Source organism: Frankia sp. Cppng1_Ct_nod (assembly GCF_920656135.1).
In the GTDB taxonomy this organism is placed as follows: Bacteria; Actinomycetota; Actinomycetes; order Frankiales; family Frankiaceae; genus Protofrankia; species Protofrankia meridionalis.
The window spans coordinates 1-57,671 of the sequence record NZ_CAKKTK010000006.1; the positions used below are offsets into that span (position 1 = coordinate 1).

At 69.0% G+C, this 57,671-nt stretch carries 47 protein-coding genes (1 of these 47 running past the window's edge); 25 read left to right on the forward strand and 22 right to left on the reverse strand.

Features of this window, described 5'->3' with window-relative positions; translation table 11 throughout:
- Both treS and NBW77_RS03265 read right to left on the reverse strand, forming a co-directional pair.
- On the reverse strand, nt 1-1,532 hold a 1,532-nt coding region (gene treS / locus NBW77_RS03260), incomplete at its 3' end, for a maltose alpha-D-glucosyltransferase (RefSeq protein WP_250279249.1).
- The gene (locus tag NBW77_RS03265) at nt 1,529-3,514 is read right to left on the reverse strand and encodes an alpha-1,4-glucan--maltose-1-phosphate maltosyltransferase (RefSeq protein WP_131748257.1); all 1,986 of its coding nucleotides are present in this window, start codon (nt 3,512-3,514) and stop codon (nt 1,529-1,531) included. The genes NBW77_RS03265 and treS, both read right to left, overlap by 4 nt.
- Nucleotides 3,515-3,949: 435 nt before the next feature.
- Between NBW77_RS03265 and NBW77_RS03270 the strand changes: the two genes are divergently transcribed.
- From NBW77_RS03270 to NBW77_RS03320, 12 genes are all read left to right on the forward strand, one after another.
- The gene (locus NBW77_RS03270) at nt 3,950-4,525 is read left to right on the forward strand and encodes a TerD family protein (protein WP_131748255.1); all 576 of its coding nucleotides are present in this window, start codon (nt 3,950-3,952) and stop codon (nt 4,523-4,525) included.
- A 106-nt stretch (nt 4,526-4,631) separates the two neighbouring features.
- Nucleotides 4,632-4,766, forward strand: a complete 135-nt coding sequence (locus NBW77_RS22015; RefSeq protein ID WP_284346880.1) for a hypothetical protein — start codon at nt 4,632-4,634, stop codon at nt 4,764-4,766.
- Between the two features lie 91 nt (nt 4,767-4,857).
- The gene (locus NBW77_RS03275; protein WP_131748253.1) at nt 4,858-6,030 is read left to right on the forward strand and encodes a DUF475 domain-containing protein; all 1,173 of its coding nucleotides are present in this window, start codon (nt 4,858-4,860) and stop codon (nt 6,028-6,030) included.
- A 116-nt stretch (nt 6,031-6,146) separates the two neighbouring features.
- Nucleotides 6,147-6,836: a TerD family protein gene (locus NBW77_RS03280; RefSeq protein ID WP_131748251.1), complete on the forward strand. Its 690-nt coding sequence runs from the start codon at nt 6,147-6,149 to the stop codon at nt 6,834-6,836.
- A gap of 37 nt (nt 6,837-6,873) precedes the next feature.
- Complete coding sequence (locus NBW77_RS03285; RefSeq protein WP_250279250.1) at nt 6,874-7,968, forward strand: nucleotide exchange factor GrpE; 1,095 nt, start codon at nt 6,874-6,876, stop codon at nt 7,966-7,968.
- A 51-nt stretch (nt 7,969-8,019) separates the two neighbouring features.
- Nucleotides 8,020-9,687, forward strand: coding sequence for an Hsp70 family protein (locus NBW77_RS03290; RefSeq protein WP_131748249.1), 1,668 nt, complete (start codon nt 8,020-8,022; stop codon nt 9,685-9,687).
- 107 nt (nt 9,688-9,794) lie between these two features.
- Nucleotides 9,795-12,920, forward strand: a complete 3,126-nt coding sequence (locus NBW77_RS03295) for a zinc ribbon domain-containing protein (protein WP_250279251.1) — start codon at nt 9,795-9,797, stop codon at nt 12,918-12,920.
- A gap of 207 nt (nt 12,921-13,127) precedes the next feature.
- The gene (locus NBW77_RS03300; RefSeq protein WP_131748246.1) at nt 13,128-14,315 is read left to right on the forward strand and encodes an HpcH/HpaI aldolase/citrate lyase family protein; all 1,188 of its coding nucleotides are present in this window, start codon (nt 13,128-13,130) and stop codon (nt 14,313-14,315) included.
- A 31-nt stretch (nt 14,316-14,346) separates the two neighbouring features.
- Nucleotides 14,347-15,693, forward strand: coding sequence for a phosphoribosyltransferase family protein (locus NBW77_RS03305; protein ID WP_250279252.1), 1,347 nt, complete (start codon nt 14,347-14,349; stop codon nt 15,691-15,693).
- 65 nt (nt 15,694-15,758) lie between these two features.
- Entirely contained in the window at nt 15,759-16,877 is a 1,119-nt protein-coding gene (locus NBW77_RS03310) for a cysteine protease StiP family protein (RefSeq protein ID WP_131748244.1), read from the forward strand.
- Nucleotides 16,878-17,653: 776 nt separating this feature from the next.
- Nucleotides 17,654-19,282, forward strand: a complete 1,629-nt coding sequence (locus tag NBW77_RS03315) for a N,N-dimethylformamidase beta subunit family domain-containing protein (protein WP_250279253.1) — start codon at nt 17,654-17,656, stop codon at nt 19,280-19,282.
- A 157-nt stretch (nt 19,283-19,439) separates the two neighbouring features.
- The gene (locus tag NBW77_RS03320; RefSeq protein WP_502799428.1) at nt 19,440-20,288 is read left to right on the forward strand and encodes an HAD family hydrolase; all 849 of its coding nucleotides are present in this window, start codon (nt 19,440-19,442) and stop codon (nt 20,286-20,288) included.
- 132 nt (nt 20,289-20,420) lie between these two features.
- Here the strand turns inward: NBW77_RS03320 and NBW77_RS03325 are convergent, their stop codons facing one another.
- Entirely contained in the window at nt 20,421-20,741 is a 321-nt protein-coding gene (locus tag NBW77_RS03325) for a hypothetical protein (RefSeq protein WP_131748238.1), read from the reverse strand.
- Between the two features lie 223 nt (nt 20,742-20,964).
- Between NBW77_RS03325 and NBW77_RS03330 the strand changes: the two genes are divergently transcribed.
- The gene (locus tag NBW77_RS03330) at nt 20,965-21,594 is read left to right on the forward strand and encodes a TetR/AcrR family transcriptional regulator (protein WP_131748236.1); all 630 of its coding nucleotides are present in this window, start codon (nt 20,965-20,967) and stop codon (nt 21,592-21,594) included.
- Here NBW77_RS03330 and NBW77_RS22250 read toward each other — a convergent pair.
- Nucleotides 21,573-21,893, reverse strand: coding sequence for a pentapeptide repeat-containing protein (locus tag NBW77_RS22250; protein WP_349816951.1), 321 nt, complete (start codon nt 21,891-21,893; stop codon nt 21,573-21,575). The genes NBW77_RS03330 and NBW77_RS22250 overlap by 22 nt on opposite strands.
- Here NBW77_RS22250 and NBW77_RS03340 point away from each other — a divergent pair.
- From NBW77_RS03340 to NBW77_RS03360, 5 genes are all read left to right on the forward strand, one after another.
- Nucleotides 21,825-23,318, forward strand: a complete 1,494-nt coding sequence (locus NBW77_RS03340) for an MFS transporter (protein ID WP_165486269.1) — start codon at nt 21,825-21,827, stop codon at nt 23,316-23,318. The two genes, NBW77_RS22250 and NBW77_RS03340, sit on opposite strands and share 69 nt — an antisense overlap.
- Before the next feature lie 112 nt (nt 23,319-23,430).
- Complete coding sequence (acs, locus tag NBW77_RS03345) at nt 23,431-25,485, forward strand: acetate--CoA ligase (RefSeq protein WP_131748233.1); 2,055 nt, start codon at nt 23,431-23,433, stop codon at nt 25,483-25,485.
- Nucleotides 25,486-25,599: 114 nt separating this feature from the next.
- Nucleotides 25,600-28,158, forward strand: a complete 2,559-nt coding sequence (glgP, locus tag NBW77_RS03350; RefSeq protein WP_131748231.1) for an alpha-glucan family phosphorylase — start codon at nt 25,600-25,602, stop codon at nt 28,156-28,158.
- A 162-nt stretch (nt 28,159-28,320) separates the two neighbouring features.
- Entirely contained in the window at nt 28,321-29,469 is a 1,149-nt protein-coding gene (locus NBW77_RS03355; RefSeq protein WP_250279255.1) for an acyl-CoA dehydrogenase family protein, read from the forward strand.
- A gap of 163 nt (nt 29,470-29,632) precedes the next feature.
- Nucleotides 29,633-30,214 (forward strand): GNAT family N-acetyltransferase, encoded by a 582-nt coding sequence (locus NBW77_RS03360; RefSeq protein WP_250279256.1) that lies wholly within the window; start codon nt 29,633-29,635, stop codon nt 30,212-30,214.
- Here NBW77_RS03360 and glgX read toward each other — a convergent pair.
- Nucleotides 30,204-32,483, reverse strand: coding sequence for a glycogen debranching protein GlgX (gene glgX / locus NBW77_RS03365; RefSeq protein WP_502799429.1), 2,280 nt, complete (start codon nt 32,481-32,483; stop codon nt 30,204-30,206). The two genes, NBW77_RS03360 and glgX, sit on opposite strands and share 11 nt — an antisense overlap.
- A gap of 220 nt (nt 32,484-32,703) precedes the next feature.
- On the opposite strand from glgX, the gene NBW77_RS03370 reads away from it, so the two are divergent.
- The 4 genes from NBW77_RS03370 (at nt 32,704) to NBW77_RS03385 (ending at nt 36,421) form a co-directional block, all read left to right on the forward strand.
- Nucleotides 32,704-33,480: an enoyl-CoA hydratase/isomerase family protein gene (locus NBW77_RS03370; RefSeq protein WP_131748228.1), complete on the forward strand. Its 777-nt coding sequence runs from the start codon at nt 32,704-32,706 to the stop codon at nt 33,478-33,480.
- A 17-nt stretch (nt 33,481-33,497) separates the two neighbouring features.
- Nucleotides 33,498-34,496, forward strand: coding sequence for a class I SAM-dependent methyltransferase (locus NBW77_RS03375; protein ID WP_250279258.1), 999 nt, complete (start codon nt 33,498-33,500; stop codon nt 34,494-34,496).
- Complete coding sequence (locus tag NBW77_RS03380; RefSeq protein WP_131748283.1) at nt 34,493-35,236, forward strand: acyltransferase; 744 nt, start codon at nt 34,493-34,495, stop codon at nt 35,234-35,236. Before NBW77_RS03375 ends, NBW77_RS03380 begins: the two co-directional genes overlap by 4 nt.
- 180 nt (nt 35,237-35,416) lie before the next feature.
- Entirely contained in the window at nt 35,417-36,421 is a 1,005-nt protein-coding gene (locus NBW77_RS03385) for a M48 family metallopeptidase (RefSeq protein WP_131748226.1), read from the forward strand.
- Between the two features lie 29 nt (nt 36,422-36,450).
- On the opposite strand, the gene NBW77_RS03390 is transcribed toward NBW77_RS03385, so the two are convergent.
- The 5 genes from NBW77_RS03390 to NBW77_RS03410 form a co-directional block, all read right to left on the reverse strand.
- Entirely contained in the window at nt 36,451-37,485 is a 1,035-nt protein-coding gene (locus NBW77_RS03390) for an endonuclease/exonuclease/phosphatase family protein (RefSeq protein WP_242606045.1), read from the reverse strand.
- A gap of 26 nt (nt 37,486-37,511) precedes the next feature.
- Complete coding sequence (locus tag NBW77_RS03395; RefSeq protein ID WP_250279259.1) at nt 37,512-38,861, reverse strand: glycosyltransferase family 4 protein; 1,350 nt, start codon at nt 38,859-38,861, stop codon at nt 37,512-37,514.
- The gene (locus NBW77_RS03400; RefSeq protein WP_250279260.1) at nt 38,858-40,384 is read right to left on the reverse strand and encodes a 1,4-alpha-glucan branching protein domain-containing protein; all 1,527 of its coding nucleotides are present in this window, start codon (nt 40,382-40,384) and stop codon (nt 38,858-38,860) included. Before NBW77_RS03400 ends, NBW77_RS03395 begins: the two co-directional genes overlap by 4 nt.
- Nucleotides 40,381-41,199, reverse strand: coding sequence for a class I SAM-dependent methyltransferase (locus NBW77_RS03405; RefSeq protein WP_250279261.1), 819 nt, complete (start codon nt 41,197-41,199; stop codon nt 40,381-40,383). The genes NBW77_RS03400 and NBW77_RS03405 overlap by 4 nt, the downstream gene beginning before the upstream one ends.
- A 147-nt stretch (nt 41,200-41,346) precedes the next feature.
- The gene (locus tag NBW77_RS03410; protein WP_250279262.1) at nt 41,347-42,753 is read right to left on the reverse strand and encodes an NsdA family TPR-like regulatory protein; all 1,407 of its coding nucleotides are present in this window, start codon (nt 42,751-42,753) and stop codon (nt 41,347-41,349) included.
- Between the two features lie 263 nt (nt 42,754-43,016).
- On the opposite strand from NBW77_RS03410, the gene NBW77_RS03415 reads away from it, so the two are divergent.
- Both NBW77_RS03415 and NBW77_RS03420 read left to right on the forward strand, forming a co-directional pair.
- Nucleotides 43,017-43,802: an electron transfer flavoprotein subunit beta/FixA family protein gene (locus tag NBW77_RS03415; protein ID WP_131748220.1), complete on the forward strand. Its 786-nt coding sequence runs from the start codon at nt 43,017-43,019 to the stop codon at nt 43,800-43,802.
- Between the two features lie 13 nt (nt 43,803-43,815).
- Nucleotides 43,816-44,775, forward strand: a complete 960-nt coding sequence (locus tag NBW77_RS03420; RefSeq protein WP_131748218.1) for an electron transfer flavoprotein subunit alpha/FixB family protein — start codon at nt 43,816-43,818, stop codon at nt 44,773-44,775.
- A 185-nt stretch (nt 44,776-44,960) separates the two neighbouring features.
- Here NBW77_RS03420 and NBW77_RS03425 read toward each other — a convergent pair whose 3' ends face one another.
- From NBW77_RS03425 to NBW77_RS03480, 12 genes are all read right to left on the reverse strand, one after another.
- On the reverse strand, nt 44,961-46,073 hold the full coding sequence (locus NBW77_RS03425; RefSeq protein ID WP_131748216.1) for an NDMA-dependent alcohol dehydrogenase: 1,113 nt from the start codon (nt 46,071-46,073) through the stop codon (nt 44,961-44,963).
- 71 nt (nt 46,074-46,144) lie between these two features.
- The gene (locus NBW77_RS03430; protein WP_131748214.1) at nt 46,145-46,939 is read right to left on the reverse strand and encodes a mycofactocin-coupled SDR family oxidoreductase; all 795 of its coding nucleotides are present in this window, start codon (nt 46,937-46,939) and stop codon (nt 46,145-46,147) included.
- Nucleotides 46,936-47,613: a mycofactocin biosynthesis peptidyl-dipeptidase MftE gene (gene mftE / locus NBW77_RS03435; protein ID WP_242606043.1), complete on the reverse strand. Its 678-nt coding sequence runs from the start codon at nt 47,611-47,613 to the stop codon at nt 46,936-46,938. Before mftE ends, NBW77_RS03430 begins: the two co-directional genes overlap by 4 nt.
- A 34-nt stretch (nt 47,614-47,647) precedes the next feature.
- The gene (locus NBW77_RS03440) at nt 47,648-48,661 is read right to left on the reverse strand and encodes an adenine nucleotide alpha hydrolase family protein (protein WP_250279263.1); all 1,014 of its coding nucleotides are present in this window, start codon (nt 48,659-48,661) and stop codon (nt 47,648-47,650) included.
- The gene (locus NBW77_RS03445) at nt 48,639-48,968 is read right to left on the reverse strand and encodes a ferredoxin family protein (protein ID WP_131748212.1); all 330 of its coding nucleotides are present in this window, start codon (nt 48,966-48,968) and stop codon (nt 48,639-48,641) included. The genes NBW77_RS03440 and NBW77_RS03445 overlap by 23 nt, the downstream gene beginning before the upstream one ends.
- A gap of 35 nt (nt 48,969-49,003) precedes the next feature.
- Nucleotides 49,004-50,434 carry an FAD-dependent oxidoreductase gene (locus tag NBW77_RS03450; protein ID WP_250279264.1) on the reverse strand — a complete coding sequence of 477 codons (1,431 nt, stop codon included), beginning with the start codon at nt 50,432-50,434 and terminating at the stop codon, nt 49,004-49,006.
- Entirely contained in the window at nt 50,431-51,492 is a 1,062-nt protein-coding gene (locus NBW77_RS03455; protein ID WP_131748208.1) for a mycofactocin-associated electron transfer flavoprotein alpha subunit, read from the reverse strand. Before NBW77_RS03455 ends, NBW77_RS03450 begins: the two co-directional genes overlap by 4 nt.
- The gene (locus NBW77_RS03460) at nt 51,493-53,496 is read right to left on the reverse strand and encodes a mycofactocin system FadH/OYE family oxidoreductase 2 (protein WP_250279265.1); all 2,004 of its coding nucleotides are present in this window, start codon (nt 53,494-53,496) and stop codon (nt 51,493-51,495) included.
- Nucleotides 53,493-55,619: a mycofactocin system FadH/OYE family oxidoreductase 1 gene (locus tag NBW77_RS03465; RefSeq protein ID WP_131748205.1), complete on the reverse strand. Its 2,127-nt coding sequence runs from the start codon at nt 55,617-55,619 to the stop codon at nt 53,493-53,495. The genes NBW77_RS03460 and NBW77_RS03465 overlap by 4 nt, the downstream gene beginning before the upstream one ends.
- A 196-nt stretch (nt 55,620-55,815) precedes the next feature.
- Entirely contained in the window at nt 55,816-56,625 is an 810-nt protein-coding gene (locus NBW77_RS03470) for an enoyl-CoA hydratase-related protein (RefSeq protein ID WP_131748275.1), read from the reverse strand.
- A gap of 196 nt (nt 56,626-56,821) precedes the next feature.
- Nucleotides 56,822-57,064 carry a DUF397 domain-containing protein gene (locus tag NBW77_RS03475; RefSeq protein ID WP_250279266.1) on the reverse strand — a complete coding sequence of 81 codons (243 nt, stop codon included), beginning with the start codon at nt 57,062-57,064 and terminating at the stop codon, nt 56,822-56,824.
- Nucleotides 57,065-57,215: 151 nt separating this feature from the next.
- Nucleotides 57,216-57,482: a hypothetical protein gene (locus NBW77_RS03480; protein WP_131748203.1), complete on the reverse strand. Its 267-nt coding sequence runs from the start codon at nt 57,480-57,482 to the stop codon at nt 57,216-57,218.
- Nucleotides 57,483-57,623: 141 nt separating this feature from the next.
- Here NBW77_RS03480 and NBW77_RS03485 point away from each other — a divergent pair, with 141 nt between their 5' ends.
- Nucleotides 57,624-57,671, forward strand: partial view of a helix-turn-helix domain-containing protein gene (locus NBW77_RS03485; protein ID WP_165486266.1) — the 5' portion only. Its footprint extends 1,254 nt past the window's final position; 48 of the gene's 1,302 nt are visible here — the first part of the coding sequence; its start codon is at nt 57,624-57,626; its stop codon lies beyond the right edge, outside the window.

The following is a 57,671-nucleotide window of genomic DNA, read 5'->3' on the forward strand; positions in this document are numbered from 1 at the left end:
TCGCCGAACTCCCGCACGAAGGCGAAGACGGACGGATTGGAAGCGGGCAGTTCCTCGTAGGTGCCGAGACCGAAGACCGGATGCCTCTTCCGTACCTCGATCATTCGTCGGGTCCAGGACAGGAAGGACGTCGGCATCCTCTGTTCGGCCTCGACATTGAGCGCCTGGTAACCATAGACGGGGTCCATGATGGGCGGTAGGTAGAGCCGGGCCGGATCGCTCGTCGAGAAACCGGCGTTGCGATCCGGTGACCACTGCATCGGAGTCCGGACGCCATCCCGGTCACCCAGATAGATGTTGTCACCCATGCCGATCTCGTCGCCGTAGTAGATGACCGGCGAGCCGGGCAGTGAAAGCAGCAGCGCGGTGAACAGCTCCATCTGGTCGCGGCTGTTGTCGAGCAGCGGGGCGAGTCGCCGGCGTATCCCGATGTTCGCCTTCATCCGCGGGTCCTTCGCGTACTCGGCGTACATGTAGTCGCGTTCCTCGTCGGTGACCATTTCCAGGGTCAGCTCGTCGTGGTTACGCAGGAAAATTCCCCACTGGCAGTTCGGCGGGATCTCCGGCATCTGCGCGAGAATTTCCGAGATGGGATAGCGGGACTCCCGCCGAACCGCCATGAAGATGCGCGGCATCAACGGGAAATGGAACGCCATGTGGCATTCGTCGTCGTTGCCGAAGTACTCGACCACGTCCGACGGCCACTGATTCGCTTCGGCCAGCAGGACCCGGTCGGCGTACTTCGCATCCACTTCCTTGCGAATCCGACGCAGGTACTCGTGGGTTTCCGGCAGGTTCTCGCCGTTCGTCCCCTCCCGCACGTACAGGTAGGGGACGGCGTCCAGCCGGAACCCATCGATGCCGAGGTCCAGCCAGAACCGGAGTGCCTCGAGCATGGCTTCCTGAACTTCTGGATTGTCATAGTTCAGGTCGGGTTGGTGTGAGAAGAAGCGGTGCCAGTAGTACTGCCCGCGCACCGGGTCCCAGGTCCAGTTCGACTTCTCCGTGTCGACGAAGATGATCCGCGCTTCGGGGAACTTCTCGTCCGTGTCCGACCACACGTAGAAGTCGCCGTACGGGCCGTCCGGGTCGGTCCGGGACGCCTGGAACCATGGATGTTGGTCGGACGTGTGGTTCATGACCAGGTCCGCGATGATCCGGATGCCCCGCCGGTGGGCCTCGTCCACCAAGGTGACGAAGTCACCGAGGTCCCCGAACTCCGGCAGGACACGGAAATAGTCGGAGATATCGTATCCACCGTCCCGCAGCGGGGATTCGTAGATGGGTAGCAGCCACAGGCAGTCGACGCCGAGCCAGCTCAGGTAGTCGAGCTTGTCGGTGAGCCCGCGAAGGTCGCCGGTGCCGTCTCCATTAGAATCGGCGAAGCCCCGGATGAGGACCTCGTAGAAAACCGCCCGCTTGAACCACATCGGGTCACGCGACGGCTCCTCGGCCGTGGTCTCCGATACCGTGGTTTCCGGAGTCGTGGTTTCCGGAGTCGTGTCGCCGGAACGGGTGTCGCCGGCGCTCACGTCCGGTGCCGGAAGGTGAATATGTGGGCCGGCTCCGTGGCCGGGTCCAGCCGGACGTAGTTCTCTTGCCCCCACGTGTAGTTCGCCCCGCTGATCTCGTCGTGAATGTCGAATGTGTCCCACCACTCAAGGCCGAGAGTGGGCATGTCGAGGCGTACGGTCGTCTCCCGCGCCTGGTGCGGGTCCAGATTGACGACGACCAGGACACGGTCGTCGTCCCGATCCTCCCCGACTCGCTTGGAGAAGATGATGATCTCTTCGCTGTCCGCATGGTGGAAGCGGAGATTGCGTAGCCAACGCATTGCCGGATGTTCGCGCCGTATCCGGTTGAGTGTGGCGAAATATGGTGCCAGCGAACGTCCTGCCGCTTCGGCGCCAGCCCAGTCCCGCGGCCGGTACTGGTACTTCTCGGAGTCCAGGTACTCTTCGCTACCGGTCCGGACCGGTGCGTTCTCGAACAGTTCGTAACCCGCGTAGACCCCCCACGTCGGGGACATCATCGATGCCAGCACCGCCCGAATCTTGAATGCCGCGGCACCACCGTCCTGAAGATATCCCGGAAGTATGTCGGGGGTGTTGACAAAGAAGTTCGGGCGCATGTAATGGGCGGTGGTGAGCAGTTCTCGCCCGTAGGTCTCAAGCTCCGGCCTCGTGTTACGCCAGGTGAAGTAGGTGTAGGACTGGGTGAATCCGACCTTGGCGAGTGCCTGCATCATGGACGGACGGGTGAACGCCTCGGACAGGAACAGCACGTCCGGTTCGGTCGACTTCACCTCGGCGATGAGCCACTCCCAGAACTGGACCGGCTTGGTATGGGGATTGTCCACCCTGAAGATCCGTACACCGTGCGAGGTCCAGTACCGGACGACGCGCAGTACCTCGTGGTAGAGCCCGACCGGGTCGTTGTCGAAGTTGAGCGGGTAGATGTCCTGGTACTTCTTCGGCGGGTTCTCCGCGTAGGCGATGGAGCCGTCGCTCTTCACGGTGAACCACTCGGGGTGTGCCTTGGCCCACGGGTGGTCGGGGGCGCACTGCAGGGCGAGGTCGAGGGCAACCTCCATGCCGAGCCCCCGAGTCCGGGAGACGAAGTCGTCGAAGTCCTCGATCGTGCCGAGGTCCGGGTGGACGGCGTCGTGGCCGCCGGCTTCGCTTCCGATCGCCCACGGTGAGCCCGGGTCGTCCGGCCCGGGGACCAGGGTGTTGTTCGGACCTTTGCGGTTGACCTCGCCGATGGGATGGATCGGCGGCAGGTAGACCACGTCGAAGCCCATTGCGGCGATGGCGGGTAGCCGCTGCGCCGCGGTCGCGAAGGTTCCCGAGCGCGGCGGGTCCAGGCTCGCACCCTCGGATCGGGGGAAGAGCTCGTACCAGCTTCCGAAGAGCGCGCGGGGCCGGTCCACCCAGACCCGGTAAAAGGGCGAACGGGTGATCAACTCGCGCAGCGGGCACCGGTCAAGGAGCGCAACGAGTGCCGGATCGCGTGCCGCGGCTATTCGCTCATGCGGCTCTGTCAGAGTGTCGTCACGTAAGGTGTTGATGGCTCGCTGGACGTCCGCTCGGCGGCTTTCGGGGACCCCGGGCAGAGCCCGCAGCAGGATCCGTGCGCCGTCCTCGAAGTCGACCGAGAGTTCGTCCGCGGTCTGGCCCGCCGCGACCTTGATCTCGATGCTGTGGCGCCAGGTTGCCACAGGATCGGCCCATGCCTCGATACGGAAGCCCCACAGGCCTTCGGTATCGACGCGGACGTCGGCCTCGTAGCGGTCGGTGCCCGCTCCCACCATCCGCATCCGCGTGAACGGTACCCCGCGGCCATCAGGACCCGACAGCGCCACATTGGCACCGATCAGATCGTGCCCGTCGCGAAATACCGTCGCGGCGACGGTAAGGATCTCACCCTCCACCGCCCGCGACGGCCAGTGTCCACATGACACGGCGGGGCTGATGTCAGAGATGACAACCCGGCCTATCGAACGTCCGATCATCGCCGCGACCTTATCCAGGTGAACCACCTCTTGATAGTCGGCCTCTCCTGTACCAGTTGGGGGCACCTCAACGTGAACAGCGTGGGACCACCGGGTGGGGGTGTGTTGGTGGTGTGGAGGCGGTCCGCCGGGTGAAGGGGATGTCGGCATCGGATCGAAGTCTCCATGTTGATGCGTGTGCCGGGTGGGCCCACTGCCCTGCGTGAACCGAACCCACTGTCGGGTTCCGTTCGGGGATACCCGTGCCGGGCGGACTCACTCGGGGGGAACCCTCGTGGGGTCCCGTTCGTCCCGCAGAACACAGGTCCCTGTGACCCCACGTCGCCGTGGGTGTGCGTGATCGAGTCCAGTAGGCTGCGTCGCGCTCGGTGCGGAGGGCGGCCAGTGCCCCGGCGTATAAGGACAGCCCCGATTGCAACGACAGCAGGAGGAACAGTGGGAGTCAGCCTCAGTAAGGGTGGCAACGTTTCGCTGACCAAGGAGGCCCCCGGCCTCACGAACATCGTCGTCGGCCTCGGGTGGGACGCGCGCAGCACGACCGGTGCCGATTTCGATCTTGATGCGAGCGCGATTGCCTGCCGGTCCGACGGCAAGGTCCTGTCGGACGGCCACTTCATCTTCTTCAACAACCTCAAGAGTCCGGACGGCGCCATCGAGCACCAGGGCGACAACCTGACCGGCGAAGGGGAGGGGGACGATGAGGCGATCAACGTGAGTCTCGCCGGTCTTCCAACAGAGATCGACAAGGTCGTGTTCCCGGTTTCGATCTACGATGCGGATTCACGCCAACAGAACTTCGGTCAGGTACGCAACGCGTTCATCAGGATCGTGAACGGTGCGGGGGGCGCCGAGATCGCGCGTTACGATCTCACCGAGGACGCCTCCACCGAGACTGCGATGGTGTTCGGTGAAGTCTACCGGCATGGTTCCGAGTGGAAGTTCCGGGCAGTGGGCCAGGGCTACGCCACCGGGCTTGCGGGCATCGCCCGGGACTACGGGGTCAACGTCTGATCCGGCTCGGACAGCTTCGGACCGTCTCCGTGCCCCGCGCCTGTTGCCGGTGTCCCAACGCCGACAACAGGCGCGGGGGGCCGTGACGCGGGTTTGGGCGGTTACGATGCCCGGGACCAGGCCGTGGGGCGGCGTCGGCAAGGCGATCGCCGCGCTAGTCCTGCGCCAGGCTGCGGCGCAGTTCACCACCAGGATGCGGCTGACGTACCACGGTGCATTCGACATACTGACGCGCAGTTGACGTGATGCCTCGACACTCCGGACCGGGGTCGAGGCGCGGTGGTGCTCCCGGTGCCGCGCCAGACCCGGTCCGGAGGAGGTTCTGAGTCCTCGTGCATGCCTTGCGCATCTTCAGGTGGTCGCTCGCGGTAACCGTGATCGGTATCGCCCTGGCTGGCGTGATCGGCGGTCCGCAGGCCGCCGCCATCGTTACCATCCTGGCGGTCCTTGAGATAAGTCTGTCGTTCGACAACGCCGTGATCAACGCGACGATCCTGCGTCGCATGAACGAGTTCTGGCAGAAGATCTTCCTGACGGTGGGCGTTGTGATCGCGGTGTTCGGGATGCGCCTGCTGTTCCCGATCGTCATCGTCGCGCTCACCGCGCACCTGGGGCCGTTCGATGTCCTCGACCTCGCGCTGAACAGCCCGGACGAATACGCGACGCGGTTGAACGCCGCGCATCCATCGATCGCCGCCTTCGGCGGGATCTTCCTTTTCATGATCTTTCTGGACTTCATGTTCGATCCCGAACGGGACATCCAGTGGCTCCGCTGGATCGAGGAGCCGCTGCGCAAGGCCGGGCACCTCGACGTCCTGTCGGTCGTGGTCGGGCTTGTCGCGCTGCTGATCGTGGGCGAGGGGTTCTCCGGTCACGCCACCCAACAGGTGCTGACCGCCGGCGTCGCGGGCCTTGCCACCTACCTGGGCGTACGTGGTCTCGGGGAGTTCTTCGAGGCGCGTGGCGTCGGGGCGGAGGAGGACGCGCAGGAGGACGGGGCCGCCACCGATACCGCCGAGGTGGCGGTGGTACCCGCGGCCGGGTCCACGGGCGGGCCGAATCCGCTGGTCCTCGCATCCGGGAAAGCCGCCTTCTTCCTCTTCCTGTATCTCGAGGTCCTGGACGCGTCGTTCTCCTTCGATGGCGTAGTGGGTGCATTCGCCATTACCCAGAAGATTTTTGTGATAGCCGCCGGGCTCGGCATCGGTGCGATGTACATCCGGTCGCTCACGGTTTATCTCGTCCGAAAGGGAACCCTGCAGGAATACGTTTACCTGGAGCACGGTGCCCACTACGCCATAGGCGCGCTTGCGGTGATCCTCGCCATCAGCATCGAGACCGAAGTCCCGGAAATCATCACGGGTCTTGTCGGTGTCGCATTCATCGGGGTTGCGCTGCTGTCGTCCATCCTGCGTCGCGACAGGGATCGGGCGGCCCGCGCCGTCGAGGGGGAGAACGGAGATCCCGACGAGCAGGCTCGTGAGGTCGCGACGGTGCGCTCGTAGTACCGAAGCGGGCCGGGGTAGTACCGAAGATGCCCGGGCGGTATCGGCGTGGGCCGGGTGCCGTCACACCATGAGGCCTAAACTCGCGGAGGGAGAACCACCGCAAGGGAGCGGACATGCCTATTGACTACAGCAAGCGGTCCACGGGCCAGGAATCCAGCTCGACCCCGCCGGTATCACTGAGTAAGGTTACCCTGACCAAAAGTGCACCGTCAGTCTCTCTGAGTAAGCAAGGTGGCGGCGGGCGTCTACACGTGAACCTCAACTGGAATGCCCAGGGTGCCACGCCGTCTGCCGGTGGTGCGGGCGGCTTCCTGAAGCGGATACTGGCCGGTGCGCAGGGCGGTATCGACCTCGATCTCGCCTGCATGTACGAGCTTGCCGACGGCCGCAAAGGTGTGGTGCAGGCGCTGGGGAACACGTTCGGGTCCTTTGACGGGCCTCCGTACGTCCAGCTCGACGCCGATGACAGGACGGGGGCCGCCGTCGGTGGCGAGAACCTGTTCGTCAACCTCGCCCATGCCGGAGAGATCCGCCGGCTGTTGGTCTTCTCTTTCATCTACTCGGGTGTCGCCAACTTCGACCAGGCGGGTGCGGTGGTGACGCTCACCCCCGCCCGGGGCGCGCCGATCGAGGTGCGGCTGGACGAGCGGGCCGGCGGAGCCCGCATGTGCGCGATCGCCCTGCTGACCAACCAGGGCGGCCACGACTTCGTGGTGAGCAGGGAGGTGCGCTATGTCGGCGGTCACCAGGAGCTTGACCGAACCTATGGATGGGGTCTGAACTGGACACCGGGACGCAAGTAGACAGCGCGGCGGATGCGGGCACCGGGACGGTCGAATCGTGATTCGACCTGTACCCCCACCGTCCGGAGACTCCGGCCGCTACTCGATGTTTCGACCGCGCCAGGAGCCGCAGGCCGAAGCCCCACGTTGGTTCCCGCCGCCTCTGGTTCCGCTTGACCACACCGCCTACCTCGTGGACGACAGCGCGGATGACGGCGAGGACGGCGTGGACGGCGTGGACGGCGACGAGAACGGCCACCCGCAGGACCTGTCCGGGGCCGGGGCCGGTCTGCGGCATGCAGAGGTCTCCTGGCCGGATGAGGCGGGTGCGGCTGACGAGCCGGGTGCGGCGGTCGCGGAGCGGTTCGCGGACGACCTCGCACCGGCCGACGTGCTGGGAGAGGCGCCTGGCGGAACGGACGATGACCGAGACTCGTCCGAGTACCCCTCTGCGGAAGCTCGCCATACCGACCCCGACCCCGACCCCGAGCCGGAGCCGGAGCCGGAACTCGAGCTGGAGCTGGAGTCGGAGCCGGAGCCGGAGCCGGAGCCGGAACTCGAGCTGGAGCCCGAGCCGGAGCCCGAGCCGGAGCCGACCGCGGACTTTCAGGGGGAGCACGAGCCGGTTGGTGACGTCGACCAGCCACTGTCCGCCGCCGTGGCTGTCGCCGCTGTCGCTGCCGACATCGCCGCTGCGGGCGCCGCAGCGACCATCCGGTTGGATGACCTGAGCCAGCGGGTCGAGGAGCTCGCCAGACTGCGTCGTCACGACGCCGACCTGGTGGACCGGTTGCACGCGGAGAACGCCCGGCTGCGGGCGGGTGAACTGACCGAGGCGATGGCGCCGTTGCTGCGTGGGTTGATGCGGCTGCATGACCAGATGACAAGCCTCGGCGCGGACGACGGCCAGAGCGTTGCCGGGATCCTGCGCAAGCAGTTGCTGCAGGCCATGGACGTCGCCGCGGATGTTCGCCCGTACACGGCTGTTCCGGGGATGCCCTTCGACCCGGCCCGGCACGTCGGTGTGCGCCGCGTCGGCACGGACGATCCCGGCCGGGACCGGACGATCGCCCGCACCGTCAAGCCAGGGTTCGTCCGTGGTGAGTCGACCGTGGTGCGCCCGGCTGAGGTGGAGGTCTTTCGGGCACACTGATCCAGGTGGCCCGGACTGTTGGGTGGCGAGCGGTTCGTTGGAGGGACATTCATGGCGCGAACAAAGGTGTTCGGAATCGACCTGGGGACGACGTATTCGTGCATCGCCCAGGTCGACGAGTACGGACGCCCCGACGTCATCCGCAATATCGAGTCGCAGCCGACGACGCCGTCGGTGGTGCTGTTCGACGAGGCGGCCGGTGGTGGCGTCACCTTCGTCGTCGGCACGCAGGCCAAGCGGCAGTCGCGGATACGCCCGGACGATGTGGCGAGCCTGGTCAAACGGCATATGGGCGAAGCGGACTGGCGGTTCGTCGTGCACGGTGAGGAGTACAGTGCGCCCGCCGTCTCGAGTCTCGTCCTCAAGGCACTGGCCGCGGATGCGCAGCGGGCGACCGGCAGCCCGGTAACCGACGTGGTCATCACCGTCCCGGCCTATTTCGGTGACGAGGAACGCAAGGCGACGAAGCTCGCCGGAGTGCTTGCCGGCCTGAACGTCGTCGACATCATCAACGAGCCGACGGCCGCCGCCTTTGCCTACGGGTTCGCCCAGGACGGCGCGGTGGACGCCACCGTGCTGGTCTATGACCTCGGCGGTGGCACCTTCGACACCACGGTCATCCGGCTGTCGGAGAACGCGATCACTGTTGTCGCCACCGATGGTGACCATGAGCTGGGTGGCGCCGACTGGGACGCCGAGCTCGTGCGCTTCCTCGCGCAGCGGTTCACCGATGCGCAGCCGGACGCCGGTGACCCCCTCGACGACGTCTACGACGAGCAGGAGCTGCTGACGTCGGCGGAGGACGCGAAGCTCGCGCTGTCAGGGCGGGACAGCGTCGATGTGCTGGTGGTCCACGGCGGTCGGCGTACCAGCGTGACCGTGACCCGGGCGGACTTCGAGGAGATCACCGCGTCCCTGTTGCAGCGCACGCTCGACCTGACCGGCTCGGTGCTCGCTCGGGCCAGGGAGCGTGGGGCCGACCACGTGGATGTCTGCCTGCTGGTCGGCGGGATGAGCAAGAGCCCGGCGGTTGCCAGGAAGCTGGCTGAGAACTTCGGTCTGAGTCCGCGCCTCACCGATCCTGATCTTGCCGTGGCCAAGGGGGCCGCGGTGTTCGGACAGAAGAAGGAACTGGAGCGTTACGTCCTCGACGACCTGGTCGCGCAGGGCAAGCTCGCGGTCGGTGAGAGTCTGGACGCGGCGGCACCGGCCGACGTCGCGCGGTCGGTGTCCGGCGCGGCAGGCAACTTCGGGCTGGCCACCACCGCGGTCGTGGACCTGGTGAAGACGAAGATCACCAATGTGACGTCGCGTGGGTTCGGTATCTTCGCCGAGGACAAGGGCAAGGCGGTCGCGGCATTCCTGGCACACCGCAACGATCCGGTGCCGATCGAGGCGACCCAGACCTTCTACACGATCTCCGACGACCAGACGGAGGTCGACATCCGGGTGTTCGAACAGGGAACGAGCGCGGAGTCGTCCGTCCCGGAGGACAACAAGGTGATCGTCGAAGGGGCGATCACCGGCATCCCTGGTGGCCATCCCCGCGGTACGCCCGTCGAGGTGACGTTCCTCATGCGCCCGGACCAGACGATTCAGGTCACCGCCACCCATCCCGGCGCGACGCGGCCGCTCGTCCTCCAGGTCACCGCGGGTGTGGGCAGCGAGGCGATGCGGGACGAGGAGACGAAGAAGGTCACCCTGCTCAAGCAGCGGTAGTTCCCGGCAGATCTGGAACCTGTCCGGTACATATGGTGAACGTCGAGGTTGGTGTCATGTCAGGGCACCGGCTTCATACGCTCTGCGGTGGGAACGAAGGTGGGGCGGTGAGCGCGGCGTTCGACGGCAGCGGCTACCGCCAGCGTGTGCTGGCGGAGCTGCAACGTCGTTCCCCGCTCGACCTTGACGATCCGTTCTTCGTCGCGGCGCTGGATCCGGACGCCGCGTACACCGACGCGGAGGTGCGCGGGCACCTGGCCCGCGTTACCGCGTTCCTGCAGCGGCAGCGGAACTCGGCCAGGTACGCGACGTTGGCCGCGACCCTGGTGCGTCGGCGGGCCGAGTGGGAGGCGCCGTTGCTGGACGCGGCGACCCGCGAGGAGGCCCGGACCCGGGTGCTGGCGGCGCGCCGCAGCGGGAACGACGAGCGGTTGGCGAAGGTGGCCCGGAATCTGGCCACTGTCCGTGAGCGTTTCGGTGGGGTGCCCAGGTCCCGGGTGGCGGGGCTGCGCCGGCTGGCCTCGGCCGACGGGGTCACCGCCGAGCAGTTCGACGCGGTCCTCGTCCGCGAGCAGGTGATCGAGGATGGCTCAGGCGAACAGGCCGAGCCGCTCGCACCCGGGGTTCGGCGCCAGATCCGGGACCGTCTGATCGAGCTGCGGCAGCTCCGGGACGGGGACAGGGCCGGTACGGCGTCCCTGTGGGCGTTGCTGGGGGTGCCGGCCGACTCCCTGCCCGGACGGATCCAGGCGGCATGCGAGGTACTGCTGGAACGCAACCAGCGGCGCCCACTCGACCGGGAGAAGACCGTGACCGCCGACCTGCTCGCGCAGGTGCGTACCAGGTTGCTGGACGGAGACCCGGCCGCCTACACCGCCGGGCTGGTCGCTGACGCCCGTGAGGAGATCCGGCCTCGGGTCGAGGAGCATGCCGTCCTCGACGGAGAGCTGGGCCCGGCCGCGTTCGAGGGGCTGGTGCGGGAGGTCCTCGCCGCCGGGCGAGGACTGTCCGCGGCGCAGGCCAAGGCCATGCTGCTCGACGTCGCCCGGGACCTGGGCGCGGCCGTGACGACCGGAGCCGTCGTCGACTACGTGGTATGCCCGGATTGTGGCCGTCCGGAACCGGTGGACGGTTCACGTGTCTGCCGCTACTGCGACACCGAGCTGTACACGCCCTGCCCGTCGTGCGGGCGGGCCACCGAGGCGGCCGCGGTGGCGTGCCGGTTCTGCGGGCACAGCATGCGTCAGGCACGGCAGGCGGCTGATGCCCTGTCCGCGATCCGCCGGGCGCTGGACAACGGCCATCCCCGGCAGGCGTCCGAGCTGCTGGCGGGTGCGCGTCCGGTGTTGGCCGCGGTCGGCGGGTCAGCGGCCGCGCAGGCCGACGAGCTCGGCGCCCGGGTGCAGGCGGCGTTGGCCGCCGCGGACGCCGGGTGGCGGGCGCTGGTCGAGGACCGTGAAGCCCGGCGGGAGGACGCGGCCACCGACGGGGCCCGTTGGCTCGCGGCCCAGGCGTCCGACGTGCCCGGTCCTGACGGGCGAACCCCCGATGAGGTGCTCGCCGAGCTCACCGCCTACCAGGACGTCATCCGCCGTCGGGTCGCGGCGGCCCGGGCGCTGCCACCCGAGGAGCAGGAAAGCGCCCTGGCGGCGGTGCTCGCCACCGTGGCCGACAGCCAGGAGGCGTTGGCGGCGTTGGCGGCGCTGCCCCTCGCGCCGCCGCAGGAACTGACCGCGATCGAGCAGGACGGTGCCGTGGTGCTGCGGTGGAGGGCTTCTCCCTCGGCCGTCGGGCCGCTGTCCTACCGGGTGGTCCGGCTGGTCGGGGACCGGGAACGCAGCCTCGGTACGACCTGGTCCACCGAGCTTTCCGACGCGGGGGTGCCGGCCGGGGTGATGGTCCGTCACGAGGTGACAGCGGTCGTGGGCAGCAGGCGTTCGGTTCCGGTGCGCACACCCGGGCTCGTGGTGGTGCGGGATGTCGCGGGCCTACGCGCGGAGCAGATCGGTGACGGGGTGAAGCTGTCATGGCGGCTCGACGGCCCGGTGGACGCGGTCACGATCGAACGGACCGTGGACGATTCGTCACCGGTGCAGGTTCCGATGCGTCGGATCAGGGCGAACGCGGGCCAGTACGTCGACACGGCCGTCCAACCGGGCGTCACCTACCGCTACCGGGCTTATGTCGAGTTCCAGGACGTGGACGGCCATCCCGCGCGCACCGGGGGCTCCCGGATCGCGGTGACGGTCACCCCACGCCCGCGGGCGGTCCGGGACCTGGAGGTCAGCACCGACAAGGGGACCACGACGCTGCGCTGGGGCGCGGCGCCCGGAACGCAGGTGCGGATCTACGCCGCGTCCGTGGCGGATCCCGGGTCGGGGAACCCGGTCGGAGCGCAGGACACCGAGATCGATCCGGCGAAGATCGCCGATTCGGTGCGGCTGGTCGGGTCGAGCGTGAGCGGCAACCTGGTCGACCCACGGGCGGCCGGGGAGCTGGACTACATCCCGGTGACCGTACTGGACGGCCGGGCCGTGGTCGGTCGTCCAGTACGGCACCTGGTCGCCGAAGGCATCCGGAACCTGCGGGCGGACGACCGCGGCGAGGAGATAGTGCTGTTCTTCCAGATGCCGCCGGGGATCACCGAGGCTCGGGTGCTGTGGCGTCGTGACCAGCTCCCGACCGGGCCTGACGACCCGAACGCCTTCCAGGCAAAGGTCACCAACACCAGTCTGGAGATCAAGGGCGGTTGGCGCCTGGCCGCGCCCTCCGACGGCTTGGCCTACTTCGTCTCCTGCTACCCGCTGGTCCGGACCGGCGGAACCCTGACGGCACTACCACTGGGAACGGGCATCCTGGCCCGTCCGGTGACCCAGCCGCATCCGGTGACCCAGCCGCATCCGGGAAGGACGGTCACCTACACGGTGACCCGGTCCGGTTGGCGCCGTCGCACCTTGCGCGTGCAGGTGGTTGCGGACGGACCGCTGCCCGCGCTGGTGCTGATCGCGCGACCGGGGGTGCTCCCGCCCCGTACGGCAGGGGAGGGGCACGTGCTGGCTCGGGTGCCCGCTGCACCGCTCACCCAGGTGCCGCCGACCCGTGAGCGGACGCTGGAGGTCTCGCTCGAGGGCGCGCAGCTTCCCTGGGGTGTCCGGTTGTTCCTGGCCGCGCAAGAGGCCTCCGGCGGGGTGGCGATCCGGCATCCGGCGGATGACTCCCTGGTCGTTCGCTGAATCCACCGCGGAAGTCCTGGTGGCGGAAAGTGAAAACCTGTTGTCGCCTGCATGACAGCCGTGTACAAGTTTTCGGGCTGGGCTCCAAAGCCGCGGGTCGTCGATGTAGGTTCTGGCCAGCCTGACGTCTCGCAAATGACGGAGTGGACGGCCGATGGAAGCCTCTACCCTGATCACCGAACGGTCCGACGATAGGGAGTTCGACGGGTGCGTCACTTCGGTTTCCTGGATGCGGACCGGACCGACGCGCTGTTTCACCTCCTGCCGGAGGAGATCGGGCAGGACGGTGACCGTCGGCTGGTGGCGACAGCGCTCGGCGCCACCCTGTACGCCCCGGGGACCCGGCCGGCGCTCGCCGCGGACGTCCGTCGGCAGGTGGCCGCCGGGGTGACGTCGATGGTGCTCTGCCTTGAGGACGCCATCGCAGACCATGAGGTCTCCGCGGCCGAGGCGAACGTGATCACCGCTCTGCGTGACCTCGGTGAGAATCCGCCGGCAACGGGTGGCGGACCCCCGTTGCTGTTCGTCCGTGTTCGCAATACCGAGCAGATACCACGCCTGGCCGCTCATCTCGATTGCGAATCGGCGGCGACATTCGCCGGTTTCGTGCTGCCGAAGTTCGGACCCGAGAGCGGGGAGGCGGCGCTGGTCGCGGTCCGGCGTGCCTCTGAACGGGTGGGCCGGATGCTCTGGGCGATGCCCGTTTTGGAAAGTCCTCAGGTCATCTTCCGGGAAGCCCGGACCGAGGCATTACTCGGAGTACGTGAACTCGTCGACAAACATGCCGACATCGTGTTGGCGGTGCGTCTCGGCGCAACCGACCTCTGCGGTCTGTTCGGGTTGCGTCGGGACCGCGACCTGACCATCTATGACATCGCCGTGGTACGCGACTGCATAGCCGACATCGTCAACGTGTGTGCTCGCGGCGGCGACCACGTGGTGAGTGGACCGGTGTGGGAGTACTTCGCCCAGCCGGAACGCCTGTTCGTCAGTTCGCTGCGGGTCACCCCGTTCGAGGAGGCTGACCTTGTCGACGACAGTGCCGACGGTGCCCGGATGCGGTTGCGGCTGGTCTCCGCCGACCTCGACCGGCTCATCCGCGAAGTGGTCCTGGACAAGGCGAACGGGTTGCTCGGCAAGACCGTGATCCATCCCAGCCACGTCCCCGCCGTGCACGCTCTGCATGTTGCCACCCACGAGGAGTACATGGATGCGATGGCAATCCTCGCGGACGATGCCGGAGGGGTCCGCCGGAGCCAGTACGCGAACAAGATGAACGAGCTGCGGCCCCATCGGACCTGGGCGGAAGGGGTGCTGCGGCGGGCTCGGGCCTTCGGCGTCCTGCGTGAGGGACACACGTTCGTCGACGTCCTCGCCGCGACTGGAGCCTCGTGACGGACGCGGCAACAAAACGATCGGAGGTCGTGTGAGTCCGGCAGGTCACTGGCTGTGGGACGAACTGGGGCTTGACATCCGTATCCGGTCCGATCTGGTCGGTGATGGTCTGCACGGCCTGGTGGGACTGGCGTTGCGGCGCAACCCGCTGCGGGCACATCTGCTGGTCAGCCGCATCCTTGGCAAGCATCTTCCGGTGCGGCCGGCCGAGTCGTTGGCGGCCGGCCGGCTGCTCGCCGCGCAGGTTTCGTCAGGCCCGCGGGTTTCGTCAGACCCGCGGACATCCGAGGGCGGGCCCGCGATGACGGCGCCGCTGGTGCTCGGCTACTGCGAGACCGCCACGTCGCTCGGGCATGCTGTAGCGGATGGCATTGCGGGCTGCGACTATCTGCACACGACCCGTCGGGTGGTCCCTGGTGCCGCCACGCTGCTGGACTTCGACGAAGCGCATTCGCATGCCACCTTCCACTGGCTGATGCCGACCGATCCAGATCTGGTGCGGGCATCCCGACCGCTGGTCCTGGTGGACGACGAACTGTCGACCGGTCGGACCGCGCTGGGTACGATCCGTGCGCTGCATGCTTTCGCGGCACGGCCCTCGTACACGGTGGCCACCCTGTTCGACGCCCGGCCGCCGCAGGCCCGGCGTGCTTTCGATGAGCTGGCGGACCATCTCGGCGTGCCCGTCCGGGTGGTGTCGCTGCTGTCCGGGGAGCTGGTGATCCCGGACGATGTGGCCCTGCGCGCCGAAGCGGTTCGGGCCCGCCACGGCGATGATGTGGCCGACGGCTGGGAACCGCCGGCACGGTCCCACCCGGTGCGTTTCGTGACGCCCGACTGGCCGGTGGAACTCCCCGACGGGGCGCGTCATGGCTGGTCGCAGGCTGACTGGGACCTGCTCGCCGAAGTCGCGCCGGCGGTGGCCGAGGAGGTTGCCGCGGTGTTGAGCGACCCGACCGGGCGCGTCCTGGTGTTGGGCACCGAGGAGCTGATGTACACGCCGTTGCGGATCGGGAGCGCACTCGACGAGATCCTCCCCGGAGAGGTGGTCTACCACTCGACGACCCGCTCGCCGGTCTACCCGATCGACGCCGAGGGCTATGCGATCCGGTGTGCGCTGACGTTCCCGGCGCCGGATGATCCCGAGCGGGTGAGCCGGGTCTACAACGTCCGGCCCGGTCTGTATGACGACATCGTCGTGGTGGTCGACTCGGCCGCGAACGGCCGGGTCGACGGGGGTGCCGCGGGCATGGACGTGTCCGGAATGGTGGGGATGCTGCGCCGATGCGCACCGGTGACGGTGGTGACGATTCCGACGAGGGGTCCGGCCGGGCGTCCACTGGCCTGGCCGACCGGGCTCGCGAGGGGGACACGTTGAGTGACAGCGCAGTTGTAAGTAATGGCGCCGTAGTAAGTAATGGCGCAGTGGTGGGTGGCGGCGCAGTGCCGGGGACCATCCCGGGCACGGTGGGTTCCGGTTCGTACGACCCTGCGGACGTCACTTTCCTGCTGAAGGATCTCAGCGACGTCCCGCTGGAACGCCCCACCGAGGACCGCGAGGAGGATTTCTCCAAGGGCCGCCACTACTCCGAGGACCTGCCGGTCGAATACGAACCGTCGGACGCCTATCTCGCACTCTTCGAGAGTGCCCTCGCGCGTTCGGCGGTACGGGTTGCCACCGCGGTCGGCGTTGCCACCGAGCTCGTGCTGGCAACGCGGGAGAAGCCTGTCATCGTGTCGCTCGCACGGGCCGGTACACCGGCCGGCATCCTCATGCGGCGCTGGGCGCTGTGGAGGCACGGGCTCGACCTGGCTCACTATTCGATTTCCGTCATCAAGGATCGGGGACTCGACGAGAACGCGGTGCGGTGGATTCTGGATCGCCACGACCGGACAGCGCTCCAGTTCGTCGACGGCTGGACGGGCAAGGGCGCAATTCTCAAGGTTCTCCAGGCCGCGGCCCGCGACCTCGGAGTGGACGGCTCCATGGCTGTGATCTCGGACCCGGGTCACTGCACGTCGATTTACGGTACCCGGGATGACTTCCTGATCCCGCACAGTTGCCTGAACTCCACGGTCTCCGGCCTGGTGAGCAGAACCGTGCTCAATCCGGCGCTGATCGGCCCCGATGACTTCCACGGGGCGAAGTACTATCGGCACCTGGCGGACCGGGATTACTCCCGCCGGTATGTCGAAGCCGTGGTGGACGCCTTTCCCGCCGCGTCCGAAGCTGTCACGAAGGCGGCGCTGCGCGTGGAGGACCGTACCTCGACCTGGGCGGGGTGGCGGGCGGTCGAGGCCTTGGCGCGGGATTACGGGATCGCCAATATCGGTCTGGTCAAGCCCGGCGTCGGCGAGACCACCAGGGTTCTGCTGCGACGCGTGCCGTGGAAGGTCGTTGTCGCGCCCGACCGGTTGGCGGAGCTGGCTCATATCCTGTCGCTCTGTGAGGCCAAAGGGGTGGATGTCGAGGAAAGGGCCGATCTGCCGTATTCCTGCGTGGGGATCATCAAACCGCTCGATGGCAGGCCCGATCGGGCACTGTTCAATGTGCCGTCCTGACGTGTCGGTTCGTTGCCGGTTTCCCGGTCGAGGCTGTCCAGTACCTTGCTGATCAGGCTTCTCCGAATGATCGGCCCACGGTTCCGCATCGTACTGTGCAGTTCATCGACCGTGACCAGACGTTGCTGGACAGCGGCGGTAAGAACAATGTGGGTGTCTTCCGGGCGTACCGCCCAGTTGGCCATGTCGATAATCGACCGGGCCAGCCTGGTCCGTCGCGGGCGATGGTGTGGATACACCTGGGTGGGGTTGACATGGGCGCTGTGGTGAATGACGACACCTGGTCGTGGGCCTGGTCGTCGCCTCGTCGGCACCAACACAGTGATGTACTCGTCGTCGAATCCGCGCAGGCCATCCAACGCGGCCGCGGAGGCGCCGCCGAGAACCGCGTCCGGCCCGACGGACTCGATTGCGCACCACAGCAACTGGACGCGGGTCAGTGGTTCCGGCCGTGTTACGACGACCCCGGGCATCGGTTGCTGCCATCGGCCCGATTTCAACTGCCATCGAATCGCTGACCGGCTCATGCCGGCAGCGACCACGGCGCGGATGGCGATTACACCGCACTGACTGTCGGCTGTCTTCTGCCAGGAGTACTGGCCGGGGTCCGGGGCCATGCCCGTCAGCCTTGCAGGCGCGCCGGTTATCCGAAACGGTACGTGGCGATCTGTGGACAACCGGTGCCTGCCTGCTTTCGCTGTGGACAGCCGGTGACTGTAATACTCGCAGCGATGGCGACACCGGCGGCGAAGGCGACACCGACGAGGATGGTCCACATGCCCGCTCATAGAAACCCGTGCCGTAGCCGGCGCGGGCCGGCTACGTGGCTCACGCCCGTCACCGTCGCGATCGCCCTCGTGCTCGCGGCCGTCCTCGTCGGGTGCAGCGTCGGTACCACCAGAGGCGGTACCGACGCAGCCGACCACGACGGCCGGGGTGCGCTCGCAGGGGCGGCCTCGCCGGGTGCGTCGACCGACCCGGCGAGCGCCGAGCTCGACGTCCGGGCGGAGAACGCGAAGCCCGGCGGCGACTGCGGTCTCGCCCGGCTCGGCTACAACCACGCGGTGGAGGGCTGGCTTGACCGCACCAGCGTCCGGTCCGGGGACAACGTTCGCCTGTTCGCGTCCACGACCGCGGCCACCCTCAAGGCGTCGGTCTTCCGGATCGGCTGGTATGGCGGACGGACGTGCCGTCTGGTCACCGCAGTCGGCCCACTACCCGGCCGGGTGCAGGCCCCCGCGGCCCACGACCCGAAGGCGAACACGATCAGCACGTCCTGGACGCCGACCACGACATTCGACACGAGAAGCTGGCCACCCGGCGCGTATCTGATACGTCTGGACGACGCCGACGGGTTCCAGACGTATATTCCGTTGACGGTCCGTAGCCTGACGACGTCCGGGCGGGTGGTGATGCTGGCCGCGGTGACGACCTGGCAGGCATACAACGCCTGGGGTGGCTACAGCCTTTACCACGGGCCGAAGGGGTTCGACGACCGGGCGCGGGTCGTGTCATTCGACCGGCCGTACGACTATGGCGACGGTGCCGCGGACTTCACCGGTAACGAAGCCCCCGTCATCATCCTCGCGGAGAAGCTCGGTCTGCCCGTCGCCTATGCCACCGACATCGACCTGCATGCCGATCCGCAGCTGTTGGACGGGGCCCGTGCGGTCGTTTCCATGGGACATGACGAGTACTATTCGCCCGCGATGCGGGAAGCGTTGACGCGGGCCCGTGACCAGGGGGTAAATCTGGCCTTTCTCGGCGCGAACGCGGTGTTCCGACGAATTCGGCTCGGTCCGACGGCGTTCGGGCCGGACCGGCTGGAGACCGGTTACAAGGTCGCCGCCGAGGACCCGCTGAACGCCGTCGGGGACGTGTCCGTGACCGCGAACTGGCCGGCCCCGCCGAAGGCGAGCCCGGAGAGCTCGCTCACCGGCGGCATGTACCAGTGCAACCCGGTGCACGCCGACCTCGTGGTCCGCGACCCCGGGCACTGGCTGTTCGCCGGAACCGGGGTGACCACCGGCAGCCGGATTCCGGGAATGATCGGATCCGAGTACGACCGGGTCGACCTTGCCTATCCGACACCGCCGCGGATCGAGGTTCTCTCCCATTCACCGGTCGTCTGCCGTGGCCGTCCCGACCATTCCGACGTCAGTTACTACACCGCCGACTCGGACGCGGGAGTTTTCGATTCGGGGACCAGCGCGTGGGTGTGTGCGGTGACCGACGTGTGCGGACCCGGCGCGACCGGACCCGTGGTCCAGAACTTCGTGACCACCGTCACCACCACGTTGTTGACCACGTTCGCGCAGGGCCCGGCAGGCAGGCGGCATCCGGGCGTGCGGTCCGTGCCGGACGACGACGCCAGGGGCGGGGGGAACCCCGGTGCTGAACGGTAGGCCGACAGACAACCGGAGAACAGATCGAGCAGCCGGTGGGCTGTCGCGGAAGAACACATGGTCGATCGAGCCATGGTGACGGTTGGTCCACGCATGCGTGTGGTAACTTTCTGCGATTACCTGGCTTGTCCGCGCATCCGCGGCTTACAGTCTGGGCATTGATACGCGGACAACCCTGCCATCGTCGGTCGGAGCCCCTTCGGGTCCGCGCTGGCTGCTTGCATGTGACCTGGACCAGACGCTGATCTACAGTCGGCGGTCGTTCCGCCTGGCCCCGGGGGCCGGTGAGCCCGATCTGGTGACGGTTGAGCACATCGACGGCCAACCGGCCGCGTTCTGCACCGTCCGGGCCGCTGAACTGATCGCGGAACTGGACGCGGCGGCAACCCTCGTCCCGGTTACGACCCGCACCCGGACGCAGTACGCGCGGGTGGATCTCGGGGTGCGTCCCCGGTATGCCATCGCGGCGAACGGTGGGCATCTGCTGGTCGACGGCCGGCCGGATGCGGACTGGGCGGCCCGGGTCCGTGGCCGGATCGCCGCGCAGGCCTGCCCGCTCGCCGACGTCCAGGTCGCGGCGGACCGCCTCGCCGCTGACGGCTGGGTTCGGACGAGCCGCGTCGCCGACGACCTGTTCGTCTACCTGGTTGCCTACGAACGCGCCGGCGTCCCCGATCTTTCCGGTTTGGCCGCGGGGCTTGCCGCCGACGGGTGGACCCTGTCCGTGCAGGGACGCAAGGTCTACCTGGTGCCGGCTGTCCTGACGAAGGAGGCGGCGCTCGCCGAGGTGGTGCGCCGGGTCGGGGATGCCCGGGTGGCTGCCGCGGGGGACTCCCTGTTGGACCGGGGGATGCTCGCAGGTGCCGACGTGGCTGTTCGCCCTGCCCACGGTGAGCTGCACGAAGGCGGTTGGACGCAGCCGAACCTGCGGGTCACGGTCGGGTCGGGCCTGCTCGGCGGGCAGGAGATCCTGGAGATTCTCGGGGCCGAACTCGTATCGGGCTAGTCTCTGTATGGCCTCCGGAGGCGCGCGAAAGGCATGGTCGCGCCTCCTTTGGCCGGGTTGGTCTCTGTATGGCCTCCGGAGGCGCGCGAAAGGCATGGTCGCGCCTCCTTTGGCCGGGTGTTGGCCTTCCTGTTATTCGGGCTTCTTCGGGTTGGGGCCGAAGGCGAGGGTGACCCCCCCGGGCGTGACACCGGGGGGGACTACGCCGCCGGGTCGCATGAACACCATGACCCGTTCACCGGGAGTGTTCTCGGAACCGACGTAGCGCAGGTTCGCCGGTAGCGCGGCGAGCCCCGCGCGCATCTCGTTGATGCTGGCGTCGGGGGCGACTGCGATGACCTTCCACACCTGGTTCGCCGGGTCGCTGTCATCGTGGATCACCCATACCCGATCGTCGGCCATCAGGATGGTCAACGGTGATCTGACCTCGTTCGAATCGCCCTCGGCGGTCATCGCGTCACAGGCTCCTGAGGTTCGGTGGACGTTTCCGGCAATCATCGCGGACTGGCGATCGCATGTCACCGACATCGACGGACAAACCTGGCGGGACGCTGTTGCCTTCTGTCGCCTACGGAAAGCTGTTTGTGAGCATCGCCACTGTCGAGACGCTCTAAATTTTAGGTACAGTACCGTACTGTTTTGAAAGAGTCCACGCCTGGAGGGGGTGCTGGTTGTGATGACTTCCCTGCGACCGTGTGGCGCCGGACGAGGGCGCCCCCGGGACGAGGCCCGCGAGCAGGCCATCCTCGACGCGGCCCTTGAGCTGCTCGTCGAGGTCGGCTATGAGCGGATGAGTATGGTCGCGATCGCGGCCCGGGCACGGGCGAGCAAGGCGACGATCTATCGGCGCTGGACCGGCAAGGACGAGCTCGTCGTCGAGGCGATCCGCCGGCGGGGCGTCGACGACATCGGACCCACGGACACCGGCAGCCTTCGTGGCGACATGCTGGACACCGCCCACCAGATGATCGATCATGTTTCCCGGGACGACGCCGCGCTGATGGCCGGCGTGTTGCTCGCCATGCGAAAGTCGCCCGATCTCGCGGCAACGCTGCGGTCCCAGATGATCGAGGCGAAACGCTGCGTCGGCGAGCTCATCGTGCAGCGTGCTGTCGCTCGGGGTGAATTGTGCTCGCCCGCAGCCGCCGACGTCTTCAACGAGCTGGCCCCCGCGATGGTCTTCTCCCGATTATTGATCACCGGTGAAGCCCTCGATGATGCGTTCATCGAACATATGGTCGATGACGTGCTCCTGCCGCTGATGACCGCGGTGGGCGCTGATAGTCACTGGCGCCGCGTCTCCTGAAGTCGCGTTCCCTGAAGTCGCGTCTCCTGAAGTCGCGTCTCCTGAAGTCGCGTCTCCTGAAGTCGCGTCTCCTGAAGTCGCGTCTCCTGAAGTCGCGTCTCCTGAAGTCGCGTCTCCTGAAGTCGGGTCCCCCTGACTCTGGGTCCCTTGACACCAGGTCCCCTTGACTCCGGGTCCTCGACACCCGAAGTCGTCCGTCGCTGGCCAGCCTGGCCGTTCAAGGAGCATCTGTGACAACGATCACCGAACGTGTATATGACGGCACCGGAGTGGAGCCGCCGGATGGGCGCGATCCCCAACGGTGGCTCGCGCTCAGTATCATCGCCGTAGCTCAGCTGATGATCGTACTTGATGCGTCCATCGTGAACATCGCCCTACCCAAGGCTCAGGCCGATCTGGACATCTCGGTTGCCGATCGGCAGTGGGTCGTCACCGCGTACACCCTGGCATTCGGTGGCCTGCTGCTTCTCGGCGGCCGGATTGCCGACTTCGTCGGGCGTAAGCGTGCCTTCGTCGGCGGCCTGCTTGGCTTCGCCTTGGCCTCCGCGCTCGGCGGTCTCGCCCCGAACGCCTCGCTTCTGTTCGCCGCCCGTGCGTTGCAGGGGGCGTTCGCGGCGGTTCTCGCGCCGGCCTCACTTTCCCTGATCACGGTCACGTTCACCGAAAGCAAGGAACGCGCCCGGGCCTTCGGCGTCTACGGCGCGATCGCCGGCGGTGGTGCCGCGATCGGGCTTATCCTCGGCGGCGTCCTCACGGAGTTCGCCTCCTGGCGCTGGTGCCTGCTGGTCAACATCCCGATCGCAGTGCTCACCGCCGCCGCGGCGCTGCCGATAGTGCGGGAGAGCAGGGCCGAGGGCAAGGCACGCTACGACATCCCAGGAACGATCACGGTCACCGCCGGACTTGTCAGCCTGGTCTACGGTTTTACCAAGGCGGCTGAGGACGGCTGGAGTTCACCGGTCACACTCGGGTTCCTCTCGGCGGCTGTGGCGTTGCTCGTCGCGTTCGTCGTCATCGAGGCCCGCAGTGCCGCACCGCTGCTCCCACTGCGGGTGGCGTGGGAACGCAACCGCGGCGCGTCCTTCATCTCCTCGCTGCTCATCGGCGGCGGTCTGTTCGCCATGTTCCTGTTCCTCACCTACTACTTCCAGGCGAGTCTCGGCTACAGCGCGCTGCGCACGGGATTCGCCTTCCTTCCCTTCAGCGGTGGGATCATCGTGTCGGCCGGTATCGCCAGTCAGCTTCTGCCACGTACCGGTCCCAAGATCCCGATGGTCGGTGGAACCGTCCTCAGCGCGGTCGGGCTGCTCTACCTGACGCGGATCGGCCTCGACACCGGTTACGTCAGCCACGTTCTGCCCGGCGAACTGCTCATAAGCATCGGGCTTGGGCTTGTCTTCGTCCCGATGTCGAGCCTTGCGCTCATCGGTGTCGAACCCCATGACGCGGGTGTGGCCAGCGCACTGGTCAACGCCACCCAGCAGGTCGGCGGATCTCTGGGTACCGCGCTGCTCAACACCGTGTTCGCCACCGCCGTGACGAACTACCTCGTCAAGCACGGGCCCGGCCCGGACAGCCAGGCCCAGGCACAGATCTCCGGCTACACCACGGCGTTCGTCTGGGGCGCGGTGATGATCCTGATCGCGTTGGTGACAATCGTTGTTCTCGTCCGGGCAGGTAAGGAGGACGTACCGGCCGAGGGAATGCCCGTGCACGCCGGTTGACGGGTAGATCTGCCATCCCGACCGGCGTCACCGCGGCGGACGCTGTGCCCCGGGAGCGCTTCGTGGTACACCCGGATGCGGACGAGACGGCACCCGGACGCAGGAGGACACGTTGACCAGCACCGCGGACGGCACCGGTCTGGATCCGGCCGGTCTGGACGAGACCAGCCTCGAGAAGGAACTCGAGCGGCTGCTGTCGGTCGACCGTTTCGATCCGCCGGCCGGTTTCGTCTCCCGTGGGTCCCACGAAGCCGACCACGAAGCCGACCACGAAGCCGACCACGAAGCCGACCACGAAGCCGACGTTGTCGAGGCGGCCGCCGACCCGGTGGCCTTCTGGGCGCAGAAGGCCCGTACCTTGCTGGACTGGGACACGCCTTTCGCAACCGTCCTGGATGACCGCAATCCGCCGTTCTACCGGTGGTTCACCGACGGTCGCCTCAACGTCTCGCGGAACTGCCTGGACCGGCATGTGACCGCCGGCCGGGGGGACAAGGTCGCATTCCACTGGGTCGGGGAGGAAGGGGAGCGGCGCGCGCTGACCTATTCCGACCTGCTGGCGCAGACGCAGCGCCTGGCGAACGGGCTGAAAGGCCTCGGGGTCGGCAAGGGCGACGTGGTCGGGATCTTCCTGCCGATGATTCCCGAGGTCGTGGTGGCGATGCTGGCCTGCGCCCGGATCGGCGCCGTGCACAACGTTGTCTTCGGGGGGTTCTCCCCGTCCGCGGTGATCGAGCGAATGGAAGTGTCCGACGCCAAGGTGCTGATCACCGTGGACGGGGCGCGCCGCAAGGGCCGGACGGTGGCGGTCAAGGAGGCGGTGGATGCCGAACTCGGTGGTTGCAAAGCCCTCGAGCACATCATCGTGGTCCGTTCGACCGGTACGCCCGCTCCGATGCTCGCGGGCCGTGACGTCTGGTATCACGAGCTGTGCGAGCAGGCTGATCCGGTGTGCCCGGCCGAGCCGATGGACGCCGAGCAGCCGCTGTTCATCCTCTACAGTTCCGGTTCCACGGCCAAGCCCAAGGGCATCCTGCACACCACGGGTGGTTATCTCACCGGGGCGACCTACACCCACCGCCTCGTGTTCGATCTCGACCCGTCCTCGGATGTCTACTGGTGCTCGGCGGACGTCGGCTGGATCACCGGGCACTCCTACATCGTCTACGGGCCGTTGTCCAACGGCGCGACCAGCGTGATGTTCGAAGGGGCTCCCGACTATCCCGACCGGGACATCTGGTGGAGGATCATCGAGGAGTTCAAGGTCACGATCTTCTATACGGCTCCGACCGCCATCCGTACCTGCATCAAATGGGGGCCGCGGTACCCGGCTCGTCACGACCTGTCCTCGCTGCGGTTGCTCGGCACGGTGGGCGAGCCGATCAATCCCAAGGCGTGGCTGTGGTATCACACGGTGATCGGCGGTAGTCGTTGCCCCATTGTCGACACCTGGTGGCAGACCGAGACCGGCGCGATCATGATCTCGCCGGTGCCGGGGGTGACGTCGACCAAGCCGGGTTCGGCGACGACTCCGCTGCCCGGCATCGCGCCGGCGTTGCTGTCCGAGGACGGCGAGCCGGTCACCGAGGGCACCGGCATCCTGGTCATCACCAGACCGTGGCCGTCCATGCTGCGGACCCTTTACCGGGACGACGACCGGTTCGTGCAGACCTACTTCTCCCGGTTCGGTCCGACGGTGTACGTCGTCGGGGACGCCGCCCGGCTGGATTCCGACGGCTATTTCTGGATCATCGGTCGGATTGACGATGTGATCAACGTGTCGGGGCATCGCCTGTCGACCGCCGAGGTCGAGTCGGCGATCGTCGCGCACGAGGCGGTAGCCGAAGCGGCGGTCGTCGCGCAGACGGACGAGCAGACCGGCCAGGCCATCGTCGCGTTCGTGACGCTGGCCGGGGACCGTGTCGGCGACGACGCCATGGTCGCAGACATCCGCGAGCATGTGGCCACGCGGATCGGCAAGCTTGCTCGTCCCAGGAGGGTGATCTGGGCCGAGGATCTCCCGAAGACGCGATCCGGGAAGATCATGAGGCGGCTGCTGCGGGACATTGCCGAGGGACGCGAGCTCGGGGACGTCACGACATTGCGGGACCCTGCCGTGATGGCGGTCCTGTCGGCCAAGGTCGCCACCGCTGCCTCGGACGACTAGAGCCGTTGGGGTAGCCGGAGGCTCCGAAGATCCGCGAAAGGACCGCCAGATGATCAAGAACTCCTGGTACCCCGGTGTTTTCCGTCCACCGGTGGTGTCTAGGCTCACAACTTCGTGAGAGCCCTTCGACGCTTCACCGTCCGTGCGCAGCTCCCCGAGCAGCTTTCCCCACTCGGTGAGCTTGTGCTGAACCTCCGCTGGTCGTGGCACCCGGAGACACTGGATCTTTTCGAGTCCGTCGATCCCGAGCTGTGGCGTGCCTGCAAGGGGGACCCGGTTCGGCTTCTCGGCGAGGTCGACCACGAGCGCCTTGAAAGCCTCGCCGGCGACCGACGCTTCGTGCGCCGCATCGGAGACGCCGCCGACGACCTGCAGGAATACCTGACCGCACCACGCTGGTACCAGTCGCTGGCCGATGCCCCGGAAGCGATCGCCTATTTCTCACCGGAGTTCGGCATCACCGAGGTGCTGCCGCAGTATTCCGGTGGCCTGGGCATTCTCGCGGGCGACCATCTCAAGACCGCCAGCGACCTGGGAGTGCCCATCGTCGGGGTGGGCCTGCTGTACCGGGCCGGCTACTTCGTCCAGTCGCTGTCCCGCGACGGCTGGCAGCAGGAGCGCTATCCCGGAATCGACCCACACGGGCTGCCGCTGACCCAGCTCACCGACGCCTCCGGCGCGCCCGTGAAGATCGCGGTCGGGCTCCCCGAAGGCCGTACCCTGCATGCGCAGATCTGGAAAGCGCAGGTCGGACGGGTCCCGCTGCTCCTGCTGGACTCCGACGTCGAGGACAACCAGCCGGCCGAGCGAGGCGTCACCGACCGCCTCTACGGCGGCGGTACCGACCACCGCCTGTTGCAGGAGATGTTGCTGGGCATCGGTGGGGTCCGGGCCTTGCGTGCTTACTCGGCGGTTTCCGGCGCCCCGGCGCCCGAGGTGTTCCACACGAACGAGGGCCACGCCGGATTCCTCGGCCTGGAGCGTATCCGGGAGCTGACCGAGACCGGTCTGAGCTTCGACGAGGCGTTGGAGGCGGCGCGGGCCGGGACCCTGTTCACCACACACACCCCTGTGCCTGCCGGGATCGACCGCTTTCCCCGGGACCTGGTGGCCCGCCACTTCGGCGAGGACAACGCCTGGCCCGGAGTGCCCGTCGACCGGGTGCTCCAGCTCGGGGCCGAGTCCGACCCGAACGTGTTCAACATGGCTCACATGGGCCTGCGCCTTGCCCAGCGGTCCAACGGGGTCAGCAAGCTGCACGGGATCGTCAGCCGCGCGATGTTCGCGGGCCTGTGGCCAGGGTTCGACCCGGCCGAGGTCGCGATTGGCTCGGTCACGAACGGTGTGCATGCGCCCACCTGGGTTTCCCGGGACGTGATCGAGCTGGCCGACCGGGAGCTCGGTCCCTCTCCGCTGAACGACGACGGCGAGGGGTTCGCGAAGATCGCCCGAGTGTCGGACGAGGCGGTCTGGGCGCTGCGCCGGGACCTGCGAGAACGCCTCGTGGCCGAGGTCCGTCGCCGGCTGCGGGTGTCCTGGTTGCAGCGTGGCGCCGCACCTGGCGAGTTGGACTGGGTCGACGGAGTGTTCGACCCGGGCATCCTGACGATCGGATTCGCCCGCCGGGTCCCCTCCTACAAGCGGCTCACCCTGATGCTGCGTGACCGGGAACGGCTCACCCGGCTGCTGCTGCACCCACAGCGGCCCGTCCAGATGGTCATCGCCGGCAAGGCGCACCCGGCCGACGACGGCGGAAAGCAGCTCGTCCAGCAGATCGTGCAGTTCTCCGACACTCCCGAGGTCCGGCATCGGATCGTTTTCCTTCCCGACTACGACATCGGGATGGCGCGTTTCCTGTACTCCGGGTCGGACGTGTGGCTGAACAATCCGCTGCGCCCGCTGGAGGCGTGCGGGACGTCGGGCATGAAGGCCGCGCTCAACGGCTGCCTCAACCTGTCCATCCGCGACGGATGGTGGGACGAGATGTTCGACGGGCAGAACGGCTGGGCGATCCCCACCGCGGACGGCGTGGAGGACCCGGACCGTCGCGACGACATCGAGTCGGCCTCGCTGTACGACCTGCTGGAGAACACGGTCGCCGCGCGTTTCTACGACGTCGCCGGCGCGGGCGCACCTCCGCGGCACTGGACGTCGATGGTCAAGCACACCCTGTCCACGCTCGGGCCTCAGGTGCTCGCCACCCGCATGGTGCGCGAGTACGTGGAGCGGTACTACATCCCCGCCGGTGCCTCGGCGCGGGTGGCCGCGGCCGACGGGCTGGTCGGCGCGCGGGACCTGGCGGCGTGGAAGACGCGGGTACGGGCGGCCTGGCCGGGCGTCCAGGTGATCAACGTCGACTCGGCCGGGCTCGGTGACACCCCGCAGGTCGGCCAGTCACTGGTGGTGCGGGCCACGGTCGAGCTCGGCGGGCTCGGCCTCGACGACGTGGACGTCCAGGCGTCCTACGGCCGCATCGACGAGGCCGACCGGCTGCTCGACCCCGCCAGCCTGTCGCTGGCCCATGTCGGCGACAGCGAAGGTGGTGGCCTGCGGTTCGAGGGCACCATCCCCATGCGGCGGACCGGGTCCTTCGGCTACACCGTCCGGGTGCTGCCCCGCCACCGGCTGCTTGCCTCACCGGCGGAGCTGGGGCTCGTGGCGAACCCGGGCTGAACACCGCGGGCTCATCTCTGAGGTGGGGGTCGGCACGGCTGTGCGCCGGCTCCCACCAGACAGAGCCCCCGGCCGAAGGCGGCGCGATCATGGGTTTTCGCGTCGCCGGAGGCTTCCGGCAGACCTAGGATTGGCTGTCGGGTGGGGGAGCGGAGGCGGGCGATGGGTTTCGAGGCATACCAGCTCCCGGAGGAGCACGAGGTTCTCCGCAAGACGGTCCGTTCACTGGCCGAGTCCGAGATCGCGCCACGTGCGGCTGAGATCGACGAGACAGGGGAGTTCCCCTGGGACGTCTATGCGACGATGAAGGCCGCGGAGTTGCACGCGGTGCACATCCCGGAGGCCTATGACGGGGTCGGTGCCGACGCCCTGGCCGGCGCGATCGTGGTCGAGGAGATCGCTCGGGTGTGCATGTCGTCCTCGCTGATTCCCGCCGCGAACAAGCTCGGGACGACCGGATTGCTGCTGTCGGGCTCGGAGGACCTCAAGCGCTGCTACCTTCCGCTCGTGGCGAGCGGGGAGGCGCTGTTCTCCTACGCCCTTTCCGAGCGGGAGGCCGGCAGCGACGCGGCCTCGATGCGGACCAGGGCGGTCCGCGACGGTGACGACTACGTGCTGAACGGCACCAAGTGCTGGATCACCGGTGCCGGGGTCTCCACCCACTACACGGTGATGGTGGTTACCAGCCCGGAGAAGTGCCCGAAGGGAATCTCGGCGTTCGTCGTCCATGCGGACGATCCCGGTTTCTCGGTCGGGACGAAGGAACGCAAACTCGGCATCAAGGGCTCACCGACCGCTGAGATCCATTTCGAGGACTGCCGCATCCCGGCCGAACGGATGATCGGTGAGCCCGACACGGGGTTCTCGACCGCATTGCGCACCCTCGACCACACCCGGCTCACCATCGGCGCGCAGGCGGTCGGTCTTGCCCAGGGTGCGCTGGACGCCTCGATCGGCTACGTGAAGGAACGCCGGCAGTTCGGCAGGCCGGTCTCGGAGTTCCAGGGCGTCCAGTTCATGCTGGCCGACATGGCCATGGCGGTGGAGGCCGCCCGCCAGATGGTGTACGTGGCGGCGGGCAAGGCCGAGCGTGGCGAGCGCGATCTGACCTTCTTCTCGTCATCGGCCAAGTGTCTCGCCAGTGACACGGCGATGAAGGTCACCACCGACGCCGTCCAGCTGTTCGGCGGCTACGGCTACACCAGGGACTTCCCGGTGGAGCGCATGATGCGGGACGCCAAGATCACCCAGATCTACGAGGGCACCAACCAGATCCAGCGGATGGTCATCGCCCGCCAGCTCCTGCGGTAGCGGTGCGCCTCGCGTCCGGTGTGTCCCGCGGAACCTGCCAAGTATCCAACAAACATGCTAATTTCAAGATCGATTAGTATGTTTGTTGGGTTCGGGTGATCGAATAATAACGTTAAGCGATGGACCTGTGTCGTCGGGGCATGAAGTATGCCAGTCTTGGACCATGTCGACGGACTTCCCGCCCGGTCTGACGTTGCGCCACCCGCAGGCTGCGGATCATCCTCGGGTGCTCGCGGTCATGGACGACTGGTGGGCCGGATTCCAGGGGAGGGCCGGGTCACTGCGGCGCGCGTCGCTGCTGCCCCGGCTGTTCTTCCAGCACTTCACCACGAGTGGTTATATCGTCGAAAATGACAATGGCCGGTTGATGGCCTTCCTCGTCGGATTCCTGTCCCAGACCGCTCCCGACGAGGCTTACATCCACTTCGTCGGGGTCGACCCGGCCCTGCGTCGCCATGGTGTCGCCGCTGCGCTGTACCAGCGGTTCTTCGAACTCGCCGAAGAGAACGGTCGGCATACGGTCCGCTGCATCACCAGCCCCGGCAACAGGACCTCACTGGCGTTCCACACCCGCATGGGATTTCAGATCGAGCCCGGCGACACCCTCGTCGACGGAGTGCCGGTGCAGCGTGACTACGACGGCCCCGGCCTGGACCACATCGTCTTCACGAAGCATCTCGACCGCGCCTGCGTGGGGGAGGCGGGTACGATTCCGGCCAGCCCGCCGCATGATTTCATCTGGTGACGCGGAGGAGGAGGACGGTGCGGCTGGTGATGCGCAGTTCGTCCCCGGCATGGACGATCCGCAACGGGGTGTCGAGGGTGCCGGGAAAACCGGCGAGGTCCTCGGCGGAGGTGTCGAGCAGCAACTCGTAGGCGGACGCCCACGGCTCACCCGGCAGGACGACGTCCGTCTCACCCGCGTCCGGATGCAGGATGACGAGGAAGCAGTCGCCGCTGACCGGGCCGCCGTCCGGCGCCTGCCAGGGAAACGTCCTCCCGGACAGGTGCGCGACGACCGTGTGGACCTGCGGCGAGTTCCAGTCGGCGTCCGACATGACCATGCCGTCCGGGCGGAACCAGGTGATGTCCGCGAGCGCGCCGATGCTGGACGGGCCGCCCTGGAAGAACTTCTGCCGGGACAGCGCCGGGGACACGCGTCGCAGTCGCACAAGACCGCTTACCAGCGGCAGCAGCATCGGATCGTCCCCGGCGGGGTCGGCCGCGGGCGCCGGGCCGTCGCCAGGGACGTCACCATCGGGTATGCCGTCGGTGATGTCGCCGGGCCAGCGTAGCCACGAGATCTCGTTGTCCTGGCAGTAGGCGTTGTTGTTGCCACCCTGCGAACGGCCGAACTCGTCCCCGGCGAGCAGCATCGGCACGCCCGCGGACAGCAGCAGCGTCGCGAGCAGGGCGCGGCGGGTACGGCGCCGGCAGGCCAGCACGTCCGGGTCGCCGCTCGGGCCTTCCACCCCGCAGTTCGTCGAGTTGTTGTGGGCCTCGCCGTCGCGGTTCCCCTCGCCGTTGGCCTCGTTGTGCTTGTCGGAGTAGGAGACGAGATCGGCGAGGGTGAAGCCGTCATGTGCGGTGACGAAGTTCACCGACGCCCATGGCCGTCGGCCCGAGTGCTGGTAGAGATCACTCGAGCCGGTGATCCGGTAACCGAGGTCGGCCACGCCGGACGCACCCCGCGTCCAGGTCGCGCGGATGGTGTCGCGATAGCGGCCGTTCCACTCCGCCCACGGCGCGGGGAAGGCTCCGACCTGGTAGCCGCCCCAGCCGACGTCCCACGGTTCGGCGATGAGTTTGACGGTCGACAGCAGCGGGTCGGCGTGGATGGCGGTCAGCAGCGGCGCGGCCGGGTCGAAACCGTCGGGGTTGCGCGCGAGCGCGGTCGCCAGGTCGAACCGGTACCCGTCCACGCCCATCTCGCTCACCCAGTAGCGCAACGAGTCCAGAATCAGCCTCACCACGTGTGGGGAGGAGGTGTTCAGCGTGTTGCCGCACCCGGTCATGTCCCGGTACCGGCGTGGGTCGCCGGGCTCCAGACGGTAGTAGGTGGCGTTGTCCAGCCCGCGCAGCGACAGCGTCGGGCCGCGTTCGCTGCCTTCGGCGGTGTGGTTGAACACCACATCGAGAATGATCTCGATGCCGGCCGTGTGCAGGGCGTGGGTCATCGCGCGGAACTCGGCGACCGGGTCGTCCGTGGCCGCATAGCCGGGATGCGGGGCGAAGAAACCCAGGGTGTTGTAACCCCAGTAGTTGACCAGGCCCCGCTGGGCCAGCATCGGTTCGGAGACGTGCGCGTGCACCGGCAGCAGTTCGACCGCGGTGACGCCGAGGGTGCGCAGATGGTCGATGACCGCCGGGTGCGCCAGGCCCGCGTAGGTGCCGCGCTGCGCGGGTGGGACGCTCGGGTGCGCCTTGGTGAAGCCCTTCACGTGCAGCTCGTAGACGACCGTCTCGGGCCAGGGGATGCCTGGCCGGTCACCGGTCGGGACCTGCCGGTTGTCGATCACGATGCCCTGCGGGACGAAAGGCGCGGAGTTGCGCCCGTCCGAGCCGGCCGAGTACGGGTCGGTCTCGTGGAAACCGGAGATCGCGGGATGGGGGACAAGGCCGCCGGTCAGCATCCGGGCATAGGGCTCGATGAGCAGCTTGGCCGGGTTGTAGCGCAGGCCGCGTTCGGGGGCGTACGGGCCGTGCGCCCGCAGCCCGTAGCGCTGGCCCGGTCCGACGCCCGGCAGGTAGCCGTGCCACACCCCGCCGTCGCGTTCGGGTAACCGGTAGCGGCTTTCGTTCCCCCGGGCGTCGAACAGGCAGATCTCGACCGCGTCCGCGTTCGGTGCGGCCACCGCGACGTTCACACCCGATCCGTCCCAGTGGACCCCGAGCGGTTCGGGCGACCCGGGCAGGGTGCGGTCGGACCGGTTGACGGTGTCACGAACCGAGATCGATGTCGTCACGTCCGTCACGGTAGCTGCCGAATGATGCCGCCGCTCGCGGATGGACATCCCACCGGCCGGCGAGCGGATGCCGGGAGCGTGGCGTGAGGTGGACGCCGGGAGGTGGACGCCGGGAGGCGGACGCCGGGAGGTCACAGGAAGTTACGGAAGGTAATGGCCACGTATCCGATGAAGATCGAGCGGTTAGGGCCTAAGGTGCGTCCAGGGTCCCGGCATGTGGCAACCCGCATGTGTGGGAACACGTGAGAGCTGACAGGGAGGTCGGTCGGTGGCGGTCGTGCACTTCGAGGTCGACAACGGTATTGGCACGATCAGGTTGGACCGGCCTCCGATGAACGCCATCAACAGCGAGCTGACCGGCGAGCTGCGCGCGGCGGCGGGTGAGGCGACCACCCGCGCGGACGTCCGGGCGGTCGTCATCTACGGTGGCCCGAAGGTGTTCGCGGCCGGAGCCGACATCAAGGAGATGGCTCCGATGGGCTACGCCGAGATCCTGGCGTGGGTCAGCGACCTCACCGCGACGTTCGAGCAGGTGGCCCGCATCCCCAAGCCCGTGGTGGCAGCGGTGACCGGGTACGCCCTCGGCGGTGGGCTGGAGCTTGCCCTGTGCGCGGACTTCCGCGTCTTCGGTGACAACGCCAAGGTGGGACTGCCCGAGATCCTGCTCGGGGTCATCCCGGGTGCGGGCGGGACGCAGCGGCTGCCGCGGTTGATCGGTGCGCCCAGGGCCAAGGATCTGATCTACACCGGCCGTCAGGTCCGGGCCCCCGAGGCGAAGGAGATCGGTCTCGCCGACCGGGTGGTAGCCCCCGACGACGTGTACACCGAGGCCGTCCGGCTGGCCGGCCGGTTCGTCGACGGGCCGGCGCTGGCACTGCGGGCCGCCAAGAGGGCGATCGACGACGGTCTCGACCTCGGGCTGTCCGAAGGGCAGCGGCTGGAGACCGCGTTGTTCGCCGGCCTGTTCGGGACGGAGGACAAGCGCATCGGCATGGATTCCTTTGTCGAACGCGGTCCGGGCAAGGCGGATTTCATCGGCCGTTGAAAGCCGTGGATGCAACCGTGGGTGCAGGTGAACCGGTCCCGCCGTCGGCGTCCGCCATCGCGGCGGCGTGGAACGACCCCAAACAGGCCAACATCCTGTACCACGACGCGGAAGCCGACTCCTACGACGACAAGTGGTCGATCTCGTTCGACGAACGCTGCATCGACTACGCCAGGGACAGGTTCGTCGCCATCGCGGGTACGGCCGGCTGGCCGTACCCGAGCGCCCTGGAAATCGGCGCCGGGACCGGGTTCTTCCTGCTCAACCTGGTACAGGCCGGGGTTGTCGCACGCGACGGCGCGCATGTCAGCGACATCAGCCCCGGGATGGTCGCCACGGCCACCCGTAACGCGGCGAACCTGGGCCTCACCGTGGACGGCCGGGTCGCGGACGCCGAGTCCGTCCCGTATCCGGATGCGAGCTTCGACCTGGTGGTGGGGCACGCCGTCCTGCATCACATCCCGGACGTGGAACGTGCGTTGCGGGAGGTGCTGCGGGTACTGCGACCGGGTGGACGGTTCGTGTTCGCCGGCGAGCCGACCAGGTACGGCGATGTGATCGCCCGCCGGCTGTCGCGGGCGACCTGGTGGGCGACGACCCGGGCGACCGGGTTGCCGATGCTGCGGGACTGGGCCCGGCCGGCGGACGACCTGGCGGCAAGCTCGGCCGCGCATGCCCTGGAGTCCGTCGTGGACCTGCACACCTTCGCGCCCGCGGAGCTGGCCGAGACGGCCCGGCGGGCGGGCGCGGCCGGCGTCGAGGTGCGCACCGAGGAGCTGACCGCGGCCTGGTTCGGCTGGCCGGTGCGTACGTTCGAATGCGCCGTGGCGGAGGCGAAGCTCGGTTTCCGCTACCGGATGGCGGTGTACCGGACGTGGCAGCGCCTGGCCGCCTTCGACGCCCGGTATGCCGCACGGGTGGTGCCCGCCGGGCTTTTCTACAATGCGCTCGTCACCGGCGTCCGACCGGCCGGTGTCGAACCAGTCGAAGTCCGGCCGGTCGGGAGCCGGCCGTGAGGCTTTTCCGCGGCCGGCGGAACCGGGATCCACGACAGGCTCGATTTCTCACGCTCTCGTCCGTACGGTGGATTTTCCGCCATCGCGCCTGGACGCCTTTCCATCTGCGCCGGTACTGGCGTTTCATGGTGTTCCGGCTGCGCAACCCTCAGGTGGTCACCCAGGGTTTCGTGTTTCTGGGAAAAGACGTGGTCATCGAGGCCCGGCCGGGTTACGGGCGGATCATCCTCGGCCGGTGGGTTCATTTCGGGGACGGCAACCAGATCCGTTGCCACGAGGGGAACCTGCGGATCGGTGACAAATGCGTCTTCGGTCGCAACAACACCGTCAACTGCTATCTCGACATCGAGATCGGTGCAAAGGCGCTGATCGCGGATGACGTGTATGTGATCGATTTCGACCACATATTCAGTGACATCCACGTCCCCATCAAGGACCAGGGCATCGTCAAGTCCCCGGTGCGGATCGGTCCGGACGTCTGGCTCGGGACCAAGGTCACGGTGCTGCGTGGTACCCACGTCGGCCCGGGGTCGGTGATCGCCGCGGGTGCCGTGGTGAACGCGGACATCGCGCCGATGTCGGTCGCGGTCGGCGTGCCCGCGCGGGTGGTGCGCGACCGCGTCGAGGACTACCGCGCCGCCGAGGCCAGGCGGGCCGCACTAGCCGACATCGCCCGCAAGACGACCGCGGCCGCGGCCCCGGTCATCGCGGCCCGCGGTAGTGCCGGGCGTCCCCGTTGACGGCGGTCCCTCTCGTGGGGCCGGTCGTCCGGAACGGGGTGGTTCGCCCGGTGTCGGGCAGCCGACCCAGGGACGTCCGACGGTTGGGCTTCCAGGCGCCGAGGCCGCGCTCTACCATGTCGCCTGACATCCCGCTTCGGTCGAGAATACGACCTTGGTGGATGCTTCGAGAGGTGGGGGATGACCCAAGCCGACGATGTGGTGAGCATCCGAAAGCTGTCGGTGGATTCCGTCGATAAAAGCCGACGAATTCGCCTGCCCGGACTCGATCCGGACGCCTTCCGGCACCCTCTTGACCGGCGGGCCACCCGTACGCTGCAGCGGGTTCCCGGTTTTGATCGCGCCGTGGCGAAATACATCGAATGGGGAGTGGAGCGCACCCAGTACGTGGAGAACACGGCGTCCGGCGTGAAGGTGGGGCCGCGTCAGCTCCCGGGGATCTATGCCGTCCTGCGCGAAGCGTGCGCGGTTCTTGACATTCCGGAACCTGAACTCTTCGTCCGGCACGGGCCGGTCGACGCCTATACGGCGGGACACAACCATCCGTATCTGGTGCTGTTCACCGGGCTCATCGACATCATGGACGACGACGAGCTGCTGGCCGTCGTCGGGCATGAACTCGGGCATATCAAGTGCGGGCATGTCCTCTACGGGACGATGGCCCGGATCGTCGGCGGCGCCATGGGGGTGGGCCTTGCCCGCAAGGCGAACGCCATCGTCGGCAACCTCGCGGCGTTCGGCCTCGGGGCCGGGCTTGCGGCCTGGTCGCGCAAGGCGGAGCTCACCGCCGACCGCGCGGCGATGCTCACCGTCCAGGACCCCGACCCGTGCGTCCGCATGATGATGAAGCTGGCGGGCGGGGCGACCCGCTGGCTGGACCAGATGAACCCGGACGCCTTCCTGGAACAGGCCCGGCTCCTCGACGACATGGCCGACGAGAGCATGCTGGCCCGGTTCCACCGCCTGCGGATCCGCGCCACCGGCTCCCACCCGCTCGCTGTCGAACGGGCCCGCTACTTCGACGAATGGCTGCATGAGGACGAACCGAGGAAGATCCTCGGGGGTACCTATGCGGTGCGGGCGGGCAGCCGCCGCTGCCTGGCGTGCGAGAAGTCGGCACGTCCGACCGAGCGGTTCTGCGGAGTCTGCGGCACCGGCCTCGCCGTCTGGACCACCACCGCCTGACCGGTCACCACCGCTCGCGCCGGCATGTTTCAGCGCAGGGCGAGGTCGACGATGACGGGCTTGTGGTCGCTGCCGAACTCGGCGCCCGCCTGGTAGCCGGTGACGGCGAACTGCGTCGAGGCCAGCACGTGGTCGATGCGCAGCAGCGGCGGGGTGAACAGGCTCTTCGCGTTCCAGGTGGGCGTCCAGCCGGCACCGACGACATCATGGGCGTCGCGCAGATGCGCGTCCTGCAGGCGCCGGAACGGCCGGTGGTCGCGGGTGGCGTTGAAGTCACCGGCGAGCACCACCGGCATGGGTGTGAGGGTGGCGTCCGCCCGCAGGTTGTCCAGCTGCCTGCGCCACGTCGCGGTGTAGCCGGCGTTGGTCGGGGAGACCGTGTGGACGGCGAAGAGGCGGAACCGGCGTTGTGCGTCCACCTGGACGGTCATCCGCAGGGACGGCAGGTCCGCGACCGACAGCGGCTGCGGATCGACGAGCGGGAAGCGGGAGAACACCGCGACACCCCACGGGTCCGACTGGGCGTGCACCTCCTGATAGGCGTAGCCGGCCAGGGCACCGGACCGTTCCAGCGCGCCGAGGGTGAGCGGGGTGACCTCCTCCAAGACGACGATGTCGGGTTTCTGACCGAGGATCTGGCTGCCGAGCCCCCCGGCCTGCGCATTGGTGTACAGCAGGTTGGACGTCAGGATCCGCAGCCGTGCCGCGCCGGCGGGGGCGGGGGCGGGCTTCCCCGGCCAGACCTCGGGCACGGTCCAGGCCAGATGGGCGATGACGACCAGGAGCGCGACCACCAGCAGCCGGTTGCGCCGCAGGGCGAAGGCGATGGCCAGCGCCACATACGCGGGCAGGTACTCGACCGGGGTGAACGCGTTGATCCCCGAGTACGGCCAGCTCAGAGCGTCGTCGAGATGGACGAGGCGGCCCAGGGTGAGGACCCCGAGCGTGCCCACGACCACCCAGGCAACAAAGATCATCAATGTCCGCGGCGGCAGGACGGCAGCGCTGCGGGGACGGCCCTTCATCCCCGACCCGCCAGGTTCGTCCTCGGGGAACACGGGCACGTCGGAACCGGCGCCCGATTGTGGGGTCATGTCAATAGATTGCCGGTCGGGATCGCGCGCGGCGGCGGCGGGGTCGGCGGTGTGCTGCTCATCGCGGCCCGGTACACCCCGCCCACCCGCTCGGCGATGACCGGCCACGCGTGGCGGGCAAGCCGGGATGCGGCGGACCGGGCCATCACCTGCGCCTGCCGCGGGTCGGCGAGCAGCATGCGCACGGCCGTGGCCAGGGCGTCCGGGTCCGCGGGCGGCACCCGCAGCCCGCTCACCCCGTCCTGGACAAGGTCGCGTAGTCCGCCGGTGTCGGAGACCACCAGCGGCGCCCCGCAGGCGATCGCTTCCAGCGCGACCATCCCGAACGGCTCGTAGATGGACGGGACGGCGACGACGTCCGCGGACCGCAGCAGCGCGGCGAGTTCCGGCGCGTCGAGCCGGCCGGTGAACGTCACCGAGCCGGCCGGGCCCGCCGATTCCGCCAGGGCACGCAGATCCCGCTCGTAACCGCCGGCACCGGCGATGGCGACGCGCGCGCCCGGATACCCGCGGTGGATCGCAGGCAGGGCGGCGAGCAGGGTCTGCGCGCCCTTCTCGTACTCCAGCCGGCCGGCGAAGACGATCAGTGGATCCCGGGGCGGACCGTGGGATGCGGCGCCGTGGGATGCGGCGTCTGGGGATGCGGCGCTCCAGGCTGCGGGGTCGACACCGCCCGGGATGACGACGAGCCGTGACCGGTGCACCCCGAACAGCCGGCGCACGTCATCGGCGGACGCCTGTGAGCATGCGATGACCCGGTGCGCCCGCCCGGCAAGCTCCGCTTCGGCACGGTGGATCGCACGGCTTGCCGCCGACGGTAACCAGCCCTGATGACGGCCTGCCTCGGTGGCGTGGATCGTCACGACCAGTGGGAGCCCGGTGGCATCCGCGACGGCGCCGGCCGCCTGCCCGACCACCCAGTCATGGGCGTGCACCACGTCGAACCGGGCACTGTCGGCGGTCGTCGCGGCACCGGTCGTTACGGCAGGCCCCTTCGGGTCGGCGGTCCGCACAGCGGCGGCGGCCAGCCGGACGTTGAAGGCCGACACCTCCGCCAGCAGGGTCTCGACCGACCCGGTCACCGCCGGCTGGCCGACGCGGACAACCCGCACCCGGTCCGCGACCTCCCCGGCCCCGGCCCCGGCCCCGGCCCCGGCCCCGGCCCGGGTATCGGTCCCGGTACCGACCCCGATACCGGCCGGGCCCGCCGTCACCACCGTGACCTCGCATCCGGCGCCGGCCAGCGCCGTCGACAGCGCGGCGACATGACGGCCGAGCCCGCCGTGGACCAGCGGCGGGTACTCCCACGACAGGGTGAGGACCCGCAGGCCCCGCAACACCGTCACCTGAGCGCGCCGAGCCGGCGCGCGTCCAGGTGCGGGAACGGGTAGTCCAATGTGGCGTAGTGGCGGGCGAGTCTGGCCGCGCCGGGCAGGTCGCCCGCGCAGACCGTGTCGGCCAGCGTGTCGAAGCGTCCCGCATGGGTGTAGGCCCGGGACCGGGCGTAGTCCGCCGCACTGTCATGGGTGACGCAGAACGCCCAGTCGCTGGAGCCGGTGAGGAACGCCTCCCGCGTCAGTTGGTCGAGGACGCCGTCGCGCTCACCGGGACGGGCCGAGGCGGCCACGATCTGGAGCAGTCGTTCGTTCACCTCGGTCGCAATCTTGGTCAGGTCGGTCACGTCCGTCCAGACGTGGAAGTCCTTACCGAGCCCCCAGGAGCCGGCCGGCAGCTCACGGACACCCTCGACATGCCCGGCCGCGGCGGCGTCCGACAACGTCGACACACGCACCCCGGCCTCGGGAAGCATCGCGAGGACCGCCTCCAGGAACACCGGCCCCTCGTGCCAGTGGTGGCCGAACAGTTCGGTGTCGAAGGCGCACACGACCAGCCCCGGACGGCCGTCCCTGGCGTCGGCGAGTTCGGTCAGCCGGCGCCGGACGACCCCGACGAAGTGGGCGGCGTCCGTGCGGGCGGCCTCGCGGGCGGCAGCAGGTTCGTACGGTGCCTTGAGCTCCGGCGGGGTGCGCACGGAGGTGACCCTGGCCAGGCGCAGACCGCTGCCGTGGTCGAAGGTATGGAAGTCGCGGTACCACCCGCCGCCCGGATAGCCGGCCGTCGGCGACCACACCTCGTAGGAGACGCCGAGATCGCGGGGGAACGCGAGCACGCCGCTGCCGGCCACGTCGTAGGCACCGGCGGTCTCGCCGCCGACGGTCGGGCCGTCGATCACGAAGTGGGTGACGCCCGCGTCCGCGTAGTGCCGTTCGAGGCCCGGCCGGTAGGCGCATTCGGGGGCCCAGATCCCGCGGGGGCGGGTGCCCAGGCGTACCGCGGCGTCATCGAGCCCGGTGTCGAGCTGTGCCCGGACGCACCGGTCGTCCAGCAGGGACAGCACCGGATGCGAGGCCGGTCCGCCGAGCAGTTCGATGACGCCGTCGTCGGCGAGGCGGCGCAGCAACGGCGACGTCCCGTGCCGCCACCGTCCTTCGACCGCGCGCAGCGTCCGGGTGGCGAGCCGGCCCTCGTAGGCCGCGCCGGGTGCACCGTCGACCAGCGCGCCCTGGGCCCGAAGCTGCCAGTCCGCGGCCCACCTCGCCAGCTCGGACAGGCAGTAGGGATCGTCCAGCATGGCGGCGAGCACCGGGGTGATGCCGAGGGTCAGTACCCGGCGCCGGCCGGTGTCGGCGAACCGTTCGAGGAGGCCGACGAGGGGCAGGTATGCACCGGTCCACGCCTGGTAGAGCCATTCCTCGCCGACCGGCCAGGCTCCGGCGTGGGCCACCCACGGCAGATGGGTGTGCAGTACCAGGCAGAACGTCCCGATCGGCTCGGCGGGGCCGGTCGGAGTCCGCGGTCGACGGTTCATGGCCGCCGGTAGGCCACCACGGCCAGGTCGAGGCTGGACGCGACAGGGGTGTCGGACGTGTCGGGATGCAGTGCGAAGTCGCTGACCTCGATGCTTCGTACCCGTTGGGCCAGGGCGTCCGACCACTGCGGGAAGGGGCGGGCCAGCTGCGCGTCCACGATGGAGCCGTGGGCGTGTTCCCACGCCGCAAGCCGTGGCCCGTGCCGGACCCCCCACAGACGGGTCACCACGAAGTGCTTGTCGAGGAGCGAGACGAGTTCGTCCGGGGCCAGTTCCCGGGTGTGGTACGGATTCGCGGGCGTGTCCCGTCCGGGGGAGAAGGTCAGGCGGTTCGGGGTCGTCAGGACGAGGGTGCCGGCCGGGCGCAGCACCCGGGCGCATTCGGCAACGAACGCGGGCTGGTCGTCGAGGTGTTCGATGACCTGTAGGTTCGCGATCACCTCGGCGGCGCCGTCGGTGAACGGCAGATGCTGAAGATCTGCGCGGACGGGGCTGAGACCATGGTAGGCGCGGGCGACATGGCGGGTGGCGTCCGCGGCGGTGTCGACAGCGATGACGCGGGACGCGGACCGTGCCAGCATCGCCGCGCCGTAACCTTCGCCGCAACCGGCCTCAACGACCACGGCACCGGTGGTGAACGGGGCGAACGCGGCATAGGCGGCCTCGTGCCGTTTGAACCAGTACCGCTCGAACCACACCCCGGGGACGGTGCGTTCCCCGAAGACCGCCCATGCGAGCAGGGTTTCGTGATCTTCGGGTGTGGTAGGGGCTTGGTCCGTGTCGCGGTGCGGTGTCGCCGGTTCGTGCCTGACCATGAAACCCGACCTTACGCACTGATAACCAGGATCTGTCGGCAGCCCGCCCGCGTCTCGCCCGCGTCCCGCCCGGGACGCGGCCGCGACGCGGTCCGGTGAACGACGCCGAGTGACAATCCGGGGGCGCCGTCCACCGGACCGCTGGGATCAGGCCACCGTGGGGGTGGCCCGCAGGCCCCGTTTCGCGATCAGCGGATCGGTGTATGCCCGCCACTGGCGGACGGCGACGACATCGTCATGCACGGTCAGTCTCTTGTCGAGCTCGCGCAGTTTCTCGGTGATCCGGGCGGAATCCAGCTGGCTGGCGAGTTCGACCGCGCGGTGTCCGGCGTCCAGGGCCGCATCGAGGTCCGGGCTCGGCCGGCGCAGGTAGGAGATCGCAAGATCCGCCTCGGCATAGCTGCGGGTACGGGTCCGTGACGGCGCCTGGCGGATGCGGGACTCCAGCAGGAACGGCTCGGCGTCCCGCGCCTTGCCGAGCAGCAGGAGGCAGTGTCCCTTGCATTCGGCCACGTCCCCCTCGTTGTAGTGCGAGGCCCACGCCGGTCCGTCGTCGGGCGCCGCGCGGTCGATCTCCTGTTCCATGGCGAGCAGCTCCTGGCTGCATCCGGCCTCGTCGCCACTGCGGGCCAGCGCCCAGGCGTGCCTGTCGTGCAGCATCACCCGCACCGTGGGGGATGCCAGGCTGTAGGACCGGTCGATGGCGGCTCTGGCCATGGCGAGGCTCTGGCGGATCTGGCCGAGGCGTCCTGCCTGGTCGCTCATGCCGGCCAGGATCCGGCCGGCGAGCATGGCATCACCGGAGTGATCGGCAAGGCCCAGCGCCTGGATGTAGTAGCGCTGGGCAAGCGGCTGGCGGTCGGAGTCCTGGGCGAGCCAGCCGCCGAACTGGCTCAGCTCCGCTAGGGCGCTGAACAGGTCGGGGGTGTGGCGGGACTCCAGGGCAGCCTTGGCGCGGTCGTGCAGGAAGGCGACGACCTGTCCGCGGATCTCGCCGCTTCCGTAGCGGGCGTCGAGTTTGCGGAAGGTCTCGGTCATATCTCGGATCATGGACGCGGTCGGCATCGGGGCGACGGCGTCCTCACCGATCGTGTTGACGACGCCGGTCAGGCTGGCCAGCGCCGGGTCCGCGAAGGCGGTGGCGATGAAGGCGGCTCCGTCGTGAAGGAGATCGCGTCTGCGCATGTCCCTCCCTGAGAGTCCCGCGACGGTCCGAAGGGTTCCTGTGGGTTGCTCGGCCACGGCAAGGCCGAAGTCGTCGCTGGGGTAGGTCTCGCCTCGCCAACCAAGATCTGTCGGCGCGATCGGATAGCCGACCAGCGTGGACATCTCGGCGGCGGCAAGCTCGGCCACCATGGGGTCGCGGGGGCGCATACCGCGACGCCAGTGGCCTACGGTGGTCCGGGCGAGGCCGAGCTCGACGCGACGCAGACGCCGTGCGCGCTCGTTGACCTGCCGGGCGAAACGGGTGTCGGAGACGGACGCCTCGGCGAGCAGACGTCCGAAGAGGGTTTGGCTGGATAGGTTGACCGGTAGTTCTTCTTCCCTGCTCATCGAGCCCCCGTAGCTCTGTGAGTGATCTTGCATGGTGAATCGGCGGTCTCATAGTGACCGGACAGAACGTAGTGAAGCTGTCACAACAATGGAAGGGGTCGTGCAGAATCGCGTGCGAATGCACGCGATGCCTACCTTCGCCTCCTGCGTCGGTCGAGCGGGCTCCGGGGCGCGCCGACGATCATCGAGCGTCTCGACGATGCAGGTGCGACCATGTCAAGAGCAATGAACACCAATGAATGTGGCTACGGAGGCCCCGAGGCGTGAACATCGTCGTTACCGTCAAGCAGGTTCCGGATACCTGGGCGGAGAAGAAGCTCGATCCCGCAACCGGGACGACGGATCGCAAGAGCGTTGACAACGTCATGAACGAGATGGACGAGTACGGGGTCGAGGAGGCCCTGAAGATCAAAGAGGCCCATGGTGGTGAGGTGACCGTGGTCACCATGGGTCCCGAGAAGGCTCTGGAAACTGTGCGCAAGGCTCTGTCGATGGGTGCGGACAAGGCCGTGCACATCACCGACGAGGCGCTGGCAGGTTCCGACGCCCTGCAGACCTCCGCCGCGCTTGCCAAGGTCATTTCCACCCTTTCGCCGGATATCGTCATCACCGCTACCGAAGCGTCCGACGCCCGCGGTGGTGTGATGGGGGCACTCCTCGCCGAACGGCTCGGATTCCCGCAGCTCACCCAGGCCCGTAAGGTGACCGTCGATCCCGGCGCGGGCACCGTACGGATCGAGCGCCAGGCTGACAATGGCTACGCTCTGGTGGAAGCGTCCACACCCGTGGTCGTGGGGGTCGTAGAAAAGATCAACCAGCCGCGTTACCCGTCGTTCAAGGGCATCATGGCGGCGAAGAAGAAGCCGCTGACCACCCTGTCGGTCGCCGACGCCGGGTTGGCCGCAGACACGGTGGGGCTCGCCAACGCCGGGTCGACGGTGGCGGACGCCAAGCCCGCTCCGCCCCGTCAGAGTGGAACGATTGTCAAGGACGAGGGTGACGGTGGCACGAAGGCCGCCGAGTTCCTCGCCGCACAGAAGCTGATCTGAGGGGTCTGGTTCGATGGCTGAGGTTCTTGTTCTCGTCGAGCATGCGGACGGCGAGCCGAAGAAAGTCACCGCCGAGCTGCTGACGCTCGCCCGGTCGCTGGGTGAGGCGTCCGCGGTCTTCCTGGGCGCGCCCGGAACGTACGCGAAAGCCAAGGACTACCTGGCCCAGTACGGCGCCTCCACGGTGTATGTCGTCGAGTCCGAGGACGTCTCCGACTATGTGGTGGCCCCGGTGGCCGAGGTGCTTGCCAAGCTGGTGACCGACAAGGCGCCGGCGGCGGTTCTGACGGCCGCCACGCCGGACGCCAGGGAGGCCGCCGCGCGTACGGCCGCGAAGACCGGGTCGGGCCTGATCTGGGACGCTGTCGGCCTCACCCCGGAACTGGCCGCGACCCAGGGCATCTTCGGTGGTTCCACAATCGTCACCTCGAAGGTCACCAAGGGAACGCCGATCTTCGCGGTGCGGCCGAACACCACCACTCCCGAGGCTGCACCGACCACGCCGGTCGAGGAGAAGGTCGACATCACGATCTCGGACTCGGCCAGGTCGGCGAAGATCCTCGACCGGGTGGTAGAAGCCAAGTCCGGGCGTCCGGACCTCACCGAGGCGCAGATCGTCGTCTCCGGCGGTCGGGGTCTCGGGGCGGCCGAGCACTTCGCGCTGGTGGAGAAGCTGGCTGACACTCTCGGTGCCGCGGTGGGCGCGTCCCGCGCGGCGACCGACGCCGGCTGGTACCCGCACCAGAACCAGGTCGGGCAGACCGGCAAGACGGTGTCGCCGCAGCTCTACATCGCGGTCGGCATCTCCGGCGCGATCCAGCACCGGGCCGGGATGCAGACGTCCAAGACCATCGTCGCGATCAACAAGGACCCGGAGGCTCCGATCTTCGAGTTCGCCGACTACGGCATCGTGGGTGACCTGTTCAACGTCGTCCCGCAGCTCACCGACGCGGTCGAGAAGCACAAGGCATAGTCCCGGCTTCTTTTCACGGACGTTCCGGCGGCCGGGTGTTCCTCATCGGGAACACCCGGCCGCTGTCATTTCTGTAGGTGGAAACCGTTGCTATGACGACAGTTTCCACCTACAGCCGGTGGGGGTTTACCGACATCTGTAGGTGGAAACCGTCGCTATCACGACCGAAACCACCTACGTCCGGGCTACGTGAAGGTCAGGACGCCCCGGATGGTGTCCCCGCGGTACATGTCCTCGTAGCCGAGGTTGATGTCGTCGAGCTTGTAACTGCGGGTCACCAGCTCCTCCAGCCTGAGCTGACCCGACCTCCACAGTGACAGCAGCTTCGGCACGTCGTAACGCGGGTTCGCCGACCCGAACAGGCTGCCCCGGATGCTCTTCTCCAAGGTGGTCAGCTCCGCCATGGGCAGCGTCAGGTCGGTCTGGGTGAACGGGGCCATCGAGGTGAGCACGACCGTCCCGGCCTTGCCGGTCAGCGCCATGGCCTGCCGGATGGTGTCCCTGCCGGGCACACCCACCGTGATGATCGTCGAGTTGGCGTACCGGCCGTGGGTGAGGTCGCGGACCAGCTCGAACGCCTCGCTGTGGGACGCCGCCACATGGGTCGCCCCGAACGTGGGGGCCTGCCGGCGCCTGAATCCGGCCGGGTCGAGGGCGATCACATGCTGGGCGCCGGCGTGGCGCGCGCCCTGCACGGCGTTGGTGCCGACCCCGCCGACGCCCATCACCACGACCGTGTCACCGGGCTTCACCTCCGCCGCGTACACGGCCGATCCCCATCCGGTGGTCACCGCGCAGCCGACCAGCGCGGCGAGCTCCAGCGGGATGTCCTTGTCGATCCGGATGACGGACGCCTCGCCGCATACGGTGTGCCCGGCGAACGCGCCTACCAGGCACATCAGGCGGGCGTCGCCGCCGCGGACGTGGTGACGGGAGGTCCGGTCGAGTTGGAGGCCGACAAGCAGATGCGCGCCCAGGTCGCAGAGGTTCTGATGCCCCCGCGAGCACGACGGGCACCGGCCGCACGCGGGGACGAAGCTCAGTACCACATGGTCGCCCTCACGCACCGATGTCACACCCGGACCGACCTTTTCCACGACACCGGCCCCTTCATGGCCGCCGATCATCGGGAAGCCGTAGGCGGGCATGTCGCCCAGCCGCAGGTGCTCATCGGAATGGCACAATCCGGTCGCGGCAAGGGCGACCATGACCTCACCCTTGCGCGGGTCGTCCAGATCGATCTCGTCGACCGTCCAGTCCTCGCCGTGCCCCCAGATCATTGCCGCCCGAGTCCGCACCGGATCCTCCCTGAGCCCTTCCTGTGGTCCACCCGCTGATCGGCCGGACCTGTCCCTTCTGGTGATGTCGCCTATCCGGTGAAGCCGGCGTCCACGGGCACGACCGCTCCGGTCAGCGCGCCCGCGGCCGGTGAGCACAGCCACCCGACCGCCTCCGCCACCTCGGCGGGGTCGAGGATGCGTCGTTGGAAGGCATGCTGAGCGAACTCATCGACCCCGTCCAGGTCGTAAACCCGCGCGGTCTCGGCGAGCATCATCGTGTCCATCGACCCCGGGCATACGACGTTCGCGGTCACCGTTGTGCCGGCGAGGTCCGCGGCGAGGCTGCGGACCAGCCCGACAACGCCGTGTTTGGCCGCCGAGTACGCGGCGAGGCGTGCCAGCGGACGGGTGCCCGCCGCCGAGGAAACCGCCACGAACCGGCCGGCGGGCGCGGACAGCAGCGCCGGTACGGCCGCCCGGACGAGGTGGAACACGCCATCGAGATCGACGGCCTGCAGCATCCGCCAGGTGCGGTCGTCGGTCTCCCACAGCGGCGGCCCGCCCGCGATCACCCCGGCGACCGCGACCGCGGCGTCGAGGCGACCGAACCTGCCGCGGGCGATCCCGACCGCGGCGTCGAGATCGGACTGGACCCGGACGTCGGCCCGCACGGCCACCGCCTCGGCGCAGCCCGCCGCGACCTTCGCCAGATCATCCCAGGTGGCGTACGGGTAGCCGTCGGTAGCGGGCTTCTGCGGGGCGGCGGGATCGGCCGCGATGTCGGTGAGTACGAGCCGGTACCCGCGCTCGTCTAGGGCTGCCGCGACCGCGGCCCCCAGACCGCGGGCCGCGCCGGTCACCACCGCGACCGGGCTTCCTGTCACCGGGTCTCCTCCCGTCGGTTTTCATCCCGTCGGGTTTCGTCCCATCGGAGGACGGCTGCGACCAGGTCGTCCACGTATGCGTGAAATATCAGGGCACCCTCGGCCGGGGACGCTCCGCTCGGGTCGCCCAGCACACCCGAGGGGCTCAGCGGCCGGACCCCACGGCGGACCAGCTCGGCGAGCGTCGGTGACGGGCCGGCGACCGCCCGATCGAGACGCACCAGGTCGGATGCCAGGTGCAGCATAAGGGATGTTTCGACCCGTCCGGCGTGCAGGTCCGTGTCGCCGGACGGTACCCCGACCCTGGCGGCAAGAGCCGACCGCGGCGCCCAGGCGAGGACCCGTCGTCCCTCGGAACGCAGCAGTGTGACCGCCTCCCGCAGCGCCGAGGCGTTGCCGCCGTGCCCGTTCACGAACACCACGCCTGATGCCGTGGCGTCCGCGGAACGGGTCAACTCGACCAGGGCCAGCGCGAGAACGCGGCTACCCAGCGACAGCGTCCCGGGGAAACCGGCGTGTTCCCCGCTCGCGCCGTAGGCCAGCGCCGGGGCGGCGAGGACGCCCGCCACCCGTGCGGCCAACCCGTCCGTGAGCGCCCGCGCGATCCGGGTGTCGGTGTCGAGCGGCAGGTGCGGCCCGTGTTGCTCGGTGCTCCCCAGCGGTACGGCCAGCAACGGTGACTCCTCGGACAGCTGTGGCCAGCAGCGCTCACCGAGGTTGTTCGTCAGCGGTTTCGCCAGGGGTTTCGCCGGGGGTTTCGCCGGGGGTTTCGCCGGCGGTGAGATAGCCCCAGTGCCGCAGGGCGACGAGGATGCGGTCGGCTGCCTCCGGTGGATCCAGGCGGATGATCGTCCGTTCGAGGTGGCCACGGGACTCCCCGGCACCGGTCAGTTTCCGGACGCGTTCGCGGGCTGGCAGAGTCTGATCCGGAGGGAGCAGCACCTTCGGTCGGGGACGCAGTGGTGCGCCGGTCGCCGGCAGTGACGCCGGGAGAGCGACCCGCACCACCTCGATCGGCGCGCTGCGGGCCGCGACCACCGCGCGCAGCCCGGCGCGGCGCAGCGCCGCCGTCCCGGGATCCACCGACAGCACGGCCGGTGCCCGTACCCGCAGCCGTTCCCGTCGGCCTCCGTCGAGACGGCGTTCGGCTTCGACGACACCCGGCGTGGTCGGGGTGAGGGAGAGCAGACCGAGCGCCTGTGCCGCACCGACCATCCCATGATCTCCGTCTGTCCCGCGGCCTCCACCGAGCCCCGCGGCGACCAGCGCCGGTACCGCGCCCGAGCCACGGCGCGGGGACCAGGTGCCGGCCACCACGATGTCCCGACCGGCGGCGTCCCGACCGGCGGCGTCCCGACGCAGGGCCGCGACCACTCCCGCGGCGACCACCCGTGGGTCGGCGTCGGCGCCGGCATCCACCCGGATCGCCGTTGCGGCGCCGGCAGCGAGTGCTTCCCGCAGCGTGGCGTCGGCGGCGGGTGGTCCGACGGTGAGCGCGCGCACCGGCGCGGACCAGGCGTCACCGAGGCGCAGCGCCCATTCGCAGGCTGCCTGGTCGGCGGCGGACAGGCCGGACAGCCGCTCGTCGACCGTCACCTCTGCGGTCAGCGGGTCCACCTCGACCGCCAGCGGCGAATGGGCCACCAGCACGGTGATCCGGGGCCGAGGCATGCCGGTGGTTTCAGCCGTGGCGGTGGTTTCAGCCGTGGCGGAAGACGACACCGCGACCCCCTTCCGGGTAGCTCCAGGCGATCGCGCCCTGTTCGCCGCAGACCATGTAGCAGGTGCCGCATTCGAAGCACTGCTCGTGGTTGAACAGGATGCCGCCATCGGATTTCGGTACGAACAGGTTCGCCGGGCAGGCGGTCACACATGCCTTGGTGGTGCACTTCTCGCACACGGTCGAGTCGACGGTGATGTGCGCCTTCTCCGTCACATCGAAGCGCACCGTGTCCATCCGGTCGGCGAACGACAACGTGTCCGCGGACGACGGCCGGGCGGGCCAGCGCAGGAAGGTCCGGGTACTCATGGCGCGGTCCCCTTGAGTGGTCGTCATCTGGTTGATCAGCCGAAGGTGCGCAGGGCGGCGGCCCCGTCCCGGACGAGGTCACGTAGTTTCACGCCGGTGGCGCGCATCCGGTACCGCGCGATCGCCATAAGACCCCGTTTCGGATGCGGGTTCGTCACGGTGAACATGTCCTCGACGATCCCGCAGATCAGCTCCGGGTACTGCTTTTGCATCCGGTCGCCGAGGACGAGCGCTGGAGCGCGGCGCAGCTTCTTGTGGTCGGCGAGCACGAACGACGACTCCAGGCGTCGCCGGTAACCGGCGAGTCCGCGCACGGAGGTGTTGTGCGCGTCTAGGGCCTCCACCGCGGTCCGGCCGGCGGCGGCGCCGGAACCGATCGCGAAGTTGACCCCTTCCAGCCAGATCCCGGCGGCCAGGCACATCGCGGCGGCGTCGCCGGTGACCAGCATCCCGTCGGCGACCAGCGACGGCATGGCGTCGTAGCCCCCCTCGGGGATCAGGTGCGCGCCGTACTCGACGAGTTCGCCGCCCTCGACCAGTGGGCGGATCGCCGGGTGGGCCTTCAGCCCGGCGATGAGGTCCTCGGGACGCCGCCCGGATGCGGCGAGGTCCGCCACGGACAGGACCACGCCTACCGAGATCGTGTCCAGGTTGGTGTAGACGAACCCGCCGCCGCCGACCCCGCCGGTCCCGCCGAGGATCTCGATGTCGACGCCGTCGCGGTCGCGTACCCCGAAGCGGGCCTCGATCTCGCCGCGGGGCAGGGACAGGACCTCCTTGGCGCCGAGGGTGAAGTGGCGGGCGCCGGCGTTCGGGTACAGGCCCGCCTCCTTCGCCAGGAACGAGTTCACCCCGTCCGCGGCGATCACCAACGGTGCCCGCAGGTCACCGTCGGGACGGTCGGTGCGCACGCCGATGATCCGCCCGGAGGTCGGGTCCCGCAGCAGCCCGGTCGCCACCGTGGACGTGACGAGGGTGGCGCCTTCCTTCTCGGCCAACCCCGCGAGCCATGCGTCGAACTCGGGCCGCAGCGCGGTCGCGCCGTTGTACGGCGGGCGGCCCCAGTTCTGGTTGCGGAAGTCGATGGCGAGGGCCCGCTCACCCGTCAGGATCATGGTCTGCCGGCGGGTGACCCACCGCTGGATGGGCGCCTGCTCGGCCCAGTCCGGTACCAGCTCGTCGAGCACGCGCCCGTAGACGACCCCGCCGTAGAGGTTCTTCGACCCGGGGAACGGCCCGCGTTCCAGCAGCATCACGGACCTGCCCGCCCGTGCCACGACCAGTGCGGCCGCCGCGCCGGCCGGCCCCGCACCGACGACGATCACATCCGTGTCGTACCCGGAGCCGTACCCGGCGTCCGATGGTTGCGGTGCGGGCGATGGGACCGGGTTGGTGGACGGCCGCGCCGGGGGCATGGCCAGATGCCCGTCCGGATAGCGGTCGTTCCAGGACGGTGAGCCGCTCACGGCGTGGTCCCCTCCTCGTCCCCCATGGCGACGTTTCCGGTGGTGCTGTGCGCGACGGCGACGGCGACGGCGACGGCGACGGCGACGGCGATACCGGCCGGGCCGGACAGCCGTCGTCGCAGCTCGGTCACGACCGCGGGGGCGTCCGCGATGATCGCGAGATCGGCCATGGCCATCATCGGCGCGCTCCCGTCGGTGTTGACCGCGATCACGTGGTCCGGGCTGCCCAGCCCGCTGGTGTGCTGGACGGCTCCGCTCACGCCGAAGGCCAGGTAGAGCCGGGGTGTCACGATCGCCCCGGTGGTGCCGATCTGGCGTTCGAAGGGAATCCAGTCAAGATCGGCTACCATCCGGGTGCCGCCGAGCGACGCGCCGATGGCGGCAGCCACGTCGGCGAGCAGCGCGAACGCGTCCGGGCCGCCCATTCCGTGCCCGCCGCCGACGATGCGCGACGCCTCGGTCAGCGCGATCGTCGCCGGATCCGCGGCCAGCACCTCCAGGACCTCGGCGTCGGATGCCGCATCCGGGTGCGCAGGCCTCGGCGAGATCGTGCGGATGCGAGGGACGCCCGGGCACGGCGCGACTCCGCGGACTCCCGGTATGAGGGTCGCCACCACCGGTCCCCGCACCGGTGAGTGCTCGGCGAGCCGTCCGTCGTAACGATCGGCCACGATCTCGCCGGTGCGCACGGCGATGGCGTTCGCGACCAGTGGCCGTCGGAGAACCGCGGCGAGGCGTGGGGCGAAATCCCGCCCGTCCGGGGACGCGGGCATGATGATCACATCCGCGCCGTCGAGTTCGCCGTCGAGTTCGCCGTCGAGTTCGCCGTCGAGTTCGGTCGCCAGAGCCGCGGACCAGGCGGCCGGTGCGAACTCGCCGGCCTCCCACAGCAGCACGTCGGCCGCGGCGGTGAGGCCCGCCACCGCACCGGCGACGCCGTCACCGACGAGCAGTACGCGTCCACCGGCTTCCGCGGTCACTTCATCCGCGCCCGCAGGCAGCACCCCGCGGCGCACCACGATTACACCAAGTAATGAACCGGTTGAGGTGGTGGACATCTACAGGTTCCTCCCGATCCGGTCGCCTTCGATCACGGCGGCATGCGCACGGCGCGGTGCCACGCAGTCGCCGATCCGGTGGACGGGGATTCCGCCAGTATCACGCAGAGCGATGTACAGGTCGTCGTCCGGTTCCTCGGGCACGGCTAGGACGACGTGGTCGAAAGCTCGCGCCGTGGTCGTCCCCGTCGGGTGGAACAGCACTTGCAACCCAGTCTCGTCGAGGCCCAGCACCACACTGTCCGGTGTCTGGTCGATGCCCTTCGCGGCTGCCCGGATGTTCCAGCCCTCACTGTCCAACGTCACGCCGAGGCCCTGCCCGACCTGCATGTCCGGTGAGATCACCTCGACCTGGCAGCCGCGGTCGGCGAGCAGTTCCGCCACCGACGTCGCATGGTGGAAGCCGATCTCGTCGACGATAGCCACCCGGCCCGACGGAGACGCCGACCCGTCGAGGACCGCCCGCAGCGAACAGACCCGCGCATCGTCGGGGGCCGCCCACCACGGCCGGGCCGGGCGGCTGCCGGTGGCCACGACAACCACGTCCGGACGGTGGTCGCGGACGTGGTCGACGTCCATCCGGATCCCGGTCTTGACCGTCACACCGAGCGTGCGCAGTTCCGTGAGCTGGTTGCGGACGAGGTCACCGAACTCGGCGCGGCTCGCAACGCCGGCGGCGAGGCGCACCTGCCCACCCGGTTCGTCGGACGCCTCCACCAGGGTGACGCGGTGGCCGGCACGATGGGCGCTGATCGCCGCCTGCATGCCGGCCGGGCCGGCGCCGACCACGAGCACGTCCCTGGGCTTCACCGGGGTCGGCAGGATCAGCATGCCGGCCGGGCTGCGGCCATCCGGACCGGATTCGATGCTGCTTTCGGCGGCCCGAACCGCCTCCCGGCCGGTCAGCGGGTTCTCGATGCAACCGAGCCAGCGGTTCAGACCCATCCGTCCGACGCATTCCTGGTTGCATGACAGGCACAGGCGGATGCTCTCGGTTGCCCCGGCGCGGGCGAGGCGGGCGAAGTTCGCGTCCGCGATCTGCCCCCGGACGACGCCGACAAGGTCGCAGTGGCCATCGGCGAGCGCCCGGTCGGCCTGCAACGGGTCCTTGAACCGGCCGACGCCGACCACTGGAAGGTCCACGGCCCCCCGGATCGCGGACGGGATGAATAGTGCATACCCGGGCGGGACCGCCATCGAGGCCTCGATCATGTAAAGGGTCGAGGTGGCGGTCCCGATGGAGGTGTTGATGTAGTCGACGGCGCCGGTCGCCTCGACCATCCGCGCGACCGCGACGCACTCGTCGAGGGTGATGCCGCCTTCGATCAGCTCGTCGCCGCACAACCGGACACCGAGAGCGAGCCCGGGGCCGATCGCGTCCCGCACCGCGCGGACGATCTCCAACAGCAGCCGGGCCCGGCCCGTGAGGTCACCCCCGTAGCCGTCGGTACGCCGGTTCGTCGCCGGGGACAGGAACCCCCGCACGATCGAGGAGTGCGAGCACTGCAGCTCGATCCCGTCGAAGCCGCCCTCGGCGCAGTTCCCGGCGGTCGTCGCGTAGCCGGCGACGACCTCGGCGATCTCAGCCTTGCTGATCGCTTTGGGAACCTCCCGAAACAGCGGGTCGGGCACGGCCGACGGTGCCCACACCGGCAGCCGGGAGAACATCCCGGACGCCTGCCCGCCGTTGTGGTTGATCTGCGCGAAGATCGGAACGCCGTGTCGGTGGACCGCATCGGTGATGCGCCGGTAGCCCGGGATCGCCGCCCGGGAAAAGCCGTGGATCAGTTTCTCGTACGGCCAGTCCGTCGGATGCACCGAGTGTTCCTCGGTGATGATCAGTCCGGTGCCGCCGGCCGCCCGGGTGGCGTAGTAGGCGGCGTGCTGCTCGGTGGGTAACCCGTCGGCGGCGTAGTTGGTCAGGTGCGCGGAGAACACGATGCGGTTCGCGACCGTGACCGGCCCGAGCCGAAGCGGGCTGAACAGATGCCGGTACTGACTCATCGACCGATCCTCCGGCTCCCCGGGCTCAGGTTCGTCCGGTCCGGGTTCGTCCGGTCCGGGTTCGTCCGGTCGGGGTTCGTCCGGTCGGGGTTCGTCGACCGGGACACCCCGTCCCCGAGCGCGAGCGCGGCCCGACGCCCCTCCAACACGGCTTCGTGGATGGTGCGGGGTGCGACCGCGTCCCCGACGACCGTCCCGGGTGCCGCCTCGATCTCCTCGGGTCCGAGCGCAGGCAGGTCGGCCGTGTTGGTGACCAGCGTCGCGCACGCGATCTCGACCGCCGCGTCGGAGAACACGTCCTCTCCGTACAGGACCGTGCCTTTCAACTGGGTGAGGCGGGTCCGTTTCACCAGCTTCACCCCGGCCTGGTGCAGCCGGACGTTCGCCGGGGCGAGATCACCGGTCCGTGACAGCTGCGTGCCGACCACCGGATCCGGCGAGACCAGGGTGACGTCACGGCCGGCCCCGGCGAGCCGCTCGGCGACCGCGATCCCCGTCGAGTTACCGAGGGGGTCCCACACCACCACCGGACCGTCCACTGTTGCGGTGTCCGAACCCAGGGACGCCGTGGTCAGCAGCGCCCGAGCGGTCAGCACGACCGCCGCGGCTGCCGGGACCTCGGCGGTGGATTCCCCGTCCCATCCGACGGGTTCCGGGCCGCCGATCGAGATGGGCTGCTCGCCGTCGCGGCCACCGATCGCCACGATCACCGCGGCACCCCCGGCCGTCCCGTCGGCGGCAGTCCAGTCGACGTCCGCCTCGACGCCGGTGCGAACCTCCACGCCGAGCCGGCGGCACTCCGACTCCAACCAGTCGGTGAGACGGGTCAGGCGGGACCGTCCCGCGCCGGCGGCCGCCGCGACGACCGCTCCACCGAGCCGAGGCGCGCGTTCCAGCAGTGTCACCGGATGCCCGCGCAGGGCCGCGACCCGGGCAGCCTCCAGACCGGCCGGCCCCCCGCCGATCACCGTGACCGCGACAGGCACCCGCGCCGGGCCGACCACCACCGGATCGGTGGTCTCGTGGCCGGACGACGGTTCACCCACGCACGACACCAGCGGGTTGCGGTTGTCCCGCACCTGGCAGATCTGGTTACACAGGATGCACGGACGCGGGGCGCCCCCGGCCCGCACGGTCACCACCAGGCCGGGGTCGGCGATCTGCGCCCGGGTCATCTCCACCGCGTCGGCGACACCGGCGACGAGTGCCTCCTCGGCCATGTCGACGTCCACCACACTGCCCTGCAGCACGACCGGGACCCCGGGGCCGTCCGGGCCGCGCAACGCCCCGCGGACCGTGGCCGTGAGCTCCCGGTTGAAACCGGGCTCGACGTGCATGTCCGGCCGGGTCGCCGACACCGTGAAGATCGATCCGCGGACGACCGCCAGGTAGTCGTACATCCCGGCGAGGGCGCGGGCGATCCCGACGGCCGTTTCGGGGGTCACGCCCGCCCACGGCGCCAGCTCGTCGCAGGACAGCCGCAGCCCGACGATCGCGTCCCCGGCAGCCTCCCGCGTGGCGGCCAGGACCTCCCGCGCGAAGCGCAGCCGGTCCGCGCCGTAGCCGTCGTCCCGGGTGTTCGTCAGGCCCGACAGGAACTGGCGGACGAGGCTGTGCTGGCCCGCGTTGACCTCCACGCCGTCACAGCCGGCGGCGAGCGCGGTGCGGGTCGCTCCGGTGAAGCCGTCCACGACCGCGTCGATGTCACCAGGCTCCATCGACTTGGGGATCTCGCGGGTGTTCACCTCGGGTATCCGTGACGGTGCCCACAGCTCCCGCTGGGAGTACGCCGAACTGCCCTGACCACCGGAGTGTCCCAGCGCGGCGATCAGTAGGGTGCCGTGCGGGTGGACCGCCTCCGCGATCGCCCGCCAGCCCGGACCGCAGTCCGCGGCCAGCGGTGCCCGTTCGTACGGCCAGTCCGACGGGTGGACGGACGCCTCCTCCGTCACGATCACACCCGCGCCACCGGCCGCCCGCCGGGCGTAGTAGGCCACCGACCGTGACGAGAACGCCCGGCCTCGGCACAGGTTGGTCTCGTGCGGCCCGAACAGCACCCGGCTCGGCGCGTTCCGGCCGCCCAGGGTGAGCGGATCTGTGAGCAGCATGGTCGACCCCGTCATCGGTGAAACCGTCCGACTTGCCGTGTCCTCAGGTATCAGCTAATTCAGTAACGATATTTATATTAATGACACATATAACTCTTTGGCGAGCGATGGGCGACGAGCGGCGTCCCCGGCTCCTGTCGAGGTGTGCCCAGGCCGGCGGGCCGCAGAGCGTGTGATCCCTTCCCTGGTCGGAGGCCGGGCGGGTTGGAGATCAGGAGGAAGACGGAGCGGAAAAGTTCGGGGGGCGCTTCTCCTGACGCGCGAGGATGGCCTCGGCAAGGTCGGGCCAGCCGAACGACTCACCCATCAACCGGACGCTGGCCGCAAGCGCCTCGCCGCGGGAACGCTCGGCGTCGGCGTACACCTGGCTCTTGATCGCGGCGAGGGACCGGGGCGAACAGTTGTGCGCCAGGTCGCGGGCGTAGTCGAGGGCGGCGCTGAGAACCGTGCCCGCCGGCACCACCCGCTGCACCAGGCCGAGGCGGTGCGCCTCGTCGGCGTCGATCGTCCGACCCGACAGCAGCAGCTCCATCGCGTTCGGCAGGCCCAACAGCCGTTGCAGCATCCAGGAGGTGTTGTACTCGGCGACCAGGCCCAGCCGGGCGAACATGGTGGCGAAGGTCGCGTCCTGGCTGGCGATGCGGACGTCCGCTCCGACGAGCAGGCCGAATGCGATCCCGGCGACAGCACCGTTGACCGCCGCGACCACCGGTTTGCGGGTGCGGATGGCGGCGTCCACGGTGGCGGGGGTGCCCGGTAGGAACTTCCGCAGGGTTTCCTCGCCCTCCGCGAGCAGTCCGAGGTCCGCACCCGAGCAGAAGCCCTTGCCCGCGCCGGTGAGCACGATGGCGCGCACCGCCGGGTCGTCGTCCGCCTCGTGCATCAGCTCGACGTAGCGGTCCACCATCGCCGGCGTGAGCGCATTGCGCTTCTCCGGCCGGTTCAGCGTGATGGTGGCGACGCCGTCGGCCACCTCGTACCGCACCGCGTCGACTCGGTTGTCTCCGAGTAGATCGGTCATGCCGGACTCCTTCGTGATCGGCCGGATCACACCTGCATCCGTGCGGCATTCAGCAGACCAGATGCGGAGCCCATGTGCACACGACGGGCCGCTCAGGTACCCCCGGAGACTTCACGGCGCGCGGGAACGGACCGCGACGGACGGGGACGGGACAGCCCCGGGCGGTCGTAAACCGGGGCTGTTGTTGACGGCGCCGTCAAAAGCGCATCTCGCCGTTCTCGACGCCGTCGATGAACGCGGCCCATTCGGCGCGGGAGAAGGCGAGGACGGGTCCGGTCGGGCGGGTGGAGTCGCGGACGACGACCCCGCCGTCGAACTGGCCCGCCTCGACGCACATGCCGCCTGCGCCGTTGGAGAACGTCGAGATCCGCCAGTCGACGGCGTCGGGGTTGAAGCCAGCGAGGCTGGGCTTACGGGTACGGGTGCGGTTCTCGGACATGGCTGATCCTTTCTGTGGTGGGGGTTGGTGCACGCGCCGGCCCGCACCTCACGCCCCATTGACGAGGCAGGGGCGGGGCAAGGCGGGCCGGCGCGCGTCGGTCAGGTCCCCTCCGGGCGCGGAGTACGGCCACACCCGAAGGGGCCTGGTCTCAGGACCCCTGGCGGGGACGGAACGGAAACGTGATCGGGACGACGCGGACGTCAAGGTTGCCGCTACGGGCGTGATGGTCAGCGGCGGAGACGGTCGGGAACGGCAGGACGACCTCGACGGGCTGTCCGTTCTCGCCGTAGACGATGAGCGCGTAGAGCGTCGCGTCCGCCGGAACATCCCCATGCGTCGGAACCTCGGGTAAGACGTGCCGGACGATCCGCGCCGACACCGGTGGCCGGCGACTGAAGGCTTTCGGCTGGGCCATGACATCCCCCGTTCGTGTCCTGCCTGCGTGGCCCGACCGGTTATGGTGCTGACGCGACACATTCCATGACGGTGCGCGACAGACGGCCAGCTGTGACCCCGTGAGTACGCCGTGACGTGCCTGTCACGTGAGCGTCACGACATGCACATCACGTCACAGCAGACGGAAGGGGAAACGGTGGAGGATCAG

Bases quoted from the DNA above. Each gene is read 5' to 3' on its own strand.
- NBW77_RS03475 (WP_250279266.1), bottom strand. From the start codon at position 57,064: ATGTCCGAGAACCGCACCCGTACCCGTAAGCCCAGCCTCGCTGGCTTC.
- NBW77_RS03360 (WP_250279256.1), top strand. From the start codon at position 29,633: ATGTCGACGGACTTCCCGCCCGGTCTGACGTTGCGCCACCCGCAGGCT.
- NBW77_RS03385 (WP_131748226.1), top strand. From the start codon at position 35,417: ATGACCCAAGCCGACGATGTGGTGAGCATCCGAAAGCTGTCGGTGGAT.
- NBW77_RS22015 (WP_284346880.1), top strand. From the start codon at position 4,632: ATGCCCGGGACCAGGCCGTGGGGCGGCGTCGGCAAGGCGATCGCCGCG.
- NBW77_RS03400 (WP_250279260.1), bottom strand. From the start codon at position 40,384: ATGAACCGTCGACCGCGGACTCCGACCGGCCCCGCCGAGCCGATCGGG.
- NBW77_RS03410 (WP_250279262.1), bottom strand. From the start codon at position 42,753: ATGAGCAGGGAAGAAGAACTACCGGTCAACCTATCCAGCCAAACCCTC.
- NBW77_RS03455 (WP_131748208.1), bottom strand. From the start codon at position 51,492: ATGTCCACCACCTCAACCGGTTCATTACTTGGTGTAATCGTGGTGCGC.
- NBW77_RS03420 (WP_131748218.1), top strand. From the start codon at position 43,816: ATGGCTGAGGTTCTTGTTCTCGTCGAGCATGCGGACGGCGAGCCGAAG.
- NBW77_RS03355 (WP_250279255.1), top strand. From the start codon at position 28,321: ATGGGTTTCGAGGCATACCAGCTCCCGGAGGAGCACGAGGTTCTCCGC.
- NBW77_RS03445 (WP_131748212.1), bottom strand. From the start codon at position 48,968: ATGAGTACCCGGACCTTCCTGCGCTGGCCCGCCCGGCCGTCGTCCGCG.
- NBW77_RS03460 (WP_250279265.1), bottom strand. From the start codon at position 53,496: ATGAGTCAGTACCGGCATCTGTTCAGCCCGCTTCGGCTCGGGCCGGTC.
- NBW77_RS03405 (WP_250279261.1), bottom strand. From the start codon at position 41,199: ATGGTCAGGCACGAACCGGCGACACCGCACCGCGACACGGACCAAGCC.
- NBW77_RS03265 (WP_131748257.1), bottom strand. From the start codon at position 3,514: ATGATCGGACGTTCGATAGGCCGGGTTGTCATCTCTGACATCAGCCCC.
- NBW77_RS03280 (WP_131748251.1), top strand. From the start codon at position 6,147: ATGCCTATTGACTACAGCAAGCGGTCCACGGGCCAGGAATCCAGCTCG.
- NBW77_RS03465 (WP_131748205.1), bottom strand. From the start codon at position 55,619: ATGACGGGGTCGACCATGCTGCTCACAGATCCGCTCACCCTGGGCGGC.
- NBW77_RS03290 (WP_131748249.1), top strand. From the start codon at position 8,020: ATGGCGCGAACAAAGGTGTTCGGAATCGACCTGGGGACGACGTATTCG.
- NBW77_RS03480 (WP_131748203.1), bottom strand. From the start codon at position 57,482: ATGGCCCAGCCGAAAGCCTTCAGTCGCCGGCCACCGGTGTCGGCGCGG.
- glgX (WP_502799429.1), bottom strand. From the start codon at position 32,483: ATGTCCATCCGCGAGCGGCGGCATCATTCGGCAGCTACCGTGACGGAC.
- NBW77_RS03330 (WP_131748236.1), top strand. From the start codon at position 20,965: ATGACTTCCCTGCGACCGTGTGGCGCCGGACGAGGGCGCCCCCGGGAC.
- NBW77_RS03325 (WP_131748238.1), bottom strand. From the start codon at position 20,741: ATGACCGCCGAGGGCGATTCGAACGAGGTCAGATCACCGTTGACCATC.
- NBW77_RS03470 (WP_131748275.1), bottom strand. From the start codon at position 56,625: ATGACCGATCTACTCGGAGACAACCGAGTCGACGCGGTGCGGTACGAG.
- NBW77_RS03315 (WP_250279253.1), top strand. From the start codon at position 17,654: ATGCCCGCTCATAGAAACCCGTGCCGTAGCCGGCGCGGGCCGGCTACG.